Annotated in this window: 53 protein-coding genes (2 of these 53 running past the window's edge); 26 read left to right on the top strand and 27 right to left on the bottom strand. The window is 70.7% G+C overall.

Annotation, left to right across the window (positions count from 1 at the left end):
• On the bottom strand, window positions 1–361 hold the 5' portion of the coding sequence (locus AB0C28_RS01570; protein WP_358072674.1) for a hypothetical protein. The gene continues 203 nt to the left of window position 1, outside the view; only the first 361 of its 564 coding nucleotides appear in the window; it begins with the start codon at window positions 359–361; its stop codon lies beyond the left edge, outside the window.
• Entirely contained in the window at window positions 358–1554 is a 1197-nt protein-coding gene (locus AB0C28_RS01565) for a molybdopterin-dependent oxidoreductase (RefSeq protein ID WP_358072672.1), read from the bottom strand. The genes AB0C28_RS01570 and AB0C28_RS01565 overlap by 4 nt, the downstream gene beginning before the upstream one ends.
• A gap of 466 nt (window positions 1555–2020) precedes the next feature.
• On the opposite strand from AB0C28_RS01565, the gene AB0C28_RS01560 reads away from it, so the two are divergent.
• Complete coding sequence (locus AB0C28_RS01560) at window positions 2021–2947, top strand: alpha/beta fold hydrolase (protein WP_357840079.1); 927 nt, start codon at window positions 2021–2023, stop codon at window positions 2945–2947.
• Window positions 2948–3047: 100 nt separating this feature from the next.
• On the opposite strand, the gene AB0C28_RS01555 is transcribed toward AB0C28_RS01560, so the two are convergent.
• A complete protein-coding gene (locus AB0C28_RS01555; RefSeq protein ID WP_357840082.1) occupies window positions 3048–3566 on the bottom strand; it encodes a MauE/DoxX family redox-associated membrane protein in 519 nt (172 codons plus the stop codon).
• 102 nt (window positions 3567–3668) lie between these two features.
• Here AB0C28_RS01555 and AB0C28_RS01550 point away from each other — a divergent pair, with 102 nt between their 5' ends.
• The 4 genes from AB0C28_RS01550 to AB0C28_RS01535 all read left to right on the top strand — a co-directional run bounded on the left by AB0C28_RS01550 (window position 3669) and on the right by AB0C28_RS01535 (window position 7207).
• A complete protein-coding gene (locus AB0C28_RS01550; RefSeq protein ID WP_358072670.1) occupies window positions 3669–4163 on the top strand; it encodes a SigE family RNA polymerase sigma factor in 495 nt (164 codons plus the stop codon).
• Window positions 4160–5278 (top strand): hypothetical protein, encoded by a 1119-nt coding sequence (locus AB0C28_RS01545; RefSeq protein ID WP_357840088.1) that lies wholly within the window; start codon window positions 4160–4162, stop codon window positions 5276–5278. Before AB0C28_RS01550 ends, AB0C28_RS01545 begins: the two co-directional genes overlap by 4 nt.
• 153 nt (window positions 5279–5431) lie before the next feature.
• Window positions 5432–6319: a CPBP family intramembrane glutamic endopeptidase gene (locus AB0C28_RS01540; protein WP_357840091.1), complete on the top strand. Its 888-nt coding sequence runs from the start codon at window positions 5432–5434 to the stop codon at window positions 6317–6319.
• Window positions 6320–6496: 177 nt separating this feature from the next.
• Window positions 6497–7207, top strand: coding sequence for a hypothetical protein (locus AB0C28_RS01535; protein WP_358072668.1), 711 nt, complete (start codon window positions 6497–6499; stop codon window positions 7205–7207).
• A gap of 17 nt (window positions 7208–7224) precedes the next feature.
• Here AB0C28_RS01535 and AB0C28_RS01530 read toward each other — a convergent pair whose 3' ends face one another.
• On the bottom strand, window positions 7225–7812 hold the full coding sequence (locus tag AB0C28_RS01530) for a TetR family transcriptional regulator (protein ID WP_357840097.1): 588 nt from the start codon (window positions 7810–7812) through the stop codon (window positions 7225–7227).
• Between the two features lie 98 nt (window positions 7813–7910).
• Between AB0C28_RS01530 and AB0C28_RS01525 the strand changes: the two genes are divergently transcribed.
• Window positions 7911–8951, top strand: coding sequence for an NAD(P)-dependent alcohol dehydrogenase (locus AB0C28_RS01525; protein WP_358072666.1), 1041 nt, complete (start codon window positions 7911–7913; stop codon window positions 8949–8951).
• A gap of 58 nt (window positions 8952–9009) precedes the next feature.
• Here AB0C28_RS01525 and dmpG read toward each other — a convergent pair whose 3' ends face one another.
• The 3 genes from dmpG to AB0C28_RS01510 are packed head-to-tail and all read right to left on the bottom strand — an operon-like array spanning window position 9010 to window position 11800.
• On the bottom strand, window positions 9010–10074 hold the full coding sequence (dmpG, locus tag AB0C28_RS01520; RefSeq protein ID WP_357840102.1) for a 4-hydroxy-2-oxovalerate aldolase: 1065 nt from the start codon (window positions 10072–10074) through the stop codon (window positions 9010–9012).
• Entirely contained in the window at window positions 10071–11015 is a 945-nt protein-coding gene (locus tag AB0C28_RS01515; RefSeq protein WP_358072664.1) for an acetaldehyde dehydrogenase (acetylating), read from the bottom strand. Before AB0C28_RS01515 ends, dmpG begins: the two co-directional genes overlap by 4 nt.
• Entirely contained in the window at window positions 11012–11800 is a 789-nt protein-coding gene (locus tag AB0C28_RS01510; protein WP_357840108.1) for a fumarylacetoacetate hydrolase family protein, read from the bottom strand. Before AB0C28_RS01510 ends, AB0C28_RS01515 begins: the two co-directional genes overlap by 4 nt.
• A gap of 108 nt (window positions 11801–11908) precedes the next feature.
• On the opposite strand from AB0C28_RS01510, the gene AB0C28_RS01505 reads away from it, so the two are divergent.
• The 10 genes from AB0C28_RS01505 to AB0C28_RS01460 all read left to right on the top strand — a co-directional run bounded on the left by AB0C28_RS01505 (window position 11909) and on the right by AB0C28_RS01460 (window position 24181).
• Complete coding sequence (locus AB0C28_RS01505) at window positions 11909–12658, top strand: IclR family transcriptional regulator (protein WP_358072662.1); 750 nt, start codon at window positions 11909–11911, stop codon at window positions 12656–12658.
• A 100-nt stretch (window positions 12659–12758) separates the two neighbouring features.
• Entirely contained in the window at window positions 12759–13187 is a 429-nt protein-coding gene (locus AB0C28_RS01500; protein WP_357840114.1) for an organic hydroperoxide resistance protein, read from the top strand.
• Window positions 13188–13297: 110 nt separating this feature from the next.
• Window positions 13298–13954, top strand: a complete 657-nt coding sequence (locus AB0C28_RS01495; protein WP_357840117.1) for a TetR/AcrR family transcriptional regulator — start codon at window positions 13298–13300, stop codon at window positions 13952–13954.
• 89 nt (window positions 13955–14043) lie between these two features.
• A complete protein-coding gene (locus AB0C28_RS01490; RefSeq protein WP_357840120.1) occupies window positions 14044–14859 on the top strand; it encodes an alpha/beta fold hydrolase in 816 nt (271 codons plus the stop codon).
• A gap of 6 nt (window positions 14860–14865) precedes the next feature.
• Window positions 14866–15732, top strand: a complete 867-nt coding sequence (locus tag AB0C28_RS01485) for a VOC family protein (protein WP_357840123.1) — start codon at window positions 14866–14868, stop codon at window positions 15730–15732.
• Between the two features lie 262 nt (window positions 15733–15994).
• Window positions 15995–17305, top strand: coding sequence for an MFS transporter (locus AB0C28_RS01480; protein WP_358072660.1), 1311 nt, complete (start codon window positions 15995–15997; stop codon window positions 17303–17305).
• Entirely contained in the window at window positions 17302–18075 is a 774-nt protein-coding gene (locus AB0C28_RS01475) for an alpha/beta hydrolase (RefSeq protein ID WP_357840129.1), read from the top strand. Before AB0C28_RS01480 ends, AB0C28_RS01475 begins: the two co-directional genes overlap by 4 nt.
• Entirely contained in the window at window positions 18072–19700 is a 1629-nt protein-coding gene (locus AB0C28_RS01470) for an FAD-dependent monooxygenase (RefSeq protein ID WP_358072658.1), read from the top strand. Before AB0C28_RS01475 ends, AB0C28_RS01470 begins: the two co-directional genes overlap by 4 nt.
• A 21-nt stretch (window positions 19701–19721) precedes the next feature.
• Window positions 19722–21824 (top strand): hydantoinase/oxoprolinase family protein, encoded by a 2103-nt coding sequence (locus AB0C28_RS01465; protein ID WP_358072656.1) that lies wholly within the window; start codon window positions 19722–19724, stop codon window positions 21822–21824.
• 11 nt (window positions 21825–21835) lie between these two features.
• On the top strand, window positions 21836–24181 hold the full coding sequence (locus AB0C28_RS01460) for a hydantoinase B/oxoprolinase family protein (RefSeq protein WP_358072654.1): 2346 nt from the start codon (window positions 21836–21838) through the stop codon (window positions 24179–24181).
• Between the two features lie 92 nt (window positions 24182–24273).
• On the opposite strand, the gene AB0C28_RS01455 is transcribed toward AB0C28_RS01460, so the two are convergent.
• The 6 genes from AB0C28_RS01455 to AB0C28_RS01430 form a co-directional block, all read right to left on the bottom strand.
• On the bottom strand, window positions 24274–24669 hold the full coding sequence (locus tag AB0C28_RS01455; protein WP_357840139.1) for a hypothetical protein: 396 nt from the start codon (window positions 24667–24669) through the stop codon (window positions 24274–24276).
• A 157-nt stretch (window positions 24670–24826) separates the two neighbouring features.
• Window positions 24827–25210 (bottom strand): hypothetical protein, encoded by a 384-nt coding sequence (locus tag AB0C28_RS01450; RefSeq protein ID WP_358072652.1) that lies wholly within the window; start codon window positions 25208–25210, stop codon window positions 24827–24829.
• A gap of 29 nt (window positions 25211–25239) precedes the next feature.
• Window positions 25240–25677, bottom strand: a complete 438-nt coding sequence (locus AB0C28_RS01445; protein ID WP_358072650.1) for a hypothetical protein — start codon at window positions 25675–25677, stop codon at window positions 25240–25242.
• Between the two features lie 131 nt (window positions 25678–25808).
• Window positions 25809–27413, bottom strand: coding sequence for a D-aminoacylase (locus tag AB0C28_RS01440; RefSeq protein WP_358072648.1), 1605 nt, complete (start codon window positions 27411–27413; stop codon window positions 25809–25811).
• Window positions 27414–28281: 868 nt separating this feature from the next.
• Complete coding sequence (locus AB0C28_RS01435; RefSeq protein ID WP_357840151.1) at window positions 28282–28566, bottom strand: hypothetical protein; 285 nt, start codon at window positions 28564–28566, stop codon at window positions 28282–28284.
• 24 nt (window positions 28567–28590) lie between these two features.
• Window positions 28591–29094, bottom strand: coding sequence for a cupin domain-containing protein (locus AB0C28_RS01430; RefSeq protein WP_357840154.1), 504 nt, complete (start codon window positions 29092–29094; stop codon window positions 28591–28593).
• 119 nt (window positions 29095–29213) lie between these two features.
• Here AB0C28_RS01430 and AB0C28_RS01425 point away from each other — a divergent pair, with 119 nt between their 5' ends.
• The gene (locus AB0C28_RS01425; protein WP_358072646.1) at window positions 29214–30263 is read left to right on the top strand and encodes a LuxR C-terminal-related transcriptional regulator; all 1050 of its coding nucleotides are present in this window, start codon (window positions 29214–29216) and stop codon (window positions 30261–30263) included.
• 67 nt (window positions 30264–30330) lie between these two features.
• On the opposite strand, the gene AB0C28_RS01420 is transcribed toward AB0C28_RS01425, so the two are convergent.
• Entirely contained in the window at window positions 30331–33261 is a 2931-nt protein-coding gene (locus tag AB0C28_RS01420; RefSeq protein ID WP_358072644.1) for an AAA family ATPase, read from the bottom strand.
• A gap of 289 nt (window positions 33262–33550) precedes the next feature.
• On the opposite strand from AB0C28_RS01420, the gene AB0C28_RS01415 reads away from it, so the two are divergent.
• On the top strand, window positions 33551–34480 hold the full coding sequence (locus AB0C28_RS01415) for an MBL fold metallo-hydrolase (protein WP_357840164.1): 930 nt from the start codon (window positions 33551–33553) through the stop codon (window positions 34478–34480).
• Window positions 34480–35970 carry a carboxylesterase family protein gene (locus AB0C28_RS01410; protein ID WP_358072642.1) on the top strand — a complete coding sequence of 497 codons (1491 nt, stop codon included), beginning with the start codon at window positions 34480–34482 and terminating at the stop codon, window positions 35968–35970. The genes AB0C28_RS01415 and AB0C28_RS01410 overlap by 1 nt, the downstream gene beginning before the upstream one ends.
• Window positions 35971–36110: 140 nt before the next feature.
• Here the strand turns inward: AB0C28_RS01410 and AB0C28_RS01405 are convergent, their stop codons facing one another.
• Both AB0C28_RS01405 and AB0C28_RS01400 read right to left on the bottom strand, forming a co-directional pair.
• Complete coding sequence (locus tag AB0C28_RS01405; RefSeq protein ID WP_357840170.1) at window positions 36111–36338, bottom strand: hypothetical protein; 228 nt, start codon at window positions 36336–36338, stop codon at window positions 36111–36113.
• A gap of 181 nt (window positions 36339–36519) precedes the next feature.
• Window positions 36520–37551: a hypothetical protein gene (locus tag AB0C28_RS01400; protein WP_357840173.1), complete on the bottom strand. Its 1032-nt coding sequence runs from the start codon at window positions 37549–37551 to the stop codon at window positions 36520–36522.
• 122 nt (window positions 37552–37673) lie between these two features.
• On the opposite strand from AB0C28_RS01400, the gene AB0C28_RS01395 reads away from it, so the two are divergent.
• The gene (locus AB0C28_RS01395; protein ID WP_358072640.1) at window positions 37674–38453 is read left to right on the top strand and encodes a LuxR C-terminal-related transcriptional regulator; all 780 of its coding nucleotides are present in this window, start codon (window positions 37674–37676) and stop codon (window positions 38451–38453) included.
• Between the two features lie 63 nt (window positions 38454–38516).
• On the opposite strand, the gene AB0C28_RS01390 is transcribed toward AB0C28_RS01395, so the two are convergent.
• Both AB0C28_RS01390 and AB0C28_RS01385 read right to left on the bottom strand, forming a co-directional pair.
• Entirely contained in the window at window positions 38517–39845 is a 1329-nt protein-coding gene (locus AB0C28_RS01390) for an FAD-dependent monooxygenase (protein WP_358072638.1), read from the bottom strand.
• 91 nt (window positions 39846–39936) lie between these two features.
• Window positions 39937–40473, bottom strand: coding sequence for a PadR family transcriptional regulator (locus tag AB0C28_RS01385; protein ID WP_357840181.1), 537 nt, complete (start codon window positions 40471–40473; stop codon window positions 39937–39939).
• A 240-nt stretch (window positions 40474–40713) separates the two neighbouring features.
• Between AB0C28_RS01385 and AB0C28_RS01380 the strand changes: the two genes are divergently transcribed.
• Window positions 40714–42375, top strand: a complete 1662-nt coding sequence (locus AB0C28_RS01380) for a serine/threonine-protein kinase (RefSeq protein WP_358072636.1) — start codon at window positions 40714–40716, stop codon at window positions 42373–42375.
• 60 nt (window positions 42376–42435) lie between these two features.
• Here AB0C28_RS01380 and AB0C28_RS01375 read toward each other — a convergent pair whose 3' ends face one another.
• Together AB0C28_RS01375 and AB0C28_RS01370 are read right to left on the bottom strand one after the other, a co-directional pair.
• Complete coding sequence (locus AB0C28_RS01375; RefSeq protein WP_358072634.1) at window positions 42436–44016, bottom strand: transporter substrate-binding domain-containing protein; 1581 nt, start codon at window positions 44014–44016, stop codon at window positions 42436–42438.
• Window positions 44017–44047: 31 nt separating this feature from the next.
• Window positions 44048–44431, bottom strand: coding sequence for a hypothetical protein (locus tag AB0C28_RS01370; protein ID WP_357840687.1), 384 nt, complete (start codon window positions 44429–44431; stop codon window positions 44048–44050).
• Between the two features lie 215 nt (window positions 44432–44646).
• Between AB0C28_RS01370 and AB0C28_RS01365 the strand changes: the two genes are divergently transcribed.
• Window positions 44647–44820 (top strand): hypothetical protein, encoded by a 174-nt coding sequence (locus tag AB0C28_RS01365; protein ID WP_357840188.1) that lies wholly within the window; start codon window positions 44647–44649, stop codon window positions 44818–44820.
• A gap of 86 nt (window positions 44821–44906) precedes the next feature.
• On the opposite strand, the gene AB0C28_RS01360 is transcribed toward AB0C28_RS01365, so the two are convergent.
• Both AB0C28_RS01360 and AB0C28_RS01355 read right to left on the bottom strand, forming a co-directional pair.
• Window positions 44907–45833 carry a cytochrome d ubiquinol oxidase subunit II gene (locus AB0C28_RS01360; RefSeq protein WP_358072632.1) on the bottom strand — a complete coding sequence of 309 codons (927 nt, stop codon included), beginning with the start codon at window positions 45831–45833 and terminating at the stop codon, window positions 44907–44909.
• Between the two features lie 14 nt (window positions 45834–45847).
• Window positions 45848–47059: a cytochrome ubiquinol oxidase subunit I gene (locus AB0C28_RS01355; protein WP_357840690.1), complete on the bottom strand. Its 1212-nt coding sequence runs from the start codon at window positions 47057–47059 to the stop codon at window positions 45848–45850.
• A gap of 213 nt (window positions 47060–47272) precedes the next feature.
• On the opposite strand from AB0C28_RS01355, the gene AB0C28_RS01350 reads away from it, so the two are divergent.
• A complete protein-coding gene (locus AB0C28_RS01350; RefSeq protein WP_358072630.1) occupies window positions 47273–48460 on the top strand; it encodes a cytochrome P450 in 1188 nt (395 codons plus the stop codon).
• On the opposite strand, the gene AB0C28_RS01345 is transcribed toward AB0C28_RS01350, so the two are convergent.
• From AB0C28_RS01345 to AB0C28_RS01335, 3 genes are read right to left on the bottom strand one after another with little or no spacing between them, the layout of a single operon-like run.
• The gene (locus AB0C28_RS01345; RefSeq protein WP_358072628.1) at window positions 48450–49553 is read right to left on the bottom strand and encodes an aminotransferase class V-fold PLP-dependent enzyme; all 1104 of its coding nucleotides are present in this window, start codon (window positions 49551–49553) and stop codon (window positions 48450–48452) included. The genes AB0C28_RS01350 and AB0C28_RS01345 overlap by 11 nt on opposite strands.
• A complete protein-coding gene (locus tag AB0C28_RS01340; protein ID WP_357840200.1) occupies window positions 49550–49861 on the bottom strand; it encodes an antibiotic biosynthesis monooxygenase family protein in 312 nt (103 codons plus the stop codon). The genes AB0C28_RS01345 and AB0C28_RS01340 overlap by 4 nt, the downstream gene beginning before the upstream one ends.
• Complete coding sequence (locus AB0C28_RS01335; protein WP_357840202.1) at window positions 49849–50217, bottom strand: TcmI family type II polyketide cyclase; 369 nt, start codon at window positions 50215–50217, stop codon at window positions 49849–49851. Before AB0C28_RS01335 ends, AB0C28_RS01340 begins: the two co-directional genes overlap by 13 nt.
• 106 nt (window positions 50218–50323) lie before the next feature.
• On the opposite strand from AB0C28_RS01335, the gene AB0C28_RS01330 reads away from it, so the two are divergent.
• The 3 genes from AB0C28_RS01330 (at window position 50324) to AB0C28_RS01320 (ending at window position 54393) form a co-directional block, all read left to right on the top strand.
• Window positions 50324–51496 carry a histidine kinase gene (locus tag AB0C28_RS01330; protein WP_357840693.1) on the top strand — a complete coding sequence of 391 codons (1173 nt, stop codon included), beginning with the start codon at window positions 50324–50326 and terminating at the stop codon, window positions 51494–51496.
• On the top strand, window positions 51493–52149 hold the full coding sequence (locus tag AB0C28_RS01325) for a response regulator transcription factor (RefSeq protein WP_358072626.1): 657 nt from the start codon (window positions 51493–51495) through the stop codon (window positions 52147–52149). Before AB0C28_RS01330 ends, AB0C28_RS01325 begins: the two co-directional genes overlap by 4 nt.
• Window positions 52150–52278: 129 nt before the next feature.
• Entirely contained in the window at window positions 52279–54393 is a 2115-nt protein-coding gene (locus AB0C28_RS01320; RefSeq protein ID WP_358072624.1) for an MMPL family transporter, read from the top strand.
• Between the two features lie 11 nt (window positions 54394–54404).
• Here AB0C28_RS01320 and AB0C28_RS01315 read toward each other — a convergent pair whose 3' ends face one another.
• Both AB0C28_RS01315 and AB0C28_RS01310 read right to left on the bottom strand, forming a co-directional pair.
• On the bottom strand, window positions 54405–55085 hold the full coding sequence (locus AB0C28_RS01315) for a hypothetical protein (RefSeq protein WP_358072622.1): 681 nt from the start codon (window positions 55083–55085) through the stop codon (window positions 54405–54407).
• A gap of 77 nt (window positions 55086–55162) precedes the next feature.
• Window positions 55163–55971: the 3' portion of a methyltransferase gene (locus AB0C28_RS01310; RefSeq protein WP_358072620.1), read on the bottom strand. Its footprint extends 208 nt past the window's final position; the window shows 809 of its 1017 coding nt (coding positions 209–1017); its start codon lies off the right edge, out of view; it ends in the stop codon at window positions 55163–55165.

The following is a 55971-nucleotide window of genomic DNA, read 5'->3' as shown; positions in this document are numbered from 1 at the left end:
CCCGCACGTGGTTGATCAACGGGGGCCGCCCGTCCGGCCGCGCCCGGAGTTTGGAAGGGGATCGGAGCACGGCGTCGGCCGCCGAGTACAGCGGCCACAGCACCAGATCGTGGAAGACGGCGGCGCCGACGAACCACACGGCGAACCCCAGCCAGATGCCGGCCCCCACCACCCGGGTGACGGCGTAACCGGCGACCACGAAGCAGGCCACCAGCCCCAGCAGATGCCAGGGCCCGGCCCCGTAGACCCTCGCCCACGCGCCCGCCCCTTGGCCCGCCCCTTGGCCCGCCGCTCGGTCCGCCCGCCGGCGAGCCCGCCGGCGTGTCCAGCGGCCCGTCCGCCGACCGGCGTCGCGGTTCACCGGGGCTCCCGGCGGAACTCCAGCTCCCGCACCCACTTGGTGTTGTGCACGCCCGGGGCGTTCGGCACGATGATCCGCGCGGGGAACCCGTGGTCGAGGGACAAATCGGCGCCGTTCACCCGCAGTGCCAGCAGCGAACGAGGGTCGGACACCTGGCCGGCGCTGAGCGAGGCCTGGCCGAAGTAGCCCACGCGCTGCACCGACCTGGCCGTGACCTCCGCCGCCCCGGGCGGGATGCCGGCCAGCCGGGCCAGGTCCGCCAGCCGTACGCCGGTCCAGACCTGCTCGGTCGACCAGCCCTCCACGCAGGCGATCGGCAGCGCGTACGTGTGCAGCGGCAGCGCCAGCAGATCCGCCCTGGTCAGCAGCGCCCGCCCGGCGCCTACGAGCATCAGCCGCCACGCGTCACCGGTGTCCGCCTCGGTGACGCCGAGGCTCGCCGCCGTCTTGTTGACCTGGAAGTCGTTGGGCCCCGTCCCGTACTCGCGCCCGTGCGGCGCCAGCAACGCCGTGCGCCGCAGCGGCCCGTCGAGCGTCTGCCCCGCCGACAGGCCGAACATCAGCGCCGAGCCGCCGCCGACGAACGCCAGCAGGCCGCGCCGCGACATGGTGGGCGGCGCCGGGTCCACCGGCACCAGGCCGTCGGGGTCGGGCGGCTCGGGCCGCGTGCCGGCCAGGCCCGTACGCAGTTCGCGGCGCAGGTCCCTGGACCGCACCGCGCGGATCGCGGCCGGCAGCCGTACGCCCACGTGCACGGCCAGCGCCGCCAGGAAGATCCATGCCCCGTACAGGTGCGCCGGGTAGAAGGAGAAGGGGAAGACGTAGAAGAGCTGGATGTTGAGAATGCCGGTGGCGAACTGGAACCCGGCGCCGCCCACCAGGAGCAGCAGGCTGACGCGCTCGACGGCCTGGGCGAGCGAGCGCGTCGGCGGCCAGTCGAACAGCTTGGGGATCACCGACCACAGCTTGGCCAGCAGCACCGGCACCAGCGTCAGCCCCAGGATGACGTGGGCGCCCTGGGTGACCCGGTACAGCCAGGCCGGGCTTGTCGGCCAGTCGAACAGGTAGAAGCCCAGCAGGCCCTTGCCCGGGGTCGTGTCGTTGCCGGGCAGCCGGGGGTCGTACGCGGCGTACGACAGCAGACCGGTGAGCGCGACGACGGTCAAACCGGCGAGCAGGACCAGGCCGAGCACCGACGTGAGCCAGGGACCGCGCAGCGGGCTGCGCCAGAAGCCCGGACGAAAGGGTCCGGGAGGGTTGCGCCAGAATCCTGGACGAAACGGTCCGGGTGGCCCGCCTCCCGCCCGGCTCCGCGCGGCGGACGCGTGCCGCTCATGAGCGCGCCCGGATGGCGTATCCGGCACAGATCCCCCCGAAGCCGTTGTCGAATGCTGGATGTCTTTACCGCAAACGGCGCGCTCAAAGTAGGGCGAGGGTAAGCATTCCGCCACGCTCTGGCGTACGGCCCTTCACAGCGTGGGAGCGAGGTACGGCGCCTTTGTCCCCCGTGCGAGCTATCCCCGAATGTCCACCGTGCGGGGACGACCCGTGGTGCCCCGGTTCCCTAGCGTTGTCGACGTGACGACAGCGGTTCGAGCCGCTTCCCGCCACCGCCGGTGCGAATCCGCCCGGCGCCGATGAGCTACCTGGGAGAACGCCATGCTCCGCACGTTCAAGGCATCAGCTGCGGCCGTACTGTGCTGCACCGTCGTCGGCGTGGGGATCGCTGGCGCACCGGCTGCCTCGGCTGACGAGTGGGACCCCTTCGCGAAGACCAACGCCGAGAGCTGGGACCCCTTCGCCGGGCGCAAGGCCGACCCGTTCGTCGGCACCAAGAAGATCAAGGTCGAGGGCAAGCAGGTGAACGTGTCCTGCTCGGGCCGCCAGGGGCGGGGCAAGCCGGTCGTGGTGCTGCTGCACGGCGCGGGTGACGGGGTGGAGAAGCTGGCCGCGCTGCAGAAGACGCTGAGCAGCAGGAACCGGGTGTGCTCCTACGACCGGCTCGGCGCCGGGGCGAGCGACCAGCCCGACGGCCCGCAGAGCTTCACGAGCACCGGGAAGATCCTGTCCGGGGTGCTCGACCGGATCGCCGGTGACGCGCCGGTCGTGCTGGCGGGGCACTCGCTGGGCGGGCTGATCGCCGCCAGGTACGCCCCCGAGCACCGCGACCGGGTCAAGGGCCTGGTGCTGATGGACGCGACCCCGGCCACCATGATCGCCGACCTCAAGAAGGCCATCCCGGCCTCCGCCACGGGCCCGGCCGCCGAACTGCGCGCCCAGAACCTCGCCATCTTCTCGGGGCAGAACCCGGAGAAGCTGGTCATCCCCGACGGCAGGGTCCGTTCGGCCGGCCGGATCCCGGTCGAGGTGCTCAAGCACGGCAAGCAGTACCTCGCCGCCATTCCCACGTACGGGCCGAAGCTGGAGCGGGCCTGGTCCGCGGGCCAGCGCGCCTGGCTCAAGCTGTCCACCCGCAGCAGGCTGACCACGGCCGAGAACAGCGAGCACTACATCTACGTCGACCAGCCCGAGGTCGCCGTCAAGGCCATCCAGCGCGTCGCCGCCCAGGCCACCCGCCACCGCTGACCGGCCACGGGCCGCATCCCCAGACCGCCGCCGCAGGGCCGCCCCCTGCGGCGGCTTTCGCCGTCACCTGTGGTGACGACGACGGCGATCACGTACGGCGTCACGTACTCCCAGAAACCGGCAGGAACAGGCCGGCGAGGTCGTCGAAGGCGATCAGGAGGACGGCGCCGACCAGCCCGGCCGGCACCGCCAGAGCGAGACCGGCCCCGGTCACGGTCCCGCCGGTGAACGCCAGCGCCACCGCACCCACCCCGACCACGAGCAGCAGCAGCCCGTTCCGAACCAGATGCACCGGGCCGAGCGGCGTCACCGACGCGCCGAAGCACCGGCACGGCTCGCGCCGCCCCCCGCGCAGGGAGAAGGCGATCCACGCGGAGAACGCGACCAGCAGCCCCCCGCCGGCGGCCAGCCCCGCCCACGGAAGCACGACCAGGCCGGCCGCGGCGACGACCTCCACGACCGCCGTCGCCAGCGCGGCGGGGAACCGGATCGGGCCGGGCAGCGCCCCCAGCGTGGCGGCGAAGGACCGCAGCGCGGCACGGCTGCGCAGCTTCGTGTACGCGGAGACGACGAAGACCGTGGCGAGCAGGGCCTGACTCGCCACCAGCACGTGAACCATGACCTCAGATGCTCGCCCGGCCCGCTAGCGCGCCACTAGCGCGGCCCGGGTCATACGTTGGGCGTTCCAACCCTGAGTCCCTCGGCGGAGTTGTTCACGTACATGGACCGATACGAGGGGTTCCATGAGTTCGTGCACGCCCGGCAGCAGTCGCTGATGCGGACCGCGTACCTGCTCACCGGAGACCCCCACCTCGCCGAGGACCTGTTGCAGACGGTCTTCACCCGGGTCGCCTCCCACTGGGCGAAACTCGCCAAGGGCGGCAACCCCGAGGCCTACGCCCGCAAGGCCCTGGTGAACCAGACGATCTCGTGGCGCAGGCACAAGCGGGCCGAGTTGCCGGGAGCCGAACTCCCCGAGCCGGCCACGCCGGGACAGCCGCACGACGAGGCGACCGTACGCCGGCTGGCCCTCCGCGACGCGCTGGCCAAGCTCACGCCGAAGCAGCGCGCGGTGATCGTGCTGCGCTTCTACGAGGACCGCTCGGAGCGGGAGACCGCCCGGCTCATGGGCGTCTCGATCGGCACCGTCAAGAGCCAGACCAACTACGCGCTGGCCAAGCTGCGCGGGCTCACCCCCGAGGAGGTGTACCGATGAACGACATGTTGCGCGAGGACCTGCACGCGCTGGCCGAGCAGGCACCCACCGTCGATCTGGCGGCGCGGGCGGTGCGGGGCGCGCGCAGGAGGCGCACGACCCGGCTGGCCGTGCTGACCGGCGCCGTGCTGACCTGCCTGGCCGTGGTGGGAGGCGGAGTCGTGTCGGCGTGGCTTCGTCCGGCGCCCCCGATCGTGATGGCGCCGCCGGAGACGAAGGTGCTGCCGCTGCCCGCCGACGGGGTCGAGCCGGTGCAGTACGCCTACCGGGCGGCATGCTCCAGCGACCCCTGTGGGAAGACCCCCTGGCGGATCGTGACGAACCAGGGCGACACCTACCGGCTCGGGGACGACCTGGCCGGGCCGTTGCAGGTCACGGCGGACGGTCGCAGGATCGCGTACTACAGCACGAAGCACGGCAGGATCGTCGTGCGCGACCTGGCGAGCGGCAAGACGTGGCGGTCGCCGCTGAAGCAGCCCGAGGAGGACTTCGAGGTCGAGTACGCGCTGCGCCTGTCGCCCGACGGGCTGCGGTTCATCGTGTCAGGATGGGGCGGCCGGCGAGCGCCGAACAAGCTGGTGGACGTGCGGCGCGGCACGGTGACCGACCTGGCCCGCGGATGGTGGCCGGTGAGCGTGGCGGACGGTTCCGGCCCCGTGGTGCTGGCCAAGCCGTACGACGACACCAGCCAGGTGTGGGTGCTCGGCCACGACCCGATCACCATCCCCGACTTCACCTACCACTACAGCGCCCTGGCGCCCGACGGACGCACCCTGGCCAGGGTGGGGCAGACCTACGACCGGGACCGGCGGCCGATGGTGCGGCCGGACGGATCCATCGTGACCATCGACGCCACGCGGGGCGGCGAGGAGCGCCGTATCCCGGTCTCCGGGCTGCCGGAAGGGCAGTATCCCGCGCGGCTGGGCGGCTGGCTGAGCGCCACGGAGGTGACCCTGATGGCCGTCGCCGAGCCCGCGAACGTCACCCCGGGCGGAGCCAGGCGCCCGAGCCGGGGTGCCGCGGTGGTCTACGCGGTGGACGTGCGGACGGGCGCGAGCCGGGGTCTGTTCGCGCTGCCCCAGGACGTCGCCTTCGTGGTGCCGGGGCTGGTGTAGCCACCCCCCGCCAGTGGACTGACAGGCCTGCGATCCCCCGTACGAGCTACCGTACGAAGCCCGTCACAGGGGGATGGCAGGTCAAACCCCGATCTCTAGTGTTTTTCTCACCGCGGAAAACGCCGCGGAGACCTGACCGAGAGGAACACGATCGTGGCGTCCACGGAGCACCAGGAGATCCATCCGCAGGCCGGCCTGTCCACAACCCGGCGCCGGCTGCGTACCTTCCGCCTTCCCGTCCTGCTGGTCGCGCTGTTCGCCGTGATGACGGTGATCGCCGGGATCAACCAGCTCGTCGCGCCCGTCCCGGTGCTGGCCCTGCCGGTGGGCGTCGGCCTGGCCGTCGCGGCGGTCGTCGCCTACCGCCGCCTCTCCGGCGCCGTCGAGCTCCGCCAGGACATCCCCGAACTGGACAAGGCGGACCGGCGGGCTCGGCTGCGGCAGGGGACGCTGCTCGGGTTCGGGCTGTTCACCGGGCTGATGGCGCTGATCGCGGTGTTCGGCGGCTGGCAGGCCGTCTCCTGGGGCTCCTTCGGCGGCCTCCTCGGCGCCGTGGGCATGATGGCGAGCGTCGCCGTCGCCGAGGAACTGCTGTTCCGCGGGGTCCTGTTCCGGATCATGGAGGAACGGCTCGGCACCGTGATCTCGCTGGTCGTGTCCATGCTGCTGTTCGGCGCGACCCACCTGGTGAACGTCAACGCCACGCTGTGGGGTGTGCTGTCCATCGCCCTGACCGGCGGAGCCATGACGACCGCCGCGTACGTCGCCACCCGCTCGCTGTGGCTGCCCATCAGCCTGCACTTCGCCTGGAACTTCACCCATGTCGGGATCTTCGGGGTCACGCTCTCCGGTTCGGACGCCCCGGTCCACGGCCTGCTGAACGTCACGCTGACCGGCCCGTCCGCGCTGACCGGCGGTATCTTCGGCCCCGAGGCCAGCCTGCTCGCCCTGGTGGTCTGCCTGGTCCCCACGATCGTGCTGTTGCGGCGGGCCAAGCGCACCGGCCAGATCCGGCCCCGCCGCCGTACCAGCTCCTCGTGAAGCGCGGCCGATGCCGTTCGTGAGACACCGTTGGCGAAGCAGATCAAGAAGCAGCGGCCCCGTGATCACATTCGTGATCACGGGGCCGCTGGTGTTCAAGGAGCTGACTTTCGTAGGGGGTGCCGGGTGACGATCGGCAGATGAGTCACCCGGCTCGCCCCTGACAGGCTCACCGCCGTGACCACTCACTTTCCCGGACGGTGGATCGGTGGTGCGACGCTCGTCCTGGGCCCGGTCGTCCTGTGCGCCGGATACCTGCTGCGCCACCTGAGCACGATCACCGCTCTCACCCCTCAGCAGCGGGCCTGGGCCGAGGCGCGGCCGTTCGCCGCCTACGGTCAGCTCCTCGCCTACGCCTCGGATCCCGCCCTGCTCACTCTCGCCTACGCGATCTTCGCACTGGGGGCGCTGGCGCTCTTCCCCGCTTTCGTCGCCCTGGCTCAGCGGGTCGGCGGCGGCCTCGCCTTCTGGGGCGCCACGCTGCTGGTCGCCGGACTCTTCGCCCGCCTGTACTTCGCCGGTGCCGACCAGACCGCCTTCCAGCTCACCGAGGTCCTCGGGCCGGGCCAGGCGACGAACGCGATCATGCGGGAATACGTCGACATCTCCTACGGACCGTGGCGAGTGCCCGTCTGGGCCTCGGCCGGCCAGTACGCGGGCTCGCTCCTCCTGGCCGTCGCCGCCTGGCGCTCAGGCGTCTTCGGCACCGCCCGCGCCGTGATGGTGCTGCTGGCAGGAGGCACGTGGATGGGCGTGCTGAAGGGCGCCTCCATCCCCGACGTGCTGGTCACCGGCCTGCTCTGCGTGGCCTTGGTCCCGCTGGGCGTGCGGATGCTGCAGGACCGGCTGACGATTCCTGCCGGACGTCCGAAGGTGCTGAGCTGGTGAAAGGCGTCCAGGGGACGTCAGCCGGGCGCGACGGCGCGCCGTACGGACTCCCTGAGCAGGTCACGGCGGCGCTCGTGCACCTCGGCGGGCTCATCGTCGGACGCGGCGTAGACGTTGCTCACCGGCGACCAGGCCATGGACATCGCGATGACCAGCGCCATCAGATCGAACGGATCCCCCTGACGCACCCGCCCCGCCGCCTGGGCCTCGGCGATGGCCCGCAGCTTGTGGTCGTCGAGGCGGTCGTGCTCCGCCACGAGGAGGCCGGTCGGCCGGCGCTCCAGCCGGGCCCAGGTGGCCAGCCGGATGAGATCGGGGCGGCGGAGGTATTCGTCGTAGAGGCGCACGGCCCAGTCGGCGAGGTCGGCGGCGTCGATGGGGACGACGTTGACGATCCGCTCCAGCGAAGCGAAGAAGATCGCGTCGAAGAGCCGTTCCTTGTTGCCGAAGTAGCCGTAGAGCTGGGCCTTGTTGGTGCGCGCCGCGGCCACGATCCGCTCGATGCGGGCCCCGGCGATGCCGTACCGGGCGAACTCCTGGGTGGCCACGTCGAGGATGCGCTGGTACGTCGCGGCGCCGCGTGTGGTCAGGGGCTGGTCCGCCATGGTCGTTCACGCTACCAGACAGAACAGTTGGTTTGCTTTCGGCGGCCGAGCGTGCCTACGATCGAATAAACCGAACAGTCTGTTTAGGGAGAACCGTTGTGCGTACGACGACCGGATGGCAGCTGAACGGCCCGGCGACGCTGCGGCGCACCGAGCTGAAACGGCGCGACCTGCGCCCCGACGACCTCGCGGTCCGGATCGACTACTGCGGCGTCTGCCACAGCGACCTGCACGCGATCCGCCACCACGACGGCTCCGCCGGCGAGCCCCTGGTGCCGGGCCACGAGTTCACCGGCGTGGTGACCGAGACCGGGCCCGCCGTCACCCGTTTCGCCCCCGGCGACCCCGTCGCGGTCGGCAACATCGTCGATTCGTGCGGCGAGTGCGCCATGTGCCGGGCGGGCCAGGAGAACTTCTGCCGCGCCTTCCCGACCCTCACCTACGGCGGCACCGACCGGCAGGACAGATCCACCACGCTGGGCGGCTTCTCCCGCGAGTACGTCGTCCGCGAAGGCTTCGCGTACCCGCTTCCGCCCGGCCTCGACCCGGCCGCCGCGGCTCCGCTCCTCTGCGCCGGCGTCACCGTCTGGGAGCCCCTGCGCGCCCTGGGCGTGGGCCCCGGCAGCCGGGTCGCCGTGGCGGGGCTGGGCGGCCTCGGGCATCTCGCGGTCAGGATGGCCGTGGCACTCGGCGCCACGACCTCGGTCATCAGCCGCTCGGCCGGCAAGGCCGGCGACGCCCGCAGGCTCGGCGCTCAGGGGTTCGTCGTGTCCACCGATCCCGATCAACTGGCCGCCGCGCGCGACACGTTCGACGTCGTCATCGACACCGTCTCCGCTCCGCACGACCTCGGCCCGTACCTGCGGTTGGTCGCCATGGACGGCACGCTCAGCCACCTCGGCCACCTCGGGCCGGTCACCGTGGACACCATGGACCTGCTCGTCGGGCGCAAGAAGCTCAGCTCCGCCGGCAGCGGCGGCCGTCCCGCGACCGCCGCCATGCTGGAGTTCTGCGCCGAGCACGGCATCACGGCCGAGATCGAGCTGCTGCCCTCGGCGCGGGTGAACGAGGCGCTCGACCGGCTCGGCCGCAACGACGTCCGCTACCGCTTCGTCCTCGACCTGTCCGACTTGGACTGAGGGGACGGTTCGCCTGGCCCCGACCTGTCCGACCTTGGATGATCATCGTCCGGTCCGGTCACGAGGACGACGCGGCGAGGTCGAGGGCGATGTCGGCGATCAGGTCCTCCTGACCTCCGACCATGCCGCGCCGGCCCGCCTCGACGAGGATCGAGCGGGTGTCCAGGCCGTAACGCGCCGCCGCTGCCTCGGCGTGGCGCAGGAAGCTCGAATAGACGCCGGCATAACCGAGGGTCAGCGTCTCGCGGTCGACGCGCACCTCGCGGTCCTGCAGCGGCCTGACGAGGTCGTCGGCGGCGTCCATCAGCGGGAACAGGTCGCAGCCGTGATCGAGACCGAGCAGGTCGGCCACCGCGACGAACGCCTCGATGGGGCAGTTGCCGGCCCCGGCGCCCTGCCCGGCCAGGGAGGCGTCCACGCGGCAGGCGCCGTTCTCCACCGCGACCACGCTGTTGGCCACGCCCAGCCCCAGGTTGTGGTGGGCGTGGATGCCGATCTGGGTCTCTGGCCGAAGAACGTCCCGGTACGCGCGGACCCGGTCCCGTACGCCGTCCATGGTGAGCCGCCCGCCCGAGTCGGTCACGTAGACGCAGTGCGCGCCGTAGGACTCCATGAGCCTGGCCTGCGCGGCGAGCTGGGCCGGCTCGGCCATGTGGGACATCATCAGGAAGCCGGCCACGTCCATGCCCAGCTCGCGGGCGGCAGCGATGTGCTGCGCGGAGATGTCGGCCTCGGTGCAGTGCGTGGCGATCCGGACCGAGCGGATGCCGAGCCGGTGCGCCTGGCGCAGGTCGTGCAGGGTGCCGATGCCGGGCAGGAGCAGGGTGGTCGGCACGGCCCGCCGGGTGACGTCGCAGACCGCCTCGATCCACTCCCAGTCGGTGTGCGCGCCGACCCCGTAGTTGATGCTCGAACCGGACAGTCCATCGCCGTGCGCGATCTCGATGGCGGCCACGCCCGCCGCGTCCAGCGCGGCGGCGATCGAGCGCGCCTGCTCGACGGTGTAGCGGTGCCGGATGGCGTGCATGCCGTCCCGCAGGGTCACGTCCTGGACGTAAAGGCTCGTGATCGGCTGGCCGGTTGAAGGCCGGCTCGTTGTCCGGCTCGTCGGCTGGTCCGTCATGAGCTGCTCTCCTTGCGGTGGGCGGCGATCCGCTCGGCGGCCCGCAGGGCGGCCGAGGTCATGATGTCGAGGTTGCCCGCGTAGGCGGGCAGATAGTGCGCGGCGCCCTCGACCTCCAGGAACACCGACACCTTGATCCCGCCGCCGGGCGCGCCGGGCGGGATCAGCCGGTGCAGCGGGTCGTCGGCGGCGACGGTCTCGAACTGCACCTTCTGCTTGAGCCGGTAGCCGGGCACGTACGCCTGCACCCGCCCGACCATCGCCTCGACCGATGCGGTGATCGCTTCGGTGTCGGCGTCGGAGACGAGGCAGTGGACGGTGTCACGCATGATCAGCGGTGGCTCGGCCGGGTTGAGCACGATGATGGCCTTGCCCCGCGCCGCGCCCCCGACCCGCTCGATCGCCGACGCGGTGGTCTCGGTGAACTCGTCGATGTTGGCCCGCGTGCCCGGTCCCGCAGAACGGGAGGAGATCGAGGCGACGATCTCGCCGTAGTGCACCGGGGTGACCGCACCGACCGCCGCCACGATCGGGATCGTGGCCTGGCCGCCGCAGGTGACCATGTTGACGTTCGGGGCGTCGAGGTGCTCGTCCAGGTTGACCGGCGGCACGACGTAGGGCCCGAGCGCCGCCGGGGTGAGGTCGATGACGGTGCGGCCCAGGGGGCGCAGGACCTCGTCGTGGCGCCGGTGCGCGCCGGCCGAGGTCGCGTCGAAGACGTACTCGACCTCGGCGAACTCGTCCAGCCGGACGAGTCCGTCCACACCCTCGTGGGTCGTGGCGACCTTGAGGCGGCGCGCCCTGGCCAGCCCGTCGGACTGGGGGTCGATGCCGGCCATGGCGGCCAGGCCGAGCCGGTCCGACAGCCGCAGCACCTTGATCATGAGGTCGGTGCCGATGTTGCCCGAGCCGATGATCGCCACCTTGGCGAGCGCGCTCACGCCGCTTCCCCGAAGCCGACGGTGACGGAGCCCAGGCCGGAGATCCGCGCGGTGAAGACGTCGCCGGGCACGGCGGGGACCATGGGGCCCAGGGCCCCGGTGAGGACGACGTCGCCGGCGCGCAGGGGTTCGCCGCGGCGGGCCAGCGTCGAGGCCAGCCAGGCCGCGGCGTTGAGCGGGTCGCCCAGGCAGTCGCGGCCGGTGCCCTCCGAGACCAGCTCATCGCCCCGGTACATCCGCATCGAGACGTCCGCCGGTTCGACCTCCTCGATGGACAGGTGATCGTCGCCGAGGACGAACAGCCCGGAGGAGGCGTTGTCGGCCACCGTGTCGACGATCGTGATGTCCCAGCCGGCGATCCGGCTGTCCACGATCTCCAGCGCGGGCCGGACCGAGGCCGTCGCCGCGCGTACGTCGGCCGGCGTGCAGCCGGGACCGGTCAGGTCGGCGCCGAGGACCAGCGCGATCTCCGCCTCGATCTTGGGCTGGAGCAGCCGCCCGGCCGGTACGGAGCCGCCGTCGGCCAGCGCCATGGAGGCGAACAGCGCCCCGAAGTCGGGCTGGTCCACCCCGAGCTGGCGCTGCACGGCCGGCGAGGTCAGGCCGATCTTGCGCCCGGTGAGGCGATGGCCGGCCGCGATCAGGCGCTCGTTGTTGCGCCGCTGGACGTCGTAGGCGGCGTCGATGTCGCCGTCGGCGAACAGGTCGCGGATCGGCGGGCACGGCGTGCCGGTGGCGGTCGCGGTGGCGAGCAGGTCCGCGGCCTTCTGGACGGTGGCGCTCATCGTGGCTCCCGGTGCGAGCGGGTCGAGGGCATCGGCGGACCTCCGAAGGGATGGCTGTGAACGTCCCAGGTATAGGCGGCGGAGCGGGCGTGTGCCAAAGTTCGTTCCGTGCACCGGAACAGCCCACCTGTGAACATGCTGGACAAGGCCATGTCCATCCTGGACGTCTACCGCCCTGACGGTGGCTCGTTCCGTCTGACGGAACTCGCGGCCAGGGCGGGGCTGGCCAAGACCACGGCTTTCCGCCTGATCGGCGACCTCGTCCGGCTCGGCCTGCTGGAGCGCGACGGGGAGCGCTACCGGCTCGGCGGCACGCTGTTCGAGCTGGGCTCGCTCGTCCCGCGCCGGCACGACCTGCGCGAGAGCGCGCTGCCGTTCCTCCAGGACCTGTTCGAGAGCACCCGCCAGACCGTGCACTTCGGGATCCGCGACGATCGTGACGTCGTCTACCTCGAACGCATCCACGGTCATGACGCCGTCCCCCTGCCGTCCCGGATCGGCGGCCGGCTGCCGCTCACGTGCACCGCGATCGGCAAGGCGCTGCTCGCGTTCTCCGGGCCCGAGCTGGCGGACGCGATCCTGGCCGCGCCGCTGCCGCGGCTGACCCCGTACTCGGTCACCGATCCGTTCCGGCTGCGTACGGCGCTGGAGCAGACCCAGGTGTCGGGGCTCGCGTACGAGGAGCAGGAGGCGGCGCTCGGGATCAGCTGCATCGCCGCCCCGGTGTTCGCCGGTGTGGGCGAGCCCGTCGCGGCGCTGTCGGTGGCGGTGCCGCGCGAGCACTTCCGGCCTGCCCACCTCGCCCCGGCGGTGCGCACGGCCGCGCTCGGGCTCTCCCGCACACTGCGCCGGAGTTGATTTCAAAAAAGGTAGAACGTTCGGTCTTGACGTTCGAGCGGTAGGCCGTCATGATGTGTTGAGGGAGAACGTTCGGTCTTCTAAGGAAGGAACCGCGACCATGAGCCAACCCCTTTACACCGGCATCGCCACCTCTACCGGGGACGGCAGGGCGGGAGGAAACGCGCGGACCGACGACGGCCTGCTCGACGTCACCCTGGCCATCCCGAAGGAGATGGGTGGCCCCGGCGGCGCGACCAACCCGGAGCAGCTGTTCGCGGCCGGCTGGGCCTCCTGCTTCCACTCGGCGCTCAAGGCCGTGGCCGCGCAGCGGAAGACGCCGATCACCGACTCGGCGGTCATCGCCGAGGTGCAGGTGCTCCCGACTCCGGAGGGCGGGTTCACGCTCAGCGCCGCTCTGCACATCGAGCTGTCCGGCGTGGACCAGGCGACGGCGGACGCGCTCGTCGACGGCGCCCACGCGATGTGCCCCTACTCCAACGCGACGCGCGGCAACATCCCGGTCACCCTGGACGCGACCGTCGCCTGAACCCCGGTGGCCGGGCCGTTGCGGACCCCTTCGGCCCGGCCACCGGCTCCACCCCGCGCTCTGTGATCATCGTTTGGGTGCCGCCGTCCGAGCGGATCTATCATGGCCGCATGGTCAGGGAATCCGGCTCCGCGCCGGCCGCTGCCGGTCTGAGCAGCCGCGAGGTCATCTTGAACGCGGCGCGCACCCTCATCGGCGAAAAGGGCTACGACGGCATGGCCATCTCCGACCTGTGCGCACAGTCGGGGCTGCCGCCCAGCTCGATCTACTACCACTTCGGCAACAAGCTCGGCGTCCTCGCGGCGCTCCTTGAGCGCACCTTCGACGAGCTGCACGCGCTGTTTCCCAATCCGTCCTCGTTCGACGACCTCGCGCCGCTGGAGCGGCTCGAAGCGTGGTTCTCGGCCGCGTGCCGCTCGCTCGACCGGCGGCCCGACTACCTCCGGCTGCTCGTCGCGATCAGCGTCGGGCCGCAGAAGGACGCCGAGGTGGTGCGCAAGACCGTGCGCCGCATCCGCGACTACGCCCACGCGTCCTGGGTCGACGCGCTCACGCCCATCTTCGCGCCCGAGGGCGGCGAGGCCGCCGAGGCCCTCGTCCAGCGGCTGGCCATCCTCGGCCGCGCCCTGACCGACGGTCTGTCGGTGACCAACAGCTTCGACGAGATGTCCTACAGCTCGCAGGTCACGCCGTTCGTCGCCCTGGTCCGCGGCCTCGCGGAGCACCGCGACGGCGCGCAGCGGCTCTTCGACGACAGCGAGGCCTGACCTCAGGAAATCCGCACCGAAGTCACTCTTGATAACACTGCCGAAATTTGTATAGTGAACGCTACATACACCAGCTGAGAGGCGGCGGAGTGACGAACACGTTGGATGTCGGTGACCTGCGCCTGGCCTACACCGAGGCCGGCGCCGGCGCCCCGGTCGTGTGGCTGCACGGCTCAGGACCGGGCGCCACCGGTCTGAGCAACTTCGGCGGCAACCTGCCCGCCTTCGACGACTACCGCAACATCGTGATCGACCTGCCGGGATGGGGAGACACCCCGCGACCCGAGCTGGACGAGCCGCTGATCTTCCACGCCGCAGAACGGGTGTGCCGGGCGATGACGGCGCTGGGGATCGAGCGGGCCCACCTGGTCGGCAACTCCTACGGCGGCGCCGTGGCGATGCGGATCGCGATGCTCCACCCGGAGCGCGTGGACCGGCTCGTTCTCATGGCGCCGGGCGGAGTCCTCCCGGCGGACGCGCCGCCCTGGCCCGTCGGCCTGGACCGCCTCTTCGCCTACATGGCCGCCGCCAAGCCGTCGCGCGAGGCCATGGCCGAGTTCGTCCGGCTCATGGTCTACGACGAGAGCCTCGCGACCGAGGAACTCATCGACGAGCGCTACGAGGCGAGCCTGCGCGCCCACCCCGAGCTGCCGATTCCCCCGAACTTCGGCGACCTGACCCACGACCTGGGCCTCATCGCCGCCCCCACGCTGCTCGTGTGGGGCAGGGAGGACCAGACCGTCCCCCTGACCTGGGCGCCCAAGATCCTCGACGGGATCCCGGACGCGGAACTGCGCGTGCTGCCGCACTGCCGGCACTGGGTCCAGTACGAGCGCGCGCCCGAGTTCAACCACATCGTCCGCGAGTTTCTGCAGGGCGGAGCAGCCGCCGCATCGGAGGGATGACACACCGTGGGTATCAGGAAGCTGGGCTACGTCGGCCTCAACGTCACCGACGTCGAGGCGTGGACCGACCTGCTCGGCCGTACTCTGGGGATCGGCGTCACCCTCGCCAAGTCCGGCACCGACGAGGTCGCCCTGGCCGAGCTCGACGAGTTCAAATACCGCGTGGCCCTCTATCCGTCCACCGAGGACAGCCCGCGCGAGCTGGGCTGGATCGTCGACACGCCGGGCGAGCTCGACCGGCTCACCCGGCGGCTCACGGACGCAGGCTTCACCGTCGCGGAGGGCACCGCGGAGGAGAGGGAGCTGCGCGGCGCCACCCACCTGCGCTGGTTCACCGACCCGGTCGGCTACCGCGTGGAACTCGCGGTCGGTGAGGCCAAGGTACGCATCGCCGCCGCCCGCCCGCCCGGCGGTCCCGGCACGACCGGTCTAGGGCACTTCGTCCTGGCCAGCCCCAAGCTCCAGGAGCTGCGCGAGCTGTACGAGTCGGTGCTGGAGTTCAAGCTGACCGACTACCGCGCCCCCGGCCTGTTCTTCTTCCGCTGCAACCGCACCCACCACAGCATCGCCCTGGCCAGTGCGGAGAATGCGTCCATCCATCACCTGGAGTTCGAGCACGGCTCGATCGACGACGTCGGCCGGGCCTACGACCGGGCCAAGGAGAACGACGTACCGATCTCCATCAGCCTCGGCCGGCACATGAACGACAAGGCGATCTCCTTCTACGTACGCAACCCCAGCGGCTTCCACCTGGAGATCGGCTGCGCGGGCATCGAGGTGGGCGAGGACTGGGTCCCGCACGACTTCGGCCGCCCTGACGTCTGGGGACACCACCACGCCAACGCCAACCCCTTCGCCGCACCGAAGTCGTGACCCGGCCGGCCCCGCTCACCGAGCGAGCCGTCCACACCGCTGACCGTGACGCGGCCTGACGCTCATCCCCGCCGGTGGGCACGGGCGCCCCTGACGTCCTCGGCACCGCCGGCGCACCCCCACTGTTGTAGAGCGAACGCTACATACACGGCCTGCGGCGCCCTCATGGGCGCCGGTCCAGGCTTCCTCGGGGGCTTTTCGACCATCGCGCAACCAAGCGAGGTTTCCCTTGAACGTTCTCGAGCAGGTCAAGAACTCACCGATGAGTCCCGCCCAGATCAGGGCGGTCGCGCTGTGCCTCGTGATCAACCTGGTGGACGGGTTCGATCTCCTGGTGACCTCCTACGTCGGGCCGACGATCACCCGCGAGTGGGGCCTGTCCGCCTCCGGCGTGGGCGTCCTGCTGAGCGGCGGACTGGCCGGCATGGCCATCGGCGCGCTCTTCCTGGCGCCGCTCGCCGACCGCATCGGCCGCCGCCGGCTCACCCTCCTCTGTCTCGCCCTGGCCTCGGTGGGCATGCTCGCCGCGGCCCTCACGCAGGACTTCAACCAGCTTCTCGCCAGCCGCCTGGTGACCGGCGCGGCGGTCGGGGCGATGGCCGCCAGCCTGCCGGTGCTCACCTCCGAATTCGCCAGCAACCGGCGCAGAGGGCTGGTCGTCGCGCTGATCACCACCGGGTACGGCATCGGCTCGGTCATCGCCGGCATCGCGGCCAGCCTGCTGATCGGCTCGTACGGCTGGCGCTCGGTCTTCGTCTTCGGCAGCGTCGTCACCGCCGTCCTCCTCCTGGTCGGCCTGCGTTACCTGCCCGAGTCGATGGACTACCTCGTCGCCCGCCGCCCCGCCAACGCGCTGGAGCGCTTCAACCGGCTCATGGTGTCGATGGGACGCGCCCCCGTCGAGACCCTGCCGGCCCCATCGGGGTCGGGGGCGGGCAAGGTGGCGCTGGAGTCGTTGTTCCGCGGCAGTAACGCGGTCAGGACCGTGCTGGTCTGGGTGGCGTTCACCATCGCGCAGCTGGTCTTCTACTTCGGCAGCTCGTGGACGCCCAGCCTGTTGCTGAAGGCGGGCATGTCCAACCAGCAGGGCATCAGCGGCGGCGTGCTGTTCAGCCTCGGCGGCGTCACGGGCGCGATCCTGCTGGGCGTGCTGGCCTCCCGGTTCGAACCGCGCCGGCTGACGGCGGCGTACTTCGTGGCCGGCGCGCTCATGCTCATCCTCTTCTCGTTCTCGCTCGGCACGCTGGCCACCGCGCTGGTCGTGGCGGTGCTGGTCGGGCTGTTCCTGAACGGCTCGGTGTCCGGGATCAACGTCATCGTGCCGAGCCTCTACCCGGCCGAGTCCCGGGCGACGGCGCTCGGCCTGGCCGTCGCGGTGAGCCGGCTCGGCGCCGTGCTGGCGCCGCTGATCGCCGGATTCCTGCTGGAGGCCGGCTGGACCCCGGGATCGATGTTCCAGGTCTTCGCGATCCCGGGCCTGATCGGGGCCGCCGCCGTGTTCCTGCTCACCCGGTTCCGGCGTACGACCGAGGACGCTTCGCCCGAGCCCAGGGCGGCGGTGGCCGAAGCATGATGACGGAGCAGGCGGGCGCGCGACCCGTTCTCGTGCTGCTGCACGGCGGCGGGCCGGGGGTGGACGCCGCGAGCAACTGGACGGGGGTGCGGACCAGGCTCGCGGCCCGGTTCCACTGCCTCGCGCCCGACCTGCTCGGCTTCGGCACGCGGATCAGCGGCGACGGGACGGCCGGCCTCCGGGGGCCGCGGGCGTGGGCGCGGTCCCGCGCCTGGCAGGTCCTCACCCTGCTCGACCAGCACGGCCTTGACCGCGTGCACGTCGTCGGCAACTCGGCCGCCGGCGGCGCCGCGGCACTCGCCCTCCTCGCCGCGGCGCCCGACCGGGTCGGGCGCGCGGTGCTCATGGGCGGCGCGGGCACGGGGCCTTTGCCGCGTACCGTCCCCTTCTACGATGAGCCGACGAAGGCGTCCATGCGCGCCACCCTCGCCCGCCTGGTCGCCGACGAGAGCGTGCACCGCGACCTCCTCGACGACCTGGCCGGCCTACGGCTGGAGCAGGCCCTGCGCCCCGGCGCCGAAGCGGCCTTCCGATCGATGTTCGCCGAGGTCGCGGGCGGGCCGCCGCCCGTCGATCCCGGTACTATCGCCACCCCGGTCCTCGCCCTGCACGGGGAGCGGGACCGGGTCCAACCGGTGGAGGTCTCCGAGCGGCTCGCCGCAGCCCTGCCCCACGGCCGCCTTGAGGTGGTGGCGGGGGCGGGGCACTGGATCCACGTCGACCGGCCGGATGAGTTCTGCACCCTGGTAGGGGAGTTCCTGAGCGCATGACACCGCAACCCACCACCCCCGATGAGCCGGCCGTCCTCGTCGTCGGCGCCGGCCCCACCGGTCTGACCCTCGCGATCGACCTCGCCAGGCGCGGCGTGCCGTGCCACGTCGTGGAGGCCACGGAGGAGCGGAGCGTCAACCCCCGGTGCAACACCACCTCCGCCCGCTCGATGGAGATCTTCCGGCGGCTCGGGCTGGCCGACGACATCCGCCGGGCCGGCCTGCCGGAGGACTACCCGACCTCGATCCAGTACCGGACGAGCCTGCGCGGCGAGCAGATCTTCCGCATCGACCTGCCGTCGGCCGGCGACGTGCTGGCCGGCGCCGGCCGGGACGACTGGCCCACGCCGGAGCCGCAGCACCGCATCTCGCAGCTGTTCCTCGAACCCATCCTGGAACGGCACGCGAGCCGGCACCCGCTGATCACCCTCGACCGGGGCACCCGGCTGGTGGAGCTGCGGCAGGACGACGACCACGTCGAGGCGGTGGTGGAGTCCGGCGGCACCCGCCGCACCCTCCGCCACGCGTACGTGATCGGCTGCGACGGGGCCCACAGCGCCGTCCGGCGCGCGCTCGGCATCCGGTACGAGGGCATCGACGCCATCCAGCGGTTCGTCTCCACCTTCGTCCGCTCACCCGAACTGGGCCGGCTGGCGGCCAAGGACCGGGCGTGGACGTACTGGACCTACGGTCGCCGGCCCGCCGCGCTGATCGCCATCGACGGCGGCGAGCACTGGCTCAACCACGCCGCCTTCCCTCCCGATCACGACACCGAGGCCGAGGACTCCCAGCGGTTGCTGGAGGAGGCCGCAGGCGGCCCGGTCGAGCACGAGGTGCTCGGCGTCGTGCGCTGGACCGGACGCAAGCTGGTCGCCCAGCGCTACCAGGACGGCCGGGTGTTCCTGGCCGGGGACGCCGCCCACATCTGGATCCCCGTCGGCGGGTTCGGCATGAACGCCGGCATCCAGGACGCGGCCACCCTGGGCTGGATGCTCGCCGCCGTGCATCACGGGTGGGCGCCGCCCGGGCTGCTGAGCGCGTACGAGCTGGAGCGCAAGCCCGTGGGGGAGCAGTTCGCCGGCGCCGTGGGGGCGGCGGCGCGCAAGTCGTTCGCGGACGTCTCGCCGGACATCCACCTGCCGGGCCCCGAAGGTGAGAAGGCCCGCGCCGAGCTGGCCGAGCGGCTCGCGATCACCGAGCCGCACCGGTACTCACCCGACGGCTTCAGCTTCGGCTATCACTACGCCGGCTCCCCCCTCGTGGCCGGCGGGGAGGAGCAGGCGGCCATCACCATGGGCGACTACCAGGAACGGGCCAGGCCCGGCTTCCGGCTGCCGCACGTCTGGCTCGCCGACGGCCGCTCGGCGCTCGACGTGCTCGGGCCCGACTTCACCCTGCTGCGCACCGACCCCGCGATCGACGTCACCCCCTGGACCGAGGCCGCTGGGGACCTCGGGATCCCCCTCACCGTGGCCGACCTGCCCGGCGACCACCGCGAGCGCTATCCCACCGCGCTGCTGCTCGTACGCCCTGACCAGCACGTCGCCTGGATGGGCGGCGCGGACGCCCGCCCCCGCGAGCTCCTGCACACGGTCACCGGGCGCGTCATCGCCCACCAGCGGTAAAGATCACCAGGAGAAACGCACATGCCATACGCACTGGGCATCGACGTGGGCGGCACGTTCACCGACGCCGTCGCCTCCGACGGGGCCGGCCGCATCGTGTCGGCCAAGACGCCGACGACCCCGCCGAACCGCGAGGTCGGCGTCATGCGCGCGATCGAGGACCTCGCCGGCGAGCTGGGCATCGGCGTCGGCGAGCTGCTGGCGCAGACCGACTACATCGCCCACGGCACCACGGCGTCGATCAACGCCCTGGTCCAGGGGCAGGTGGCCGACGTCGGGCTCATCGCCACCAAGGGGCACAGGGACGCGATCTACATCATGAACGCCGAGGGCCGCACGCTCGGCCGCTCGGCCCACGAGATCCAGGACACGCTGCGGCAGCGCAAGCCCGCACCGCTGATCCCGAAGTACCGGGCGCTCGAAGTGACCGAGCGGATCGACTACGCGGGAACGGTCCTGGTGCCGCTGGACGAGGACGAGGTCCGCCAGGTTACCCGCACCCTGGTGGCGCAGGGGGTCGAGGCCATCGCCGTCTGCCTGCTGTGGTCGTTCAAGAACGGGGCCCACGAGCAGCGGGTCCGCGAGCTGATCCACGAGATCGCCCCCGACATGTACGTCACGCTCTCCTCCGAGGTCAGCCCGCGCATCCGCGAGTTCGCCAGAACCTCGACGACGATCATGAACGCCCAGGTGGGGCCGCGGCTGCGCACGTACCTGCTGCCGCTGCAGAAGCAGCTGGAGGAGCGCGGGCTCAAGGGGCCGCTGCTGGTCATGCAGAGCGAGGGCGGCACCATCACCGCCGACCGGGCTCCCGAGCACGCCATCACCACGGTCGGCTCCGTCCTGTCCGGCGGCGTCGTCGGCGGCATGCGCCTGGCCGAGCAGCTCGGGCACCGCAACGTCATCACCACCGACGTCGGCGGCACGACGTTCCTGGCCGGGCTGATCGTGGACGGGGAGCCGGTCATGGCGCCCGGCTCGATCGTGAACCAGTTCCCGATCAACGCGGCGACGATCCGGGTGCACACCATCGGCTCGGGCGGCGGCGCGCTCGCGTCCGTGGACGAGGGCGGCAACCTGCGGCTCGGCCCGCAGAGCGCGGAGGCCGTCCCCGGCCCCGCCTGCTACGGCAACGGCGGCACCCGGCCCACGAACACCGACGCCAACCTGGTGCTCGGCATCCTGAGCGAGCGCGGGCTGCTCGGCGGGCGCAAGCCGCTGCGGCTGGACCTGGCGCGCGAGGCGATCCGCGAGCACGTGGCCGAGCCGCTCGGCCTCACCGTCGAGGAGGCGGCCATCGCCATCCACGAGGTGCAGAACGCGCAGGCCGGAGACCTGCTGCGCCGGGCCGTCGTGCAGGCCGGACACGACCCCCGCGACTTCGTCGTCTACGCCTTCGGCGGAGCGGGACCGGCCCACTGCGCCGGCTACTGCCAGGACCTGGGCGTCAGCGAGGTCGTCGTGCCGCTCGGCCCGGTCGCCTCCGCCTTCTCCGCGTACGGGCTGGCCGCCTCGGACGTCGTGCTGAGCGCCGAGCTGTCCGACCCGTCGTCGTTCCCCGTGCATCACGCGGTGCTGGAGTCGCACTTCGCCCGGCTGGAGGCCGACCTGCAGCGCGGCCTCGACCAGCAGAAGGTGAAATTTCATGACGTGACGCTGCAGCGCGAGGTCGATCTGCGTTACTCGATGCAGGTCACCGAACTCGCCACGGCCGTCCCCGACGCGTTATTCACCGAGCGCACCGGCGAGGAGATCCTCGAACGCTTCGAGAGGCAGTACGAGCGCATCAACGGCAGCGGCGCCGGTTACCGCGAGGCCGGCGTGCAGGCGATCACCTACCGCGTTCGCGCCAAGGCCGGGCTCGGCTTCCCCGTCGGGCTGCCGGAGATCCCCGCGGCCGACGGCCCCGACCCCTCCGCCGCGCTCGTCGAGAAACGTTCCGTCTGCCTCGATTCGCAGCTCGGCTACGTGCCCACCCCCGTCTACGACTACGCCCGGCTGCGCGCGGGCCACGAGCTCGTCGGCCCGGCCGTCGTCGACGTGCCGACCACCGTGGTCGTCGTCCCCGCCGGCGTCACCGGCCGCGTCGACCGCCTCGGCAACCTCGTGCTGAGCTACCAGTGAGGATACGTTCCATGGCATCAAGGATCCCCGGGGCGGACGAGTTCACCAGCAGGCCCCTTCCCCGCGCCGAGCTGCTGCGGCAGATCTCGCCGGCGCTGTCGCTGCACCAGGTGGACGATGCTGGGGAGGTCGACGCCCTCACCTACGAGGTCGTCCGGCACCGGCTCTGGGCCATCACGCAGGAGATGGGCGAGACCCTGCGGCGGATGTCGGGCTCGCACGTCGTCACCGAGTCCAACGACTTCAACTTCTCCATCTGCGACGAGCTCGGCGAGCAGGTGCAGGTGGGCACGTACAACATCGGCCTGATCGGCTCGATGGACCTGGCCATCGTCTGGACGCTGCGCAACCGCAGCGACAATCCCGGCATCGCCGAGGGCGACATGTTCCTCTGCAACGACCCGTGGATCGGCGGCGGGCTGCACCAGAACGACGCCGCGATCCTGGCGCCGATCTTCCACGAGGGCAAGCTGTTCGGCTGGACCACCGCCATCGCGCACCAGGTGGACCTGGGCGGGCCCCGGCCCGGCTCGTTCAGCCCGTCCGCGCAGGACGTGTTCGGCGAGGCCGTGCCGACGCCGCCGCTGAAGGTCGTGCGCGGCGGGGTGCTGCAACGGGACGTCGCCGACGCCTGGGTCCGGCGCTCGCGGCTGCCGCACCTGGTGGGTCTCGACCTCCGGGCCAAGATCGCCGCCAACAAGAACGCGGCCGAGCAGATCCTGCGGCTCATCGCCAAGTACGGCGCCGACACCGTCAAGATCGTCATGCGCCGGATGATGGACGACGCCGAACGCCGGCTGCGGGCCAAGCTGGAAACCCTGCCCGACGGCACCTGGACCGCGGTCGGCTACCAGGAACAGTCGCAGACCGGCGACCGCGGCCTGCACGCGATCAAGGTCGCGATGACCAAGGAAGCCGATCGGCTCGTCTTCGACTTCCGCGGCACCGCCGGGCAGACCGGCATCATCAACTGCCCGTACCCGGGATTACGAGCCGGGATCGTCTTCACCATGCTGCCTCTGCTGGCCGGGGACATCCCGTGGGCGGCCGGTGGGCTGATGCGCTGCTTCGAGATCATCACCGACGAGGACACCATCACCAACGCGTCCTTCCCCGCCGCGGTCGGGAAGGGGCCGTTCGGGCCGGCGTGGGGAGCGGGCAACCTGGTCGCCGAGGTGCTGGCCAGGATGCTGGACGCCGAACCCGACCATCGCGGCGACGTCCAGTCGATCTGCAACGGCACCACGGACCTGTGCGTCGTCTCCGGCGTGGACGAACGCGGCGGCGGCGCCAAGGGCTTCGTCTCGCCCGTCTTCGACGTCATGGCCGGCGGCTACGGAGCCCAGGTGCACTACGACGGCGTCGACACCGGCGGCAGGCTCATCATCCCCTCCGCCCGGGCCCCTGACGTCGAGATGACCGAGTACCTCTACCCCCTCGTCGCCCTGTGGCGCCGCGAGCAGACCGACTCCGGCGGGCCGGGCCGGCAGCGGGGCGGGATGAGCGGCTCGGTCTGTTACGTCCAGCATCCTGCCCAGACGGGGACGATGTCGCTGGTCGTCTCCGGCACCGGCAAGGTCGCGAACCAGAACGTCGGCCTGGCCGGCGGCTACCCGGGCAACTCCCAGCTCGACCTGGTCGTACGCGGCATCGACACGCCCCAGCTCGCCCGGACGGCCACCATCCCCGCCGGCCTGGACGAGCTCGGCGGCGAGACCGAGGTGCTGCCCTGCGAAGGGGAGTCGACGCTCGGCGTCGGAGACGCCCTCTACCTGCACTGGCAGGCGGGCGGCGGCTACGGCGACCCGCTGCTGCGGCCGGCCGGGCAGGTGGGGGAGGACGTGCGCCAGGCCCGCGTCTCGGTGCGGGCGGCTCGGGACGTCTACGGCGTCGTGCTCGACGAGGACGGCGAGGTGGACCCGGCCGCGACCGACGAGACCCGCGAGAAGCTGCGGCACCGCCGCGCGTCCGACGCCGGCCTGTCCGGCACGCGGCTCACCCCGATCGGCGCGCCCGACCTGACCACGGCCCGCCGACTCGACGACAACCTCGCCGTCGTGGAGTCCCCGTCCCCGTCACCATCGTCGTCGTCACCGGACGGCGGAACCGTGGTCTGCGTGCACTGCGGCACCTGGATCGGGCCGATGGCGGGCGGCGCGTTCGTCACGGGCCTGGCCCGCCGCGACTCGCCGCCGGCGGAGGCGGGTCCGCACATCTGGCCCGACCCGGGGGAGTACGTGGACGCGGAGATCGTCTTCCGGCAACTGTTCTGCCCCGGCTGCCTGACGGCGGTGCACTCGCGCGTCGTCCCGGTCGATCATCCTCTGCCCGCCGACGAGTATCGGAGCTGGACGTGAGCCCGGCTGCGTATGGTTCGCCGGCCCGCCACCACTGATCAGGTCTGAGCGGCCCAGCTGTTCGCGCATCACCATGCCGCGGCTCGGGCCGCTCAGCCCGGTTGCTCACTCCGCCGTCGCAGCCAGACCACCCTTCCTCCTGCCGCTGCCCGTCCGGACGTGGCCTCAAGCCCCTCGCGCTCACTCTCCCGCGGCACCCAGTCCACATAGGGAAAGAACACCGCCCGCCAGCACAGCTTGATGAGCAGGATCTCGCCATAGACCGGAATGAGACCCAGCAACGAATCGCGCAGCCGGTAGGACGTGAACCGGGACAACAACCCGATCCCCACGACCATGAACAGTCGCATGCCCGCCAACTGCACCGTGTCGGCAAGATACGGGACCTCTCCCGGGGGCGTCCGCGCATACAGGAAGTCCACATATTCACGTTCGAGTATTCCGGCGAGCGAGTATCCGCCTACGAAGACGACCGCAACCAGCAGCACCGCTCCAGGCCGGCGCATCGTGTGCCTTCTCCGCAGCGCCTGTCCGCCATTCCCCACAACCGTTTCCTCCGCTCACGACGACAACGCGGGCAAAGCCATTGGGCGGGTGGAGCGCATAAGCCCGAGTGATCGTCCCATACGGGGGCCGCGGGGTCACCTATCGCGGTCGGTCCAACACGTCCAGATCTCCCTCCATGGTGACGACCACGATCCACGATCGGTCCTCGGCGAGGAAATAGTGGTGCTCCGGTATTTCGAGCAGCGCGGCCACGACCGCGAGGGCGTTCTCATCGGTGAAGCGCACGCCATAAGGCGAGAGCGAGTCGCCGACGTGTTCGACCACGGAGCCCGGGCCCAAGCGCCGCCGCACCTCTTCCGCCGCCTTGGCGGCCGGCCGCTGGTCGTCGGCGATTCTCCAGTGCGCATGCCTGCCTTCGACGCGCTCCCAGGCAATCTTGGTCCCGTCGGCCGGAAAGTGACGGCTGATCCATCCGAAAACGGCTGACTCGTCGCGACGCTCCAGTTCGTCGAGCGGCGGCACGGCATAAACGGCCTCCCAGTAATCGTCGCTCAGCGGGATCGCACCTCGACTTCCATGGGCGAGGTGCTCGACCGGTCGTAAACCCAGACCTCCACCGTCCGCCCGGCATGTGCCTTGCTGACGCCCGCGACACAGTAGGAACAATCGCCGGTAGGCGCGTCCCGCACCTCCCACTCGTCCTCGCGGAACGGCTCCAGCAACTGGTACCCCGACACGGCGCGACCTGCTTCGAAGAGAAGGTAAGCATCGCTGGAGCCCGCATCGCAGCCATTGTTCTCGGTCATGGTCTGGGCCACCTCGGGCGGCAGCAATCCTTCCACAGCGCTTCTGAGTTTCGCGGTTTCTTTCGCTGCCGTGTCCATACATACAGCCGTTGAAACGCCGCCGCCGCCGCTCAGGCCGCACCCGGCGGACGCGATCGCGACGCTCAGCAGAACAGCGAGGAGCATTCGCGGCCGTGCGTGCATGCATTTCCTCCTGAAGCGCGACTCGTACGCGCGAGATTCCCCGGGATCTTCCGCGAATGTACACGTACGGCACCGCCTGAAACAGCGCTCTTCGAAACAGCAGGTCGTCAGGCCCTTCGGAACTGCAGGTGTCAGCGCCCGCGCCGCAGGGCCCGGCCGGAGAGCTGCCCGGTGGGTACGCCGTCCGCGAGCGCGGGACGCCCGTTGACCACCACGTGCCGGACCCCGGTCGCGTACCGGTGCGGTTCCTCGTACGTCGCGTGATCGCCCACCGTCTCCGGGTCGAACACCACGATGTCGGCGTACTTGCCCGGGGCGAGCAGGCCGCGATCCCGCAGGCCGAGGTTGCCCGCCGGCAGGCTGGTCATCCGGCGCACCGCCTCGCCGAGGGTGAGCAGGGACTGCTCGCGTACGTACCGGCCGAGAATGCGGGCGAACGTCCCGTACGCCCGAGGATGGGTGGGCACGTCGGCGTACGGTGCCTCGGTGGCGAAGGTCGGCGCGTCGGAACCGACGGAGACCCACGGGTTGCGCAGCGCGGTGCGCAGCGTCTCCTCGCTCATCATGAAGTACATGGCGTGCAGCGTCGGCTCCAGCTCGACCAGCCGCAGCAGCATCTCCACCGGGTCCGTGCCGTGCTGGTCGGCCGCCTGCCGCAGACTGAGCCCGCGATACTCGACCGCCGGCCCGCTCGGGTCGGGGAGCAGCATGACGCCGTCCGCGCCGCCCGCAGCCAGGTAGAGGTTCTCCCAACGCTCTGACGGGGTCGTCACGGCTGCGCGGATGCGGGCTCGTTCGGCCGGATCGGCCAGTCGGGACGCGAGAGCTTCGTGGCCGCCTTCGTGGAAGTCCGGCGGGATCGAGGAGCCGAGCTGGGTCTGCCCGGCGAGATAGGGATAGACGTCGGCGGTCACCGGCTGCCCCGCCGCCCGGGCGGCCTCGACGCGCTCGACGGCCCGCGCCATCTTCGGCCAGTTGTGCTGCCCTGCGGCCTTGAGGTGATAGATCTCCGCGTGCACCCCGGCCCGGCGGCCGATCGTGATCAGCTCGTCCACGGCGTCCAGGAAGTGATCGCCCTCGCTGCGCAGATGAGAGACGTACGTGCCGCCGTACCGGGCGACGACCTCGCAGAGCGCGACCAGCTCGTCCGTGGAGGCGAAGCAGCCCGGCGGGTAGATGAGCGCCGACCCGATCCCGAGGGCACCGTCGGCCAGCTCCTCGTCCAGCACCCCGCGGACGCGGGAGAGCTCGGCCGCGGTCATCGGCCGGTCGTCCGAACCCGCCCCGATCATGCGCAGGTTGTGCGCGCCGACGAAGCTCACCACGTTCTGCGCGACCCCCTTGCCTTCGAGATGGGCGAGGAACTCCGACAGCCGGTCCCACACCAGCGGCGGATCGTCCGGCGCGTTGCCCGATTCGAGCTCCGCCCGCAGCTCAGGGGTGTGGGGCCCGATCGAGGTGCCCTCGCCGAAGACCTGCGTGGTGACGCCCTGGTAGAGGTCGGACAGGCCGCGGCCGTCCTTCTCCAGGGTGAAGTACGCGTGACTGAGCACGTTCACGAAGCCAGGCGCGACCACCAGCCCGGTCGCGTCGAGCACCGGCACGCCGTCGAGTTCGCCCACGCCGGGGCGCACGGCGGTGATCCGGTCACCCTCGACCAGAACGTCGGCCACCCGGCCGGGGCCGCCACTGCCGTCGTGAACCGTGCCACCGCTGATCACCAAGGTCGTCGTCATACCAGCATCCTGCGACGACGACACCGTCCAGCAGTTCATCGGATCCGCTGAACCCGGCACCGACCTTTGGTGGCCACCGACAAAGCACCCGGCCCGGCATTCGGCTGGACGAAGCCGCTATATCGGTCCTCCACCCCGAATACTCCTTTTACCGGCGACCGGGGGAGCAGCCATATTGAGAAAGGCCACGGGCGTGGGGAGGTCAGGCGATGGCTCAGCTCCGCAGATGTTTCTTGGCAGCCCTGCCCCTCTTGATCCAGACAGGCTGCACGGTCGACGGCGACGAAGGTCAAGGATCCCAAACGGGGGAAGCGTACGTACGCGGCCGCACTGTCGTACGAACTGGGTGCGGGCCGGCGTTTCACCTCCGCGTTCGCCCCCTGGATCGACGGCGGCAGCTGGATCAACGAGATCGGCCCCGGCCTCGAAGGCTCGATCGCCGCGAACGCGGCGGCGACGTTCGTGTACGAGCGGCCGAACGCGAGCTCGGCCCGCGAGGTCCTCAGCCATGTCGTGCCTCCGGACGGCTGGAACCGCGCGGCGATCGGCCTGAGCGCCAGAGCGGCCGGGTCGGCGTCCCTGGGCGCGGGGCCGATGGCGGGCGTGGAGGTGGACGCCGAGGCCGAGACCGCCGCCGAAGTGGTCCTCTACCCGGACAAGGGCTTCGCGGTGACGCGGGCCTGGCGGGGCGAGGTCGGGGCGGGATCGTCGGGAAACGGGCCGACGCTGCTCGGCCTGCGCGCGGGCTGGAACGGCAGCCTGGCCGTCTCCTACAGCCTCTTCTTCGACCGCGATCGGCGCGCCCGCCAGCTCACCGTGACGACCGAGACCGTCACGGGCAGCACCATGCAGCGCACCACCCGGCTGCTCAGCACTCGGCGCCGTCGACGAGCTGCCCGCCGCTGCCGTCGAACGGGTCGGCGAGGTCGCGGGCGATCTCCGGGTCGCTCCAGACCAGAGCGGTGGACCTCCACGAACGGCGGGTGCGGGCATAGGGCAGGAACTCCCCGGTGTCCGCTCTGGCCCGTAGGTGGGCGAGGAGCTCGCGGACACACTGCAGCCGCTCGTGCTCAGGAAGCCAGGTGAGCCACGGAAGGTCCTCGGCCAGGGCTTCTTCGGCCGGGACTCGGTTGGAGCGGGCCACGATGGTCATCGCTCGTATGGCGATTCGACGCCATCAGTCGAGGTAGGCGGCGGGCATCGGGTCGTCGGTGGCGAGGGGTGGGCCGAGGATGGTCTGGCCGTGGGTTCTGGCTGCGGCGGCCAGGTCGGCGGGGGTGATCGTCCAGCCCTCCGGCTTGGGCTGGGAGAGGGCGCGGCCGGCGGTGCGGAAGAAGCCTTCCATGCCTGCGGGCGTGCTGACGGCCAGCATGTCCGCCGTCGGTGAGGTGATCCGGTACGTGTGCGGGACCCGGCGCGGCAGGAAGGCGACGCCGCCTTCGGAGAGTTCGTAACGCTGGTCGCCGGCCCAGACGATGCCGCTGCCGGACAGGAGCACGATGATCTCGTCCTCGTCGGCGTGAACGTGGACCGGTGCGGCGGAGCCCTCGGGGGCCGCCGAGCGGAACATCGTCAGCCGGCCCTCCGTGTGCCGGGCGTCCAGCAGGATCTGCATGATGCCGCCGCCGAGCCATTCCAACTGCTCGTGGTCGGCGGCCTGGGCCAGGTAGGGGAGGGTCACGAGGGTCCTTTCTTCAGAACAGGTACGAATCGATCGCCACGGTAAGGGGCCCGACCTTGGTTTCGGCATCCCAGATTTCTGGGATCTCGCTCAAGGCACGGTCGGTAGGCTGTCAGCACATGGGGCTTTCTGTCGCACAGCGTGAAGCCGTACGCGACATTGTGGCGATCTGTTCCCTCGACCTGGATTCGCGGACGTTGCGAGCCAGGATCGCCGAGCGGCTGCGTCGCGTGATTCCCCAGGACGCGTTCTGCTTCGGCACGATCGACCCGTGGACGCTGCTGATCACCGACGAGGTCTCCGACGGCATCCCCTCGGCCGCCGCCATCGCGGCGCCCAACGAATACCTGGTCGCGGACGTGGACAAGTTCGCGGACCTGGCCCGGTCCGGCCGTACCGTGGCGATCCTCGGACAGAGCACCGGTGGGGATCCTGAGGTCAGCCACCGGTACCGGTCGGTGTTGCCCGTCATCGGCGCGCGGCATGAGCTGCGGGCCGTCTTCGTGGCCGACGGCAGGTGCTGGGGCGGGGTGGCCCTGTTCCGGAACGGTGGACGGCCCGATTTCACGCACGGTGACGCTGAGCTGGTGCGGGCCGTCTCCGCTTCCGTCGCGGTGGCGCTGCGGCGGGCCGCGTGCCGGCCTGGTGCTGGGGTGGGGGTGAGCGCCGATTCGGGCGGTCCTGGGGTGCTGATCGTGGATCGGGGTGGAGTGGTGCTGGCGGCGAACGAGGCCGGGCGGGGAAAGCTGGACGAACTGTCGCCGTACCGGATGGCTGTGCACGAGGTGGCGGCGGCCGCTCGTGCCGGTCACGGCGCCGAAGCCCATGCGCGGGTACGGTCGCGTACCGGGCGGTGGTTGTCGCTTTGGGGGTCTCCGTTGGAGGGTGGCCGCGAAGGGGACGTCTCGGTAGTCATCCAGGCGGCTCCGACCTCGGAGATCTCGCAAATGCTGATGCTCGCGTACGCCCTCAGCCCGCGCGAGCGGGAGGTGCTGCAGCGGGTGATCGCGGGGGTGCCGTCCGCCGGGATCGCCGCCGAGCTGCACATCTCCGCCAGTACTGTGCAGGACCACCTCAAGTCGCTATTCGCCAAGGTTGGTGTACGCAGTCGGGGCCGGCTCGTGTCGCACATCCTCGGCGAGCACTATCTGCCTCACGCCGCCCTCTGAGGGGCATCTCGGATGGCTGGCCCGGCACCCGCACTGGTGAAGATCGTGCCGATTCCGCCGCCGCGTGTCAGTCCCGGGGTACGCCGCCCGCGTCCACCACGTCGCGTAGCTGGGCGCGGGTGGTGACGCCCAGTTTGGGGAACACGCGGTAAAGGTGCGAGCCGACAGTCCGCGGCGAGAGGTAGAGCCGCTCCCCGATCTCGCGATTGGTCAGCCCGCGGGCGGCGAGCCGGACGATCTGCCGCTGCTGCGGGGAGAGCTCGGCCAGGCCCAGCGCGTCCGGCACGGTGACGTCCGTACCGGCGGCCCGCAGTTCGGCCCGTGCGCGTTCGGCCCACGGGCGCGCGTCCAGCCGGGCGAAGACCTCGTGTGCGGCGGCGAGGTGCGGTCGCGCCTCGGCGATGCGGCGCCGCCGCCGCAGCCATTCGGCGTACTCCAACCGCGTCTGGGCCTGCTCGAAGGGCCGGTGTTCCAGCGCCGGCTCCGCCAGCGCGGCCAGGAAAGCCCGTTCGGCCTGCTCCGGGCCGGCCAGCAGCGCACGGCTGCGTTCGACGAGGGCACGCAGGCGGTCGGATCCGCCCTCGGTCAGGGCGCGGGCCGAACGTTCGACGATCTCGGCCGCCTCGGCGGAGTGGCCGGTACGCGCCGCCGCCGCGGCGAGCTCCGGCAGCGCCGGGTACGAGGCGTGGTAGTGGACGGGATCTCCGTCGCGGTCGAAGAGCGTCCGGTACTGCTCGTACGCGCTCTCGTAGTCACCCTCGGCCGCGGCGGCGGCAGCAGTGGCGCGGCGGGCGTGCACGGCCACCGATCGGCTCTCCAGCGGATCGACCAGGCGCAACGCCCGCTCGGCGAGGGCGCGGGCCTCGCCCGTGTCGCCCTGGGCGGCCAGCACCATGGCGTCGGTGGCGAGCACGCATGCCGCCGCGTGGTCGAGCTTCCCGGCGGCCAGCGCGCCGATGTCGGCGCACACCTCGCGCGCCTGCGCCCAGCGGCCGTACTCGAAATAGGCGAGCGCCGCCACGCCGCCCATCCCGTCGGGGATCGGTCCCCTGACCCGCCATGACCGCATCGCCTCGTCGAACGTCCGTACGGCCAGCGCGGTCTCGTCCATGATCCAGGCGGCGACGGCGAGCGCGGTCAGTCGTTCCGGATGGTCCCTGGCCGTGGTGATCATGCCCGGCAGCCGGGGGACGAGCCGGCGCCCGGCGCCGAACGGGTCCGCCACCATCCGTACCCAGTCACGCAGCGGGCCGTCGGGCAGGCGCGGCAGGATCCGGTCGATCTCGCGCCGCTGCGATTCGTCGCCGGAGTAGAAGCGCAGCACGGCTGCGGCGGCCAGCGCGTCCAGCGCGGTCGCCGGGTGCGTGGCCGCCGGATCGTCGGCGATCCCGATCAGCTCGGCGAAGACGGCGTTGTGCTGCCGGCTCAGCGCCGTCAGCCGTCCGACGCGCAGGGTCGCGGCAGCCAGTACGGCGGGGTCGTCGGTACGGGCGCGCACGCGTTCGGCCAGCTCCTCCACCCAGGCCAGGCGGCCGGTGAGCACGGCCAGGCCGGCCGCCTCGACCAGCAGCCGCGTGCCGTCGCCGGGCACGGGGCTCAGCTCCGCGGCGCGGGCCAGCGCCTTCGCCGCCGCCGCGTAGCCGCCCCTGCGACGGGCCCGGTCCGCCGTACGCTCCAGGGCGGCCGACACCTCCGCGTCCGGGTACGGCGTGGCCGCCGCGAGATGCCAGGCGCGGCGGTCCGGTTCGTCGCCGAGGACGTCGGCGAGCGCGCGATGGGCCTGCGCGCGGGCGTCGAAGGGTGCGGACTGGTAGAGCGCGGAACGGATCAGCGGATGGCGGAACCGCACCCGCCGGCCGGCCTGGGTGATCAGCCCCGCCTGTTCGAGGGTGATCCACGTCTTGTCGCCGGTGTCGGGCAGCAGCGCGAGGACGGCGTCGGGGGGATCCTCCACGTCGGCGGCCGCGAGCAGCAGCAGCGTACGGCGGCAGGCTTCGGGCAGTTCCGCCACCTGGGCGGCGTAGCCGGCCGCCAGCCGCTCGCCGACCGGCAACGGGCCAGGATCGAGGTCGCCGGGGTCGCGGGAACGGGCGGCCTTCGCCAGCTCCAGCAGCGCCAGCGGGTTGCCGGCGGCCTCGGCGAGCACCCGTTCGCGGACCCCGGCCGGCAGTTCCGGCGCGCGCAGGCCGAGCAGTCGGCGGGACGTCGCGTCGTCGAGCGGCGCCAGCGTGATCGCCGGGAACGCGTGCTCGAACCCGGAGAGCGGCTCGTCGTCGCGTACGGCGACGAGCAGGGCGACCGGGTCGTCGTCCAGCCGCCAGGCTACGAAGGACAGCACGCCGGCGGAGGCGGCGTCGATCCAGTGGGCGTCGTCGACCACGAGCAGCACGGGCGCATGGTCGGCCAGCCGGGACAGCAGGGTCAGGACCGCGAGTCCTGTCAGCAGGGGCTCGGGTTCGTTCGGTACGTCGTGTACGTCGTGTACGTCGTGTACGTCGTGTACGTCGGGAGCGTCGGGCGCGTCGTGTAGGTCGGGAGCATCGTGTACGTCGCGAGCGTCGCGTACGTCAGGATCGTCGGGTGCGCCGGGAGCGTCCTCGAAACCGAACGCCCCCAGCAGAGCCCGGCGCTGCCGCTCGGGCAGCGCGTCCGCCTGGTCCAGTACGGGCCGCAGAAGCTGGTGGAGCCCCGCGAAGGCGAGATCTCGCTCCGACTCGCGGCCGGTCGCGCGCAGCACACGGTGACCCGCATGAGCGGCGCGGCGGGCGGCGTCCTCCAGCAGGGTGCTCTTGCCCGCCCCCGGCTCACCGGCGACGATCAGAACACCGCCACGCGGCACGTCGGCTTCGCGCAGGTCGCCGTCGTGCGGCATACCGGCCCCGACCCGGATGAGCCGGGCGAGCCGTTCGACCTCGGCGTCCCGCCCGACGATCGACGGCTCCGCCCCGAGGCCCGATGGCTCAGGCCCGAGACTCGACGGCTCCCGTTCGACACTCATCGGCTCCCGTGCGACGATCGCCGGCTCATCCGCGGCAGGGAGACCCGCCGCACGTCCGTGCGCACGTTCACCCCTCATCACCCACCTCCTCGTCCGAGCCCGCCCCCACCACCGACCCGCCGCCACCATGCCGCGAGCGAGTGCCGGCAGCGACGGGGCGGCCACATCCAGCGCGCTCGGTCACATCGGGTGCAGTCATCTGACGGATACCGATGATCCGCCGCCGCCACGCACGATGGTCGGGCGGAGGCGTTCCCCGGCACCCCACCCATCCAACGGAGGATTCCCCATGGTCAGAGAAACGGTCGACCAGATCACCCTGGGCGAGGTGACGATCACCCGCGTCTGGGAGCACCACGGCCCGGTCGGGATGACGCCCGAGCAGTTCTTCCCCGAGACCTCGCCGCGGACCTGGGAGGACAACTCCTCCTGGCTGGCGCCGCAGTTCCTCGACCCGGAAACGGGCATCGTCAACAGCGCGATCCAGACCTGGCTCCTGCGCAGCGAAGGCAGGACCATTCTCGTCGACACCGGCGTCGGCAACCACAGATACCGACCCTACGCGCCGGTCTGGAGCTACCTCGACACCGGCTACCTGGGCAACCTGGCCCGCGCCGGCGTCCGGCCCGAGGACGTCGATCTCGTCGTCAACACCCACCTGCACATCGATCACGTCGGCTGGAACACGTTTCAGGACGACCGCGCCTGGGTGCCCACCTTCCCCAACGCCACGTACCTGATGCCGAAGCCCGACTTCGACTTCTGGAACCCGGCCAACGACCACAAGTCGGTCTTCGGGCGGGGCAATCAGAACGTGTTCGAGGACAGCGTCCTGCCCGTCCACGAGGCGGGTCTGACCCTGCTGTGGGATGACTCGTACCAGATCGACGCGAACCTGCGCCTGGACCTCGCGCCCGGGCACACGCCGGGATCGTCCGTGCTCACCCTGCTGTCGGGCGCGGACCGGGCGGTGTTCGTCGGCGACATGATGCACAGCCCCGTGCAGTTCATTGAGCCGGACGTCAACAGCTGCTTCTGCGAGGACCCCGCGGCCGCCCGCGCCTCCCGCGCCAAGGTCTTCGGCTGGGCCGCCGACAACAACGCCCTGGTCATCCCCGCGCACCTGGGCGGGCACGGCGCCGCCGAGGTGATCAGGGAGGGCAGCGGGTTCGCCGTCAAGGGCTGGGCCCCGTTCTCACCGTACTTCGAGGAAATCTGATGAAGCAGCACGTGGACGTCGTCACCGCGCAGGGCACCGTCCGGGGACGGCGCGGCGACGACTCCGTCGTCTTCCTGAACATCCCGTACGCCGCGCCCCCGGTGGGCGCCGGCCGCTTCCAGGCGCCGCGCCCGCACGCCCCATGGACGGGCACAAGGGACGCCACCGAGCCGGGATCGAACGCGCCGCAGTCCGAACGCAAACTCGGTCGCCTAGATATGTCCCCATATTTCGGACCCGGCTGGATCACCGGCGACGACTACCTGACCCTCAACGTGTGGACACCCGAGACCGCCGCCGCCGACGCGCGCCTGCCCGTGCTGGTCTTCGTGCACGGAGGCGGCTTCGTGGCCGGATCCACCCGGTCGCCCCTGTACGACGGCGCCGCCTTCGCCCGAGACGGAGTCGTCCTCGTCACCCTCAACTACCGGCTCGGCATCCCGGGCTTTCTCCACCTGCCCGGCGCACCCGACAATCGGGGCCTGCTCGACGTCATCGCCGCCCTGCGCTGGGTACGCGAGAACATCGCGGCGTTCGGCGGCGACCCTGGGACCGTCACGCTGTCCGGCCAGTCCGCCGGCGCCACGATCGTGGGCGCTGTGCTGGCGACGCCCGAGGCGGAGGGCCTGTTCCGCCGCGCGATCGTCCAGAGTGGCAGCGGCCTCGGAGCCTTCACCACCGAGCAGGCCGCCCGTGTGACCCGCGCCGCCGCCGCGGCACTGGGCGTCGAGCCCCGCGCCGAGTCCTTCGCCGACGTCCCCGACCGGCGCCTCGTCGAGGTCATTCCCGAACTGTCGGGCATCGACCTGCGCACCGCCACCCACTACGACCCGCTCATCGGGCTCAGCCCGTTCAGCGTCGTGCTCGACCAGCAGCCCGCCGAGGCTGTCGCCGCCGGCCGCGGAGCCGCCGTGGACCTGCTGGCGGGCACCACCACCGAGGAGGGCAACCTCTACCTGGCGCCGTTCGGGACCCTGTCCTCCTCGACCGACGCCGACGTCACGGCCGCCGCGACCCGCTCCCACCCCGAGCCCGGCCACCTCGTCGAGACCTACCGCAAGGCGCGGCCACTCGCGTCCAGCGGCGAGCTGCGCTCGGCGATCATGGGCGACGCCCTCTTCCGCGTGGGCAACCGGCGACTGGCCGACGCGCACGCCGCGCATCGCTCATCCGCCACCTACGTCTACAGCTTCGCCTGGCGCTCGCCGGCACTGGGAGGCGAACTCGGCGCGGCCCACACCGTGGAGCTGCCGTTCGTCTTCGACGCCACCGCCCTGCCCGGACTGCGCGGGCCCGACGCCCTGCTCGGCCCGGACGAGCCACCCGCCGACCTCGCCGCCCGTACGCACGCGTCCTGGATCGCCTTCGCCGGAACCGGCGACCCCGGCTGGAACCGCTACGACGTGACCCACCGCACCACGAAGATCATCGACAGGGAAGAGACCGTGGCGAACGACCCACGCGGCGCGGAACTGCGGGCATGGCCATGACCCCCTCGTCCGAGGTCATCACCCTGGCTCTGGCTCTGGCCCGCAGTGGTGCGACGGACGGTTGTTCGGGAATTACTGTGGCTCCTCTGGCTCACCGTCGTTGCTGAGCCAGTCGCTCGACTATCGGGATTGTCGGCTCCTCAGCGGTGGGGCAACTGCGGGTATACCACGAGGAAGAAGACAGCGAGCGCCACAATGGCGAGGATGACTTGTGTCCCGAAGCTCAAGTCGTCCTCGTCGCTGTTACGGCGGGCACGCCAATCTTCGCGATTGCGTCTACGTGCCGACTCTTCGTTGGAGCGACGGACCATTTCGCATTGCTGGTCTATCCGCCGTGAGCTCTCCCGCTGGTAGTCATCGAAAGGCATTTGTTCGGTCCTCCTGGGTTGCATCGTTGGCAGCCAGCTGAAACGGAAGGCCGTCACTGCAGGTAGCGATAGGTCCGCGGTCACCGAGGTGTAGTCCGTCGACTCGACGACGTCACCCTTCGAGACCTTCTCCCACGTCGTTGCCGTCAACGACCGGCCGCTCCAACGTTTAAGACGTGCTCTAGTCGCGGCCGTAGATCCGGAGACGGAAGCGCCACTGTCCGGAGTTGTCGGACAGATCGGGGTCGTTTACGCCGAACAGCAGCCGGACGGGCTGGGCATCAGCCCACAGCATGCATCCTCCGAGGGCCGTCGCCTGCACGGGATCTCCCACCCAGCCGGCTGGATTGTTGTTGAAGCGCAGGATGGGCGACAACTCGAACAGGTCCTGGTACGGCCAGCCGGAGGTGACAGCCGGCCTGTTGGTGCCGTTGGGACCGTGGTCGGCGAAGAAGTAGTCCATGCGGGCTCTGCTGGCGTAATCGGGTTCGAGGCGCAGGACGTCCCCTTGCCGCAGGACGTTGCCCGGTGTGGCTCCCGAGGGGAAACTGCCGAAACTGCCGTTCCCGGCGACTCCCATGGAGGTGTCGGCCCGGTCGCGTGGTCCGGTCGCCGGCAGGTTCCGGCTGCACCGGTCCATGGGGCCGGTGGCCGGGGCGGACGCCTTCCAGATCAGTACGCGGAAGGTCCAGGCGCCGTCGTTGTCGCCCGGCCCGGGGTCGTTCACGCCGAACGAGAATCTGGCTGGGGCGTTGTCACGGAAGACTGTGCACCTGTTGAACGCAGTCGCCTGCCGCGCGTCGCTCGTCCAGCCTGCGGGGTTGTTGTTGAAGCGCAGCACCGCGGAGTACTGGGCCAGCCCGGGGAAGGGCCATCCCTGCGGCGCGACCTGCCCGTTGCCGGCGGGGCCGACGCTACCGCCCTCCCAGTCATCGGGATCCACTCGCGAGTTCATGTCCGGGATGATCTGGAACACGTCGCCCGGCTCGATGATGTTGTTCGGGTTGCGGCCGACGGGAACGCCGCCGCCGCCGTTGCCCCAGACGAGCAGGTGCGGGATGTCGTGGTTCGCGACCTGGCCCTCAGCGCAACGGCGCATCGCGTCGAGGGTGCCGGCGTGGGCGGGCGCCTCCGTCACCGCCGTCAGCGTGGTGGCGACGAGCAGTGCGGCCCCCGCCAGACGTGATCCGAGACGGGCAGTTCTTCGCTTCATGCGGGCTCCTCTCGTGCATGTCACCCACACTGTCCCGCCGGTCGGCCGTGCCGATGAATACGAAGAAGTGCGTACTTCCCATTTGCTGTGTCAGCTGGTAGCCGTTCATGCACAATGCGCTCATGGCGTCTTTGTTCAAGGCGGATGCGAGACGTATCCACGACCTGGCAATGGACATCCTCACGACGAGAGCGCCCGTACGCGTATGGCCTCTGCTGATGGAGCGGCTGACAAAGGATCTGCCGGGAGATCTGGCGGTGCTCATCGACCTGGACTGGGCGGCGGGCACCGGGCACGCGCTGACCGGATCGCCCGACTGGCTGCACCAAGCACCGCTGGACGCCCTGATCCGCTCCCACATGCGTGCGCACCCGCTGCTCCGCCACTACGCACGGACGGGTGACCGGACGCCTCTGACCATGGACGACGTCGCCGGCGGCGACTGGTGGGGGAGCGAAGCCTACCGCGCCGGCAGAGAAGCGATCGGCATCGATCGCCAGATCGCCCTGCCCTTGAATTCCCTGCCCGGTCAGATCCGCGGCGTCATCATGAGCCGCGACGGCACTGGCTACAGCGGCCGGGATCTCGAGTACGCCGGTCTCGCGCGCTCACTCCTTGACACGGTTGAAGCGCACGAGAAGGTGCTCTTCAGCCTGCCCGCGCTTGCTGACCCGGCCGAGTTCAGGATCACCCTGCGCGAGATGGCGGTCCTGAAGCTCCTGAGCGAAGGGCTGACCGCCTACGCCATCGGCCGCCGCCTCAACATCAAGGAGGCGACGGTGAACAAGCACAAGGAGAACCTCTACCGCAAGCTCGGCGTGCACGACCGGGTGATGGCACTGCGGAGGGCCCGGTCTCTCGATCTTCTCCCAGCCGACCGCGCCGACCCGTCGGACGCCTGAACTATCCCGTTCCGTACCGACGAGCCCAGGCCCTCCGGACGCAGCCAGGTGTCGAGCTCCAGGTCAGCCCTCGCCGAACACCGCCCGGCCGAGGGGCGGGACGGCTCCGCAGGTGCGGAAGAACCATCGGATGGCCGTCCGTCGCAGCGGGTTGCGGTCGATCGCGGCGTCGGTGTTGCGCACGACCTCGCGCACGGTGTCGAAACCGTGGTGCAGCATGTCCGTCTCGTAGTCGTGCAACGCCCGCGACAACGGCTGCTCGCCACGATCGGCGGCGATGAGGGCGGTGCGGAGCCGGTGGGCGTCACGCAGGGCGGTGTTGCCGCCGAGCCCACCGACCGGCGGCATCTGGTGGACGGCGTCCCCGAGCCCGGTGACGTTGCCCGTCTCCGCCGGCCGGAGCGGCTGGGCGGCTCTGAACTCGGTCTGGTAGAGGGTGTCCGGGGTCGAGTCGGCGAGCAGCCGGCGCAGGTCGGGGTGCCATCCGGTGGTCCGCCGGGCCAGCATCTCCCGTACCGCGACCGCGACCGGATCGACCTGGTCCTTCGCCGTGAAGCCCGGCAGCGCGTCGCGGTGGGCGATGAAGGCCCACAGGATGTAGTCGTCGTCGTGGGAGTCCTCCAGCAGGCGCTCCGGCTCCAGCCCGAGCGCGCGTAGGCGGTCGCCGAGCCTGGCGTTGATCGCCGCCGGGTTCTCGCGCCTGCGGAAGACCGCGGTGAACAGGAAGTCCTGGCGGGGCCAGAACGCGTTCATGCCGGCGAGCAACGGCTCCGGCAGCCAGCGGCGGTTCTCCTCGGTGAGGAAGAGCTTGCCGGCCACGGCCGTCGCCGGCAGCGTGGTGCGGCCGGCCTCGGGGCGGAGCTGTCCCCACACGCGGGAGCCGGCGCCGTCGGCCGCGACGAGCACGTCCGCGGTCGCGGTGGTCCCGTCGGCGAACGCCGCTGTCACCGTCCCGTCGTCCGCCCGGACGAAACCGGTGCACTCCTTGCCGAAGCGGACGACGTCGTCCAAGCCGGCCAGCAGGATCTTGCGCAGGGTGACGCGGCTGACGGCATGCCGGCCGGCCGTGGGGTCCAGCGGATCCGGCTTCCTGCCGTCGTCCCGGCCGATGCGTACGAGCGGCCGCATGCGTTCATCGCGGAAGCTGATCCCGGGGCCGGGGTCGCCCGAGGTGGCCACCAGCACCTCCCACAGGGCGGGCGGCAGGCAGGCGCGCAAGGCGGTGCTTCCGGTGGGTTCGATGTTCAGCCGGAAGCCCTGGAGCCGTGAGTCGGCCGATCGGTCGCGTTCGTACACGGTGACGGGGATGCCGGCTCGCCGTAGTCCTTGAGCGAGGCAGAGCCCGCCGATCCCGCCGCCGATCACGGCGACGTGCTTGAGCCGAGCGGACATGCAAACTCTCCTTCCGATGTTCCGATGTTCCGATGGGGACGCACCCGCGCTGGTGGAGGCGGATTCGGGCTTATAGGGCGGATCCGGGCGGTCACTCCTGGGGCGTGAGTTCGGCGAGCAAGCGCTCGTGCCAGGCCAGCTCCGTCTCCAGCCGCATCAGCGTGTAGTCGAAGGCGACGGCCTCCAGCCTGCTCAGATGCGGCTCGGCCTCGCCGCGCAGATTGCGCCAGAAGCCGAGCTGTGTGGCGAAGGAGTCGCGCCGCCGCTCAACGGCCGTGCGCAGCTCGTCCTGGCCGATCTCGCCGCTGTGCAGGAGCACCAACTGGATCGCGTCCGGCCGGAGCCTGGTGTCGGCGAGGACCGACCTGATCAGCGAGACGAGCTCGGTACGGCCCTTGCCGGTGATGCCGTACACCGTGCGGGCGGGCAGGTTGCCCTCCTGCTCCGTGCGAACCACCTCGACGACGCCCTCGTCCGCCATCCGGCGCAGCGCCCCGTACAACGATCCGGGTTTGACGTCCGCCCACAGCTCGACCCGATCCATCTGGGCGGCGGCCCGGATCTTGTGCCCGTGCATGGGACCGCCGTCCGCCAGGGCGCCGAGGATGAAGAGACGAGTTGCTCGCATATGACTACTCAAACACGAGTACTCGCGCCGCGCAAGGCTTCGCCGCGCATTGAGTACGGGAGGCCCGGGTGCCGCGCTCAACAAGAAAGAGCCCGCCCCTCAGGACGAACTCTTCATGGGTGATCCGGTGCCCGAGACGACGGCCCGGGAAGATCTTGGATCAAGTCAAACGTGGAACCTTATCAAGCACTTTCATGTTGTGGGTACTTTGCGGCATAAGTCATCTTAGGATCGGCCATTGTGACGTCCAATGGACTGCATCCCCCTCTCGCCCTGGAAACGTCCGATCCCGTGCAGATCGGTCCGTACCGGATCGCCAGCAGGCTGGGGCAGGGCGGCATGGGCACGGTCTACCTTGCCGAGGGGCCGGCGGGGCCGGTGGCGATCAAGGTGATCAACCGCCTGCTCGCCGTCGACCCCGAGTTCCGCGCGCGGTTCCGGCGCGAGGTGTCGGCGGCGCGCCGGGTGCGGCGGTTCTGCACCGCGCCCGTGCTCGACGCGCAGTTAGACGCCGAGCCGCTCTGGGTCGTCACCGAATACGTCGCCGGGCCCGATCTGGGTCGTGTGCTGCGCGAGAACGGGCCGCTGGAAGGCTCGAACGTGGAGGCGCTCGCGGTGGGCGTGGCGACCGCGCTCACCGCCATTCACGACGCCGGGTTGGTGCACCGCGACCTCAAGCCCGCGAACGTGCTGCTGTCGCCGCTCGGCCCGCGCGTGATCGACTTCGGCATCGCCCGCGCCCTGGACGCCGGTGACCGGCAGACCGCCACCGACATGGTCTTCGGCACCCCCGACTACATGGCGCCGGAGCAGGTCCAAGGGGAACAGGTGGGCCCGCCGGGGGACATCTTCGCCTGGGGCTGCGTGGTCGTCGCGGCCACCGTGGGCGCCTCGCCGTTCGCCTCCACCAACCTGCCGCACGCGATGTACCGGGTCGTCCATGACGAACCCGATCTGCGGCGCCTCGACCCCGGCCTGCGGCCGATCGTCGCGGCGGCGCTGAGCAAGGACCCTGCGCGCCGTCCCACCGCGCAGGAACTGCTGGGCGCGCTGGTGCAGCGGCCGGATGTCGACTCCGCCCAGGTCGCCAGCAGCGTACGGCTCGACCTGAGCCCGCTGCGTAAGAAGGAGGGCCGGGAGAGCCGGAGCCGAGGCCGGTCGGCGCGGCACCGTTTACCGGAGGAGACCAGACGGCGCAGGCTGCGGGACGTGCTGATCGGAGCGGGGGCGGCCCTGGTCGTGAGCGCGCTGGTCGCCGCGGCCGTGATGGTGTGGGTGGTGAACTCGGCGCCGGAGACGCCTCCCCGCGGCGAGATGGTGTACCGCGAGACGTTCGCCACCGACACTTCGGGCTGGAACAACGAGGGCACCGGGGTGGACACCGGTCAGGGCTACACGGGCGACGGCCGCTACACGATCAGGCTGAAGCGCGGCGCAGGGCACCGCTGGAGCCCGGCGCCGGCGAAGAAGGGACTCCCCGACCACGCGCTGGCGTCGGTGAAGATGAACTTCTCGGACGCCGGCGCGGAGACCTGGAACGGGGTCTACTGCGAGTACTCCAAGGACGACCAGGTCGCCAACGACATCCTGTACGTCATGGAGATCCGCGGCGACGGGCACGGGAAGATCGCCAAGGTCGTCGGCGGCGTCCCGCGGAACATGACCGGCGACATCCCGTTGCCGGAGGGCGTCGCCAGGGGGAACGCGCTGCTCCGCGCCGAGTGCGTACGCGGTGACGGCCGGGTCGATCTGGCGTTGTGGGCCGACGACCAGCTCGTCATCCGGCTGGCCGACACCGAGGCGAGCAAGGCCGTCGGCCCGCCCCGCTTCGGGCTCTTCGTCGAGAGCGTCGCCGAGACCCGCACCTATTTCGACGACTTCGTCGTCGCCCGGCTCCCCTGACATCCAGGCGGCCGGCCGGTGAGCCGGGCCTGGCGCAGAACTCACGTCATCGCAGGCCACTCAGCCTGCCGCGCCTGCTCGGCAAGACATTTCGTCGATCTCTTCAGAAGTGGGAAGCGCTTCGAGTATATCCTTCGTCAAAGGCAGGCGTTCGCTGAAGCGTTCCCGCCAGTCCTGGCTGCTGACGTATTTTTGCAAGGCGACTCGGAGGCGTTCGCAAGTATCATTATTACCCTTGGCTATCGCGAATCCCGTGGATTCGAGATGGCCGAACCTGATACCCGGGACAAGTTTAGTTCGGTCTTGCATCGCCAACTGCATGCCGGCGAGTGTCAACCGGTCTCCGACGATCGCGTCCACCTTGCCCGACCATAGGCTGGCGAGACAGTCATCAAGACTCGCTGCCACGGAGATCTGTGCCCTTCTTTCGGCCTTCATCATAGAGTCGACCGTTGTCGATCCGGCTATCGCGCATACACGCTTCCAGGAGAGGTCGCCAATTTTTTCGATGCCTTTATTGCCGCGAGGTACTAATACGCCCAGTCGCGAGGATGCGAGCGGACCGACGAAATCGACTTCTCTTTCTCTGGACGGGGTGATGCCCAGCGTGCCGGCGATGTTGACGTCTTTCCTCGCCACCGTTCTTATCGCGTCTTCTCGCGCAACCTCCCTGAAGGTTATTTCTCCCTTGAAGCCGGCAAGTCGAAGCAATTCTGTGATGACGTCGTGGTTGTAGCTGGACTCTGGTCCGTTGGTGCGATTGCCTTCGTCTCGCCAGACTCCCACCACCACGCGCGGGGCATCGAGGAATGGTTCCGGCACCAGGGGTGCGTAGGTGCTGCCCTGGAGCAAGGCGAGCGGCAACATCGCGAGCAGGGCACGGCCGGTCTTCGCCGCGGCGCTCGGCGGCTTCCTGCCGGAGCGGGAAGTGGCCGGACGGGAAGCAGGTGGAGGTTTGATCGGCCCCCGCGTCACGGCGAGATTTCCGGCGCTGCCGACGGAGCGGCGTTGCGGACGGGGGAAGCCGCGGCCGACCAGTTCCCGGTCGATGTGGCGGTGAATCTCATCCAAGGTGAGCGGGCCGGGTTCGCGTAGCGCGTTCAGCAACGCTCCGGTGAATGCGGTGTTCCGGGCACCGAGTGGAGCGTGCGAGAGGGAATTGGCAGGCGTGGACGTCAGGGTATAGGTGCCCGTCAGATCGAGCTGCCCCAGGGCGAGGCTCCGCCGGTTGCTCATGACGGTGACGGCCTGGCCGGAGAAACAGCAGTCCAGGAGAAGCACGCGGGCTTTGGCACGAGCGCTGCCGACCATGCGTTTGACCAGGTCCACGTGAATGGCGGAAAAGCCGACGTGTTCGGCGTTGGTGCCGGTCAAAGCAAAATGCAGTGCTCCGGTGTCGTCGAGAACCCCGTGCCCGCAGTAATAGACCAGCAGCAGATCCTCCGCCTCGCGGACGGCGGCGGTCAGGGCCACGCCGACAGCGGCCTGATCCGCCGGATCGGCCAATGTCTGACAATGATCGGCTTCGAGGAGGCCATGGACGGGATGCGTCAGCACCTTACGCAGGTCTTCGAGATTCGTGCGCACGGCGGGGATGTCAGGCAACTCCGGGTCGTGGAAGGTACCCGCCCCGATGAGCACCGCCCGGCTGCCCCTGCCATCCGGAAACGGCTTACGACTCACCATGCCGCTCGACAGCCGCCGGGAACTGCTCCGCCACCTCCCGCAGCACCGCCGCCGGGTCCGCGGCACGACGGACATCCACCTCGACCCGCCGCCCGTCGGCAGCGGTGACGGTGATCTTGACATCGGCGCCGCGGGAGGTGAGCCAGGTGCACACCGACTGGATCAGCACCACCACCGCGCCACCGGAGCCCACCGCCACCGTCAGCAACTCCACCGCCGAGCCCATCTCTCCCGGCTCCGGCGCCCGCCGTTGAGGCCGTACCCGTCCGCGCAGTTCGTCCTCGGAACCGAGCCAGTTGAACAACCCCAGCGCGTGGGTCTCGGCCTCCGCACCCTCGACAACCACCTGCAGGTCCACAGCATCGGACATCTCAAGCACGAGGTAACGTCCTTTGAATTACGGCTTTTGGTATCCATCATGCTAGCGGCCTGGATGTGCGCAGCCTTATCCTGCCGCTCCTAAATCGGCCCGCGCCTCAAGTCGACTGCGCCGAATCGGCAGCTCCCCGCCCTCTCAACGGATTCTTAACACCGCCCCGCGCACGATATGGATAGCCAGTTGGGCAACAGGACAAAGGAGGCGCCATGCGATTCGCGGCCAAGGCAGTAGGAATGCTGGTCACAACCGGCGCGATCTGGGTCTTCGGCCGGGTGAAGGGGACGAGGACGTACGGATGGATGTCGGTCGACAACTTCCGCACCATCCGTCACACGAACTACGAGAAGTGCCGGGCGAACGCCGACCGCGATCACCTGTAGAAGCACTCCTCGTGCGAAGTGGCGTTGAATCGGACAGGCGACAGACGGGAGCGGGCGGCGGATCGCAGGCCCGCGCTAGGGACGCATCAGAAGAAGAGGGCAGTCCTCGCATCCACGCGTCGCCGGAACGTCCGCCACATCCACACCTGCGCGCCCGCCAGCAGGGGCAGCAGGATCAGCGCGAACCCGCCGAGCACCCGCAGAGTCTCCGCTCCCGCCGCGGCCTGGATGAGCTCCGGTCCGAGCCGCACGCCGACGAGCACGGTGACGCTGGTGATCGCAGCCGACGTCAGCGCCACCGCACGGCCGAAGGATTCCGCGCGGACAGCCGTCCGAGCTGTCCACAAGGCCGCAGCGCCGGCTCCGCCGACCGCGACAGGGACGGTGAGCGGGAGGCTCTCGCCGGGGAGGCCGCTGATCAGGAATCCGGTGAGCGGGACGAGCGCCAGGAGGAGCGCCGCCGGCCCCAGCAAGCCGGACGCCAGGGTCTTCGCGGCCTCGGCGAGCTCGGCCGGTGATCTCAGGGCCGCGAACACGGCACCATGCGCGGCGAGCAGCACGACCGCCACCACGGCCCACATCAGCACAAAAGGCCCCATCCCGTGCAGCGCCGCACCCACGGCCGCTCCCCAGAAGGCGGCGAAGGCGAGGCTGGCCACGTTCAGGACGCGATCCCAGCCGACCCGCCAGCGCGCGGACGGAAGCCTGCTGCGGAACCAGACCGACGCGTCCCGCACCGCCCAGATCAGCAGGCCCGCCACCACCACCGGATAGAGCCACTCCGCCAGCCGGGCTTCGGCGCGGGGGAACGCCCCGGCCAGCACGCCGCCGGCCACGACCAGCCAGACCTCGTTGCCGAGGAAGAAGGGGCCGATCGTGGTGAGCAGGGTGCGCCGCTGCTCGCCCGTCCTCCCCACGCGGTGCAGCAGCATGCCCACGCCGATGGCGAACCCGTCCGTCACCGCGTACAGGTTCAGGAACAGCATCAGCAGGACGGTCCAGAGAAGGTCCATGGGTTTCCTCGCCATCAGTAGCGGAGCGGCAGGACCTCGTCCCCGACGGCCGCCGCCCCGAAGGTCGCGGCGCTCACTCCGCGCCGGGCGAACTTCGCGAGCAACCAGTAGTCCATGACGGCCAGCGAGACGAGCACCGTGACGAAGCCGGCCGACGACACGGCCACCGCGACGGGTTCGAGGTCGGACACCGCCTGGTCGGTTCTCAGCACACCCCACACCACCCAGGGCTGGCGGCCCACCTCACGCACCAGCCAGCCCATCGACACCGCCAGGAAAGGCAGCGGCAGCATCCCGATCAGCACGTAGAGCGGGAAGCGCATCCGGAGGATCCGGCCGCCGATGGTGAGGAGGAGGAAGAGGAACGTCCCCCACGACACGACATAGGCGACGTCCTTCATGATCTCGAACGGGACGATGATCCAGGACGGCGGCGCGAGCCCCGCTCCGTCGAGCGTCCCCGACATGGCGGCCAGCTTCACCGGCTGGTACCGCTCGACGACGTTCTCCTGGACGAAGCCCCAGTGGATGGCGGAGAACCCGCCGAGCGGAGCGGCGAGCAGCCCCCAGCGCAGCGACCGCCGGAAGACATCGGCGTCGGCGGTACGCCGGAGCAGCTGCCAGGAGCTGATCCCCGCGACGAACAGGGCACCCGTCAGCAGCGCGGCGGAGATCAGATGCAGGAAGGCGTCGGTCAGGGCGGGGTTGGTCAGCAGCGCGCCGAAATCCGTCAGGCGCGCCTGCCCTTCCCGCAGCTCGTAGCCGACCGGGTGCTGCAGGAACGAGTTCGCCACCATGATCCAGAAGGCGGTGACGTAGCTTGCCGCGGCGACCAGCCAGATGAGGCACAGGTGCACCGGAGCGGGCAGCCGGTTCCAGCCGAAGATCCACATGCCGAGGAACGTCGCCTCGGCCACGAAACCGATCAACGTCTCCAGCGCCAGCGGGACGCCGAAGACATCGCCGGTGAGCCTGGCCAGCCCGCTCCAGTTCAGCCCGATCTGGAACTCCATCACCAGGCCCGTGATGATGCCGACCGCGTAGTTGATCACGTACAGCGTGCCCCAGAAGCGCGTCATCCGGGAGTAGACGTCCTTGCCGGTGATCACGTGCATCGTCTGCATGGTCGCCACGAACACCACGAGACCCAGAGAAAGGGCCACGAACAGGAAGTGGATCGACGCCGTGGCGGCGAACTGCAGTCGAGACAACAGCAACAGGTCCATCATCACCCCGTGGCTCTCCGTCCTGACGACGGTGCCAGCGGGGACTCGTATCGCGTTGGTGTCCCGCTGGTGCCGCCGGGCGTTTCGTCCTGCGGGGTTTGAGCGGGTACGCGACGTCCTTCCAGACGTTGCTCGAAGGTCTCCAACGTTCCTCGAAGGCGACGCGACCGGCCGTGGCGAGGATGGAGCCCTCCTCACCGGTAGGAGTGCCGCATGAGCACGTACGCGTTCCCCTTCACGTCCGAGCTTCCGGGTGAGCCGGCTCCGGAGTTCGACCTGCTCAGGGCCAGGCAGCCGGTCACTCGGGTACGCCTGCCCACGGGTGACGAGGCCTGGCTGGTGACCGGGTATGAGGCCAACAGGATCGTCCTGAGCGACGCGCGTTTCAGCCGGGCGTTGACCACCAGGCCCGACGCGCCGAGGCTGCAGCCGATCCCGTCGGATCCGTCGTCGCTGGTCAGCATGGATCCCCCCGATCACACCAGGTTGCGCAGGCTGGTGAACCCCGCCTTCGGCAACCGCCGCGTGGCGGCCCTCCAGCCGGTGATCGAGCGCAAGGTGGAGGACCTGGTCGACGCCATGGTCGAGGAGGGGCCGCCCGCCGATCTGGTGTCGCGGCTGGCCGGCCCCCTGCCCATCGCCGTGATCTGCGAGCTCCTGGGCGTTCCCGCCCGGGACAGGAGCAGGATCTCCGGCTGGGTCGGCATCATGCTCAGCCTGACCCGGTTCCCACCGCCTCAGGTGGCCGCCGCCAGGGCGGAGTTGAAGGACTATCTGGCCTCGCTGGTGGCCGCCAAGCGCGACGAGCCGGCCGACGACCTGCTCAGCGAGCTGATCGCGGCCCGCGATTCCGGAGGCAGGCTCAGCGAGGAGGAGCTGGTGATGATGGGCACGACCGTGCTCGCCGGCGGATTCCTCAGCACGGCCAGCGAGATCGCCCTGTCGTTCCTGTGCCTGTTCCGCCATCCCGACCAGCTCGACCTGCTCGTCAAGTGCCCGGAGCTGCTGGACTCCGCGGTCGACGAGCTCCTGCGCTACAACGCCCTGACCACGGGGGGTGGGCTGCTGCGGATCGCCACCGAGGATGTCGAGCTCGGCGGCGTGCGGATCCGGGCGGGAGAGGCCGTGCTGCCCGCCATCTCGGCGGCCAACCGTGATCCCGGCGTGTTCCCGGACGCCCACAGGTTCGACGTGACGCGCGCGGAGAATCCGCACCTGACGTTCGGCCTGGGCTTCCACTACTGTCTCGGCGCGCGGCTGGCGCGGAGCGAACTGGAGCTCGCCCTGGCCGTGACGCTGCGCAAGCTCCCCCGGCTCGGCCCCGCCGTGCCCGTGGAGCGGCTGCCCGTACAGGACGGGCAGCTCATCCGCGGCCTGGCGGAGCTGCCCGTCACCTGGTGACGGCGGCGAGGGCGTCGGCGAGACTCCGCTCCAGCTCTTCGAGCCGGTGCCAGGGGATCTCGCCCATCGTGCAGATGCGGAAGTACTCGCCGGACAGGTGGCCTTGACCGGCGTACACCACGTAGCCCCGTCTCTTGAGCTCGTCGTGCAGAGCCCGGTAAAGCACTCCGCCGGGCAGCCGCAGCATCGTCACGGAGTTGGACCTGAACGGCTCACCGACCAGGATCGGCAGGCCGAGCCGATCGAACTGGCCGCGGACCAGCGCCGCGCGCTCCCGGTACAGCCGCGTGCGGGCCGCGAAGCCGCCGGCCTCCTCGTACTCGGCGATCGCCGCGTCCAGGGCGTAGCACGCCTGCACCGCGGGGGTGAAGGCGACCTCGCCACGACGCTGGCTCGCCAGGTGCGTGGCGGCGTCGAGGTACAGGGACCTGGACGGCACCTCACCGACGCGTTCCACGGCTCTGGCACCGAGCAGGACGAACGACACCCCGGGCACGCCGTGCAGGCCCTTGTTGGCGGTGCCGCAGATCACGTCGGCGGACACCCGCGCCAGGTCAGGCTCCTCGATGGCGGTGCCGCTGATGGCGTCGACCACGAAGAGCGCCTGTCCGGCGGACGCCGTCGCGGCGCCGATCTCCTCGATCGGGTTGATCAGACCGGTCGTGGTCTCATGGTGCACGCACGCCACGGCGTCGATGTCGTCGTGCTCGGCCAGGGCCGCCCGCACCGCCCCGGGATCCACCGGTCTCGTCCACGCGTTCCTGACCTCGTGGCAGGTGATTCCGTGGACCCGGGCGATCTGCGCCAGCCGCTCGCCGTAGACGCCGTTGTTGACGACGAGCGCCGCGCGGCCCCGGCGGACCGAGCCGATGAGCGCCATCTCCATGGCCGCGGTGCCCGAGCCCGTCACGAGCACCGTCTCGTGCGTGCCGCCGAGGTGCAGGCAGCGGGGCAGCGCCACCCGGATCCGCTCCAGCAGTTCGGCGAACTCCGGCTCACGATGGCACAGATCGCCCCGCAGCAGGGCGTCGCGCACCCGCTTGGAGGTGCCTGCGGGGCCCGGGGTCAGCAGGGTGAGCGCGCCGTCGATCACTCCGCGGCCCCCTTGCCCCGCAGGTGGGTGACCAGGCGCATGGTCGTCATCGTCGAGCCGGCCCGGAACCGGTCCAGCACGCGCCGGTTGTCCACGTGCTCGGCGCTGTGCTCGAACCGCCGGAAAGCGGCCTCGTCCCGCCAGTCGGTGACCACGTAGTACACCGGCTCCGCCTCGTCGCCTCTGAGCAGCCACTGATCGAGGTTGGCGGAGCTCGCCGAGACCCTTGCGGCGATGTCTTCCCAGGCCCGCTCGAACCCGGCCTCCGTGCCCTCCTTGACGGCGAACCGGAGGATCACCCGGAACATGCCGCCTGCCCTCCGCAGCCGCAGGCTCCGCCACCGGGCGCGGACCAGGTGTAGAACGGCTCCGCCATGGCGTCCTTCGGCTCCTTCCAGTTCGGGTCGAAAGGACTGATGTACTTGGTGAGGGCCTGGTTGATGTCGCGGTAGAGGGAATGGCCGCGGGCACTGTACAGCGAGGCGGTGATGTCCTGATCGGCCTCCACCAGATGCATGTACAGGCCGTGGAAACGGAAGAGCGTGCGCCGGGAGACGCCGATCATGTGCGGGAGCTCACTGGCGTCCGAGGCGGCGAAGGCGGCGGCCACCTCGTCCGCCTGTTCCGGGTTCATCCGCGCGACGATCAGGGTTCGGTGAGCCATCACCCGCTCCTTAGGAAGCCGTACCGGAGCTGTGATGATGTCAAGCCGCCTTCAAGCCGGACTCGAAGGCGTATGGAGTGGCCTGGTTTACGCTCAAGGCGTGGTGATGCTGCGCAGGGAGTTCCTGGCGGAGACGGTGCTCGTCATCGGCATGGCCGTCATGACCATCCTCGGCTCCGTCATCGCCGGCCTCAACCAGGACGGCAGGACCGTGGACTGGACGGCCTGCGCGCTGCTGGCGGGGGCGTGCCTGATCCTGCCCCTGAGGCGGCGCCGGCCGGTGGTCACCCTGCTGGTCACCCTCTCGGCGCTGGTGCTCTACCACGCTCTGGCCTTCCCGTACGGGTCGGCCGTGGTCCCGGCCCTGATCGCCACCTACAGCGTGATCGCGGAGCCCGGAAGCCGGCTGCGGCCCGTCGGCCTGGTCGCCGCGGCGTTCCTGGTCCTCTACCCCGCCATGGGGTTGCCGCTGGGCGTCTACGATTCGGACTACGCGGCCGGCACCCTGCTCGTCTGGGCCGTCGTCGTCGGCGGGGTGGTGGTGCTCGCCGAGCTGACCAGGATGCGCAGGGAGCAACTGGTCATGGTGGAGAACCAGATGAAGGAGGCTGAGCGGCTCCGGGAGGAGGAGGCGCGCAGGCGTACGGACGAGGAGCGGATGCGCATCGCGCGCGAGATCCACGACATCGCCTCCCACACGATCTCGGTCATCGTGATTCAGTCGAGCGTCGCCAAGGAGGCCCTGCGAGACTGCGCCGCGTGCCCGGACGCGGCGCGCACGGCCCTGGACGTCATCCGGGTCGCGAGCAAGGAGGCCATGAACGAGATGCAGGCGGCGATCGGAGTGCTGCGCGCGGGCGCCTGCGAGTCGGAGCCGATGCCCGGCCTGGCCCAGGTCGAACGCCTGATCACGTCGGCCGCCGAAGCCGGGCTGGAGGTGCGGCGGACTGTGCGGGGCACGGCCAGGCCGCTGCCGCCGATGGTGGATCTGACGGCCTACCGGATCATCCAGGAGTCGCTCACCAACACCCTGCGCCACGCGGCGGCCAGGACGGCGGAGGTCGATCTCGCCTATGACGAACGGGGACTGGCGGTACGGGTGAGCGACGACGGCAGGGGACCGACGGGCGGTACGGGTTACGGCCTGGTCAGCATGAAAGAGCGCGCGAGCACCGTGGACGGCTGGGCCGAGGCCGGCCCCCGCGAGGGAGGAGGCTTCGAGGTGCGTGCCTGGTTACCCGCCCCGCAGGAGGATTCGGGCTGGCGGGGGTCCTCGTGATCCGGATCGTGCTGGCCGACGACCAGCCCCTGGTCAGGGCGGGGCTGCGGGCCTTGCTGGAGAACTCGTCCGACATGGAGGTCGTGGCGGCGGCCGCCGACGGCGAAGAGGCCGTCAGCGTGGTCAGATCCAGCCTGCCCGACGTGGTGCTGATGGACATCCGGATGCCGGGAACGGACGGCTTGGAGGCGACCCGCAGGATCCGGGCGGACCCGGAGCTGGCCGCCACCCGCGTGCTCATCCTCACCACGTTCGAGTTCGACCAGTACGTGTTCGAAGCCCTGCGGGCCGGCGCCAGCGGCTTCCTGGTCAAGAACATCGAGCCGGACCGCCTGCGCCAGGCGGTGCGTGCGACCGTGCGCGGAGAGAGCCTGCTCGCCCCGAACGTCACCCGGCGCCTCATCGAGCAGTTCGTCCGGCCGGCCGGCGACGGCACGGAGGGGCTGTCGGCGCTGACCGATCGCGAGCGCGACGTCCTCGCCCTGGTGGCCGAGGGACTGTCCAACGCCGAGATCGCCGCCCGGCTCTTCCTCAGCCCGGCGACGGTCAAGACCCATCTGCACCGCATCATGACCAAGCTGGACGCGCGCGATCGCGCCCAGCTGGTGATCCAGGCGTACGAGGTGGGGCTGGTCCGGCCACGCTGGCTGTGACCCCGTACACCCCTGGGTGTACGCCGCCTGCTCCCTTGCCGGATCGAGAACCCGCTCACGGGTGGACGCCCCCGCGCGACCTCCGGACCTAGCGTCGGAAGCTCTCCCTTTTCCCGCACGGAGTGAGTGATGCGACAGCTGTCGGCGTTCGTGCTGCGGCACAAGATCTGGGTCATCCTGTTCTGGACCGTCACGGCGGTGTTCGGCGGCTGGGCCGCTTCGATCGTCCCCGACAGGCTGGCCAACGACTACTCCTTCCCCGACGAACCGGCGTTCAAGGCCAACACCGCGATCCAGGAGCTCTACGGCAACGGCGGGGCGACCGAACCCCTGGTGGCGGTGATCCACTTGCCGGCCGGCCAGAGGGGTGGCTCACCGGCTGTCAAGGAGGGTATGGAGCGGGCGAGCGCGGCCCTCTTCCAGCAGGCGCGAGTACGGCTGCTGCCCCGGCCCGATGACGGCGGCCTGCCGTACGCGCTGGCCCTGCTTCCCGAGGAGAGGTGGGGGGAGCCCATCGAGTACGCCCCCATCGTCGCCGAAGCGCTGCGAGCTTCCCTGCCCGCGGGCAGCGAGGTCGCGATGACGGGCATCAAGGAGCTCGAAGACCAGGTCGAGGGAGTCACCACCGACAGCGTGGTCATCGAGACGCTCATCGCCGGGGCCGGCGCGCTGATCGTGCTGCTCTGGGTGTTCGGCTCGGCGCTTGCCGTCCTTCCTCTCGTCGTCGCGACAGTGTCGATCATGGTCTCCTTCCTCCTCACCCTGGGCCTGACCGAGATCACCGACGTGAACGCCACCATCCAGTACCTGATCGCGCTGATCGGGCTGGGGGTGGCGGTGGACTACTCCCTGCTGCTGGTCAACCGGTGGCGGGAGGAACGGCGCACCGAGGGAATGTCCGCTGAGGAGGCCATCCACCGTGCCATGGAATCCGCGGGACGGGCCGTGGTCTTCAGCGGCCTCACCGTCGCGGGCGGCCTGGGCACCCTGATCGTGCTCCCCGTGCCGTTCATCCGCAGCATCGGGCTCGGCAGCATGTTGATCCCCCTGGTCAGCACCCTGGTGACGCTGTCGTTGGTGCCGGTGCTGCTCGCCTCGATCGGGAAGGTGCTGGAATGGCCACGCCGGGGTCGCGGCGTGCCGTCGGGCGCGGTGTGGCGGCGGTGGGCGGGGTTCGTCGTCCGCAGGCCCCTGATATCCCTGCTCGTGGGACTGGCCATGCTCTCCCCGCTGCTGGTCGCCGCCACCACGATGCGGCTGGGCGATCCGGTGTCCACGGCGCTGCAGAGCGAGGGCAGCGCCGGCACGGCGCTGACCGAACTCGAACGCGGCGGCGTGCCGCGCGGCGTGCTCACGCCCATCGAGGTCCTGGCACCGTCCGGTGTCGCACCGGAGACGGTGGCCCAGCGGCTGGCGGCCGTGGAGGGCGTGCACGCGGCCGTCGCTCCGGACTCACCCGCCTGGCGGCAGCGCGGCACGGCGATGGTCAGTGTGCTGCCGGCAGCCGAGACCAGCACTCCCGCAGGACAGGACACGGTGGAGCGCGTCACGGCGTTCGCCCGGAACTTCCCCGGCGTCCAGATAGGCGGGCGTGGCGCGCTGACGATCGACTCCGCCTCCGCGCTCTACCGCGACTTCCCGTACATGCTCGCCGCCATCCTGGTGTTCACCTTCATCGTGCTGTCCCGCGCCTTCCGCTCCGTCATCCTGGCCGGCCAGGCGATCATCCTCGGCATGATCTCCATCGCCGCCTCCTACGGCATTCTCGCCCTGGTCTGGCAGGAGGGGCACGGCTCCGGACTCCTCTGGGGAGTCGAGGCGACCGGAGCCATCGCGCTGTGGGTGCCGCTGGTGGTCTTCGCCTTCCTGTTCGGCCTGTCCATGGACTACGAGGTGTTCCTGCTGGCCAGGATGCGGGAGGAGTACGACGCCACGGGCTCGACCCGCACCGCTGTCCTCACCGGCCTCGGCCAGGTGGGGCGCCTGGTGACGAGCGCGGCGCTGATCCTGTTCCTGGCCTTCGTCCTGCTTTCCACGATCCCGGTGGTGGATCTCAAGATCGCGGCTACCGGGCTGGGCGCGGGCATCCTGCTCGACGCGACCGTGCTGCGCGCCATCCTCGTGCCCGCCCTGGTGGCGTTGACGGGCGCGGCCACGTGGTGGTTGCCCCGGTGGATGGCCACGGCGCTCCGCGTACGAGAGACGGTCCCCCCGGTCAAGGAGGACGCCCGCGTGGACGGCTGAATGATCGTCGCTCACACCTTCGCCCGCGCGGACGACCGCACCATGAGGATCCCCATGACGAGCATCCAGATCATCAGGACGCCGCTCGGGCCGACGAATCCGGCCAGGTGCGGGATGACGTCCAGGCCCAGGTAGTACGTGATTCCGGCCACCGTGACGAGCAGCCCCACCAGGAAGGCGGCCCAGCCGAGCCAGCGCGGGAAGGCCCGGCCCAGGGCCACCGCCAGGCCCATCACCAGGAAGGGGACGCCCACCAGCCAGATGATGGCGGCGACGAAGGTGGCCTGGAGCACTCGGTACACCGCCGACGCGATCAGGAAGGCCTCCTGCTTCCCGGCGCCGGAGGCACCGGCCCACGCGTCGGAGACCACTTTGAGTACATACCCGTCCAAGGCGGTGTCGAGGACGTAGATGACGAAGCCGACCAGAACCGCACCCGTGGCGATCCGCGCGAGGACTCCGCTCCATCCTTCGGTGAGCGCGGCGGCCAGGCCGGCGAAGGCGATCGGCCAGAGGGCCACGGCGAGGATGGCCAGCAGATGGATGGCATGCCACTCGGGGTGCGCGGCGACGTGCGGAACCGCGTTCGCCGCGCCGCTCGGCAGGTCTCGGTGTAACGCGCCGGCGGCCAGGTAGCCGACCGCGCCGAGGACGGCGCACACGCCACCCAGCCTGACAGAAATCGCGCTCATGGCGGCCATGGAGTTCATCCTCTGTTACGGACTGTTGACGTTTCTGCCGGGAACGCTAGGAAACCCGGCCGACCGGGTCAACGATCATCTGGCTTGCGACCGGTCACCAGCGACTCGAATTCGCCCAGCGGCCGGGCGGCGGTGTCGACGAACCCCGCGGCCGTGAGCCACGATCGGCACTGCTCCGTCGTGTAGCCACCGCCGCCGGGCGTGATCAGCATCATGTTGAGGCTGACGAGCAGGCTGGAGGCCTTGCCCCGGCGGTCGGGATCGATCATGTGGTTGGTCACCAGGACGGTGCCGCCGGGACGCAACGCGTCGAAGGCCTGCCGCAGGAGCACGGCCCGCTGCTCGTCGTCCCAGTCGTGCAGAATCGCGCTGAACAGGATGGCGTCGGCCCGCGGCAGCGGGTCGGTGAAGAAGTCGCCCGCGTGGAAGGACACCTTCTCCCGCATCCCGAGCCTGGCCAGCTGCTCCTCGAAGGCGGGCTCGGCGTGAGGCAGGTCGAAGACCGTGGCCCGGACGTGCGGATTCTCCCGTACGACATGCGCCGCCGCGGTGCCGCTGCCGCCGCCCGCGTCCACGAAGTCGACGATCCCGCTCCAGTCGAACTCGCGCGCCAGCTCGGGGTTCTTCATCGCGCCCAGGTAGTCGAACCAGGACATGAGCGAGCGCCACACCTCCTGACCGCGGTGGGCCGAGGCGAACATGTCGCTGCCGCCCCTGACCAGCACCTGCGACTCTCCGGTCTTCAACGCCCCCGGGAGCCCCTCCCAGCGCCGTCTCGCGCCCTGGAAGAAGCGGACGATGCTGGTCGGCGCGTCGCACCGGAAGTATTCCTCGGCCAGCGGGGAGTTGGCGTACCTGTCGCCCTCACGCCGCAGCA

It is taken from the genome of Nonomuraea sp. NPDC048892 (assembly GCF_040649735.1).
Taxonomy (GTDB): Bacteria; Actinomycetota; Actinomycetes; order Streptosporangiales; family Streptosporangiaceae; genus Nonomuraea; species Nonomuraea maheshkhaliensis.
The sequence above is the reverse complement of the archived record's forward strand: the minus strand, read 5'-3'. Positions and strand labels throughout refer to the sequence as shown.

What these genes read in the sequence shown, in the direction of transcription:
- AB0C28_RS01560 (WP_357840079.1), top strand. Translation starts at nt 2,021, where the DNA reads ATGCTCCGCACGTTCAAGGCATCAGCTGCGGCCGTACTGTGCTGCACC.
- AB0C28_RS01555 (WP_357840082.1), bottom strand. Translation starts at nt 3,566, where the DNA reads ATGGTTCACGTGCTGGTGGCGAGTCAGGCCCTGCTCGCCACGGTCTTC.
- AB0C28_RS01550 (WP_358072670.1), top strand. Translation starts at nt 3,669, where the DNA reads ATGGACCGATACGAGGGGTTCCATGAGTTCGTGCACGCCCGGCAGCAG.
- AB0C28_RS01545 (WP_357840088.1), top strand. Translation starts at nt 4,160, where the DNA reads ATGAACGACATGTTGCGCGAGGACCTGCACGCGCTGGCCGAGCAGGCA.
- AB0C28_RS01530 (WP_357840097.1), bottom strand. Translation starts at nt 7,812, where the DNA reads ATGGCGGACCAGCCCCTGACCACACGCGGCGCCGCGACGTACCAGCGC.
- dmpG (WP_357840102.1), bottom strand. Translation starts at nt 10,074, where the DNA reads ATGACGGACCAGCCGACGAGCCGGACAACGAGCCGGCCTTCAACCGGC.
- AB0C28_RS01510 (WP_357840108.1), bottom strand. Translation starts at nt 11,800, where the DNA reads ATGAGCGCCACCGTCCAGAAGGCCGCGGACCTGCTCGCCACCGCGACC.
- AB0C28_RS01500 (WP_357840114.1), top strand. Translation starts at nt 12,759, where the DNA reads ATGAGCCAACCCCTTTACACCGGCATCGCCACCTCTACCGGGGACGGC.
- AB0C28_RS01495 (WP_357840117.1), top strand. Translation starts at nt 13,298, where the DNA reads ATGGTCAGGGAATCCGGCTCCGCGCCGGCCGCTGCCGGTCTGAGCAGC.
- AB0C28_RS01480 (WP_358072660.1), top strand. Translation starts at nt 15,995, where the DNA reads ATGAGTCCCGCCCAGATCAGGGCGGTCGCGCTGTGCCTCGTGATCAAC.
- AB0C28_RS01475 (WP_357840129.1), top strand. Translation starts at nt 17,302, where the DNA reads ATGATGACGGAGCAGGCGGGCGCGCGACCCGTTCTCGTGCTGCTGCAC.
- AB0C28_RS01470 (WP_358072658.1), top strand. Translation starts at nt 18,072, where the DNA reads ATGACACCGCAACCCACCACCCCCGATGAGCCGGCCGTCCTCGTCGTC.
- AB0C28_RS01465 (WP_358072656.1), top strand. Translation starts at nt 19,722, where the DNA reads ATGCCATACGCACTGGGCATCGACGTGGGCGGCACGTTCACCGACGCC.
- AB0C28_RS01460 (WP_358072654.1), top strand. Translation starts at nt 21,836, where the DNA reads ATGGCATCAAGGATCCCCGGGGCGGACGAGTTCACCAGCAGGCCCCTT.
- AB0C28_RS01445 (WP_358072650.1), bottom strand. Translation starts at nt 25,677, where the DNA reads ATGCACGCACGGCCGCGAATGCTCCTCGCTGTTCTGCTGAGCGTCGCG.
- AB0C28_RS01440 (WP_358072648.1), bottom strand. Translation starts at nt 27,413, where the DNA reads ATGACGACGACCTTGGTGATCAGCGGTGGCACGGTTCACGACGGCAGT.
- AB0C28_RS01435 (WP_357840151.1), bottom strand. Translation starts at nt 28,566, where the DNA reads ATGACCATCGTGGCCCGCTCCAACCGAGTCCCGGCCGAAGAAGCCCTG.
- AB0C28_RS01425 (WP_358072646.1), top strand. Translation starts at nt 29,214, where the DNA reads ATGGGGCTTTCTGTCGCACAGCGTGAAGCCGTACGCGACATTGTGGCG.
- AB0C28_RS01420 (WP_358072644.1), bottom strand. Translation starts at nt 33,261, where the DNA reads ATGAGTGTCGAACGGGAGCCGTCGAGTCTCGGGCCTGAGCCATCGGGC.
- AB0C28_RS01415 (WP_357840164.1), top strand. Translation starts at nt 33,551, where the DNA reads ATGGTCAGAGAAACGGTCGACCAGATCACCCTGGGCGAGGTGACGATC.
- AB0C28_RS01410 (WP_358072642.1), top strand. Translation starts at nt 34,480, where the DNA reads ATGAAGCAGCACGTGGACGTCGTCACCGCGCAGGGCACCGTCCGGGGA.
- AB0C28_RS01405 (WP_357840170.1), bottom strand. Translation starts at nt 36,338, where the DNA reads ATGCCTTTCGATGACTACCAGCGGGAGAGCTCACGGCGGATAGACCAG.
- AB0C28_RS01400 (WP_357840173.1), bottom strand. Translation starts at nt 37,551, where the DNA reads ATGAAGCGAAGAACTGCCCGTCTCGGATCACGTCTGGCGGGGGCCGCA.
- AB0C28_RS01395 (WP_358072640.1), top strand. Translation starts at nt 37,674, where the DNA reads ATGGCGTCTTTGTTCAAGGCGGATGCGAGACGTATCCACGACCTGGCA.
- AB0C28_RS01390 (WP_358072638.1), bottom strand. Translation starts at nt 39,845, where the DNA reads ATGTCCGCTCGGCTCAAGCACGTCGCCGTGATCGGCGGCGGGATCGGC.
- AB0C28_RS01385 (WP_357840181.1), bottom strand. Translation starts at nt 40,473, where the DNA reads ATGCGAGCAACTCGTCTCTTCATCCTCGGCGCCCTGGCGGACGGCGGT.
- AB0C28_RS01370 (WP_357840687.1), bottom strand. Translation starts at nt 44,431, where the DNA reads ATGTCCGATGCTGTGGACCTGCAGGTGGTTGTCGAGGGTGCGGAGGCC.
- AB0C28_RS01365 (WP_357840188.1), top strand. Translation starts at nt 44,647, where the DNA reads ATGCGATTCGCGGCCAAGGCAGTAGGAATGCTGGTCACAACCGGCGCG.
- AB0C28_RS01360 (WP_358072632.1), bottom strand. Translation starts at nt 45,833, where the DNA reads ATGGACCTTCTCTGGACCGTCCTGCTGATGCTGTTCCTGAACCTGTAC.
- AB0C28_RS01355 (WP_357840690.1), bottom strand. Translation starts at nt 47,059, where the DNA reads ATGGACCTGTTGCTGTTGTCTCGACTGCAGTTCGCCGCCACGGCGTCG.
- AB0C28_RS01350 (WP_358072630.1), top strand. Translation starts at nt 47,273, where the DNA reads ATGAGCACGTACGCGTTCCCCTTCACGTCCGAGCTTCCGGGTGAGCCG.
- AB0C28_RS01340 (WP_357840200.1), bottom strand. Translation starts at nt 49,861, where the DNA reads ATGTTCCGGGTGATCCTCCGGTTCGCCGTCAAGGAGGGCACGGAGGCC.
- AB0C28_RS01335 (WP_357840202.1), bottom strand. Translation starts at nt 50,217, where the DNA reads ATGGCTCACCGAACCCTGATCGTCGCGCGGATGAACCCGGAACAGGCG.
- AB0C28_RS01330 (WP_357840693.1), top strand. Translation starts at nt 50,324, where the DNA reads ATGCTGCGCAGGGAGTTCCTGGCGGAGACGGTGCTCGTCATCGGCATG.
- AB0C28_RS01320 (WP_358072624.1), top strand. Translation starts at nt 52,279, where the DNA reads ATGCGACAGCTGTCGGCGTTCGTGCTGCGGCACAAGATCTGGGTCATC.
- AB0C28_RS01315 (WP_358072622.1), bottom strand. Translation starts at nt 55,085, where the DNA reads ATGAGCGCGATTTCTGTCAGGCTGGGTGGCGTGTGCGCCGTCCTCGGC.